General features: G+C 33.9%; 35 protein-coding genes and 1 tRNA gene. 15 read left to right on the forward strand and 21 right to left on the reverse strand.

Translation table 11 applies throughout. The features are described from left to right. On the forward strand, nucleotides 1-900 hold a 900-nt coding region (locus J7K39_05385), incomplete at its 5' end, for a 4-phosphoerythronate dehydrogenase (GenBank protein ID MCD6179318.1). Here J7K39_05385 and J7K39_05390 read toward each other — a convergent pair. Together J7K39_05390 and J7K39_05395 are read right to left on the reverse strand one after the other, a co-directional pair. Further along, a complete protein-coding gene (locus J7K39_05390; protein MCD6179319.1) occupies nucleotides 890-2,131 on the reverse strand; it encodes a 1-acyl-sn-glycerol-3-phosphate acyltransferase in 1,242 nt (413 codons plus the stop codon). The genes J7K39_05385 and J7K39_05390 overlap by 11 nt on opposite strands. A 3-nt stretch (nucleotides 2,132-2,134) precedes the next feature. Then, entirely contained in the window at nucleotides 2,135-3,460 is a 1,326-nt protein-coding gene (locus J7K39_05395) for an amidohydrolase (GenBank protein ID MCD6179320.1), read from the reverse strand. Nucleotides 3,461-3,790: 330 nt separating this feature from the next. On the opposite strand from J7K39_05395, the gene J7K39_05400 reads away from it, so the two are divergent. Both J7K39_05400 and J7K39_05405 read left to right on the forward strand, forming a co-directional pair. Further along, nucleotides 3,791-13,297, forward strand: a complete 9,507-nt coding sequence (locus tag J7K39_05400) for a T9SS type A sorting domain-containing protein (GenBank protein ID MCD6179321.1) — start codon at nucleotides 3,791-3,793, stop codon at nucleotides 13,295-13,297. A gap of 157 nt (nucleotides 13,298-13,454) precedes the next feature. Beyond that, nucleotides 13,455-14,366, forward strand: coding sequence for a magnesium transporter CorA family protein (locus J7K39_05405; protein ID MCD6179322.1), 912 nt, complete (start codon nucleotides 13,455-13,457; stop codon nucleotides 14,364-14,366). A gap of 128 nt (nucleotides 14,367-14,494) precedes the next feature. Here the strand turns inward: J7K39_05405 and J7K39_05410 are convergent, their stop codons facing one another. The 6 genes from J7K39_05410 to J7K39_05435 all read right to left on the reverse strand — a co-directional run bounded on the left by J7K39_05410 (nucleotide 14,495) and on the right by J7K39_05435 (nucleotide 19,019). Next, a complete protein-coding gene (locus tag J7K39_05410) occupies nucleotides 14,495-14,851 on the reverse strand; it encodes a DsrE family protein (GenBank protein ID MCD6179323.1) in 357 nt (118 codons plus the stop codon). A 114-nt stretch (nucleotides 14,852-14,965) separates the two neighbouring features. Then, a complete protein-coding gene (locus J7K39_05415) occupies nucleotides 14,966-15,229 on the reverse strand; it encodes a hypothetical protein (GenBank protein MCD6179324.1) in 264 nt (87 codons plus the stop codon). A 4-nt stretch (nucleotides 15,230-15,233) separates the two neighbouring features. Next, nucleotides 15,234-15,791, reverse strand: coding sequence for a sigma-70 family RNA polymerase sigma factor (locus J7K39_05420; protein MCD6179325.1), 558 nt, complete (start codon nucleotides 15,789-15,791; stop codon nucleotides 15,234-15,236). A 241-nt stretch (nucleotides 15,792-16,032) separates the two neighbouring features. After that, nucleotides 16,033-17,007, reverse strand: coding sequence for an electron transfer flavoprotein subunit alpha/FixB family protein (locus J7K39_05425; protein ID MCD6179326.1), 975 nt, complete (start codon nucleotides 17,005-17,007; stop codon nucleotides 16,033-16,035). A 19-nt stretch (nucleotides 17,008-17,026) separates the two neighbouring features. Further along, nucleotides 17,027-17,776: an electron transfer flavoprotein subunit beta/FixA family protein gene (locus tag J7K39_05430; GenBank protein ID MCD6179327.1), complete on the reverse strand. Its 750-nt coding sequence runs from the start codon at nucleotides 17,774-17,776 to the stop codon at nucleotides 17,027-17,029. A 103-nt stretch (nucleotides 17,777-17,879) separates the two neighbouring features. Beyond that, nucleotides 17,880-19,019, reverse strand: coding sequence for an acyl-CoA dehydrogenase family protein (locus J7K39_05435; GenBank protein MCD6179328.1), 1,140 nt, complete (start codon nucleotides 19,017-19,019; stop codon nucleotides 17,880-17,882). A 305-nt stretch (nucleotides 19,020-19,324) separates the two neighbouring features. On the opposite strand from J7K39_05435, the gene J7K39_05440 reads away from it, so the two are divergent. From J7K39_05440 to J7K39_05450, 3 genes are read left to right on the forward strand one after another with little or no spacing between them, the layout of a single operon-like run. Beyond that, entirely contained in the window at nucleotides 19,325-20,611 is a 1,287-nt protein-coding gene (locus J7K39_05440) for a Glu/Leu/Phe/Val dehydrogenase (GenBank protein MCD6179329.1), read from the forward strand. A 10-nt stretch (nucleotides 20,612-20,621) separates the two neighbouring features. After that, nucleotides 20,622-22,358 (forward strand): hypothetical protein, encoded by a 1,737-nt coding sequence (locus J7K39_05445; GenBank protein MCD6179330.1) that lies wholly within the window; start codon nucleotides 20,622-20,624, stop codon nucleotides 22,356-22,358. 4 nt (nucleotides 22,359-22,362) lie between these two features. After that, nucleotides 22,363-25,107, forward strand: a complete 2,745-nt coding sequence (locus J7K39_05450) for a PEP/pyruvate-binding domain-containing protein (GenBank protein ID MCD6179331.1) — start codon at nucleotides 22,363-22,365, stop codon at nucleotides 25,105-25,107. A 72-nt stretch (nucleotides 25,108-25,179) separates the two neighbouring features. Here J7K39_05450 and ppk1 read toward each other — a convergent pair whose 3' ends face one another. From ppk1 to J7K39_05465, 3 genes are all read right to left on the reverse strand, one after another. Next, nucleotides 25,180-27,246: a polyphosphate kinase 1 gene (gene ppk1, locus J7K39_05455; protein MCD6179332.1), complete on the reverse strand. Its 2,067-nt coding sequence runs from the start codon at nucleotides 27,244-27,246 to the stop codon at nucleotides 25,180-25,182. A gap of 108 nt (nucleotides 27,247-27,354) precedes the next feature. Continuing rightward, nucleotides 27,355-28,083 carry an ATP-binding cassette domain-containing protein gene (locus J7K39_05460; protein ID MCD6179333.1) on the reverse strand — a complete coding sequence of 243 codons (729 nt, stop codon included), beginning with the start codon at nucleotides 28,081-28,083 and terminating at the stop codon, nucleotides 27,355-27,357. A gap of 168 nt (nucleotides 28,084-28,251) precedes the next feature. Further along, on the reverse strand, nucleotides 28,252-28,578 hold the full coding sequence (locus J7K39_05465) for a hypothetical protein (protein MCD6179334.1): 327 nt from the start codon (nucleotides 28,576-28,578) through the stop codon (nucleotides 28,252-28,254). A 337-nt stretch (nucleotides 28,579-28,915) separates the two neighbouring features. On the opposite strand from J7K39_05465, the gene J7K39_05470 reads away from it, so the two are divergent. The 7 genes from J7K39_05470 (at nucleotide 28,916) to J7K39_05500 (ending at nucleotide 40,205) form a co-directional block, all read left to right on the forward strand. Next, complete coding sequence (locus tag J7K39_05470) at nucleotides 28,916-30,142, forward strand: U32 family peptidase (GenBank protein MCD6179335.1); 1,227 nt, start codon at nucleotides 28,916-28,918, stop codon at nucleotides 30,140-30,142. A 159-nt stretch (nucleotides 30,143-30,301) separates the two neighbouring features. Next, nucleotides 30,302-32,254, forward strand: a complete 1,953-nt coding sequence (locus J7K39_05475) for a DEAD/DEAH box helicase (GenBank protein MCD6179336.1) — start codon at nucleotides 30,302-30,304, stop codon at nucleotides 32,252-32,254. A gap of 191 nt (nucleotides 32,255-32,445) precedes the next feature. Then, nucleotides 32,446-34,149, forward strand: coding sequence for a PAS domain S-box protein (locus tag J7K39_05480; GenBank protein MCD6179337.1), 1,704 nt, complete (start codon nucleotides 32,446-32,448; stop codon nucleotides 34,147-34,149). A 51-nt stretch (nucleotides 34,150-34,200) separates the two neighbouring features. Next, complete coding sequence (locus J7K39_05485; protein ID MCD6179338.1) at nucleotides 34,201-37,146, forward strand: PAS domain S-box protein; 2,946 nt, start codon at nucleotides 34,201-34,203, stop codon at nucleotides 37,144-37,146. 256 nt (nucleotides 37,147-37,402) lie between these two features. Next, on the forward strand, nucleotides 37,403-37,834 hold the full coding sequence (locus J7K39_05490) for a response regulator (GenBank protein ID MCD6179339.1): 432 nt from the start codon (nucleotides 37,403-37,405) through the stop codon (nucleotides 37,832-37,834). 44 nt (nucleotides 37,835-37,878) lie between these two features. Continuing rightward, a complete protein-coding gene (locus tag J7K39_05495) occupies nucleotides 37,879-39,789 on the forward strand; it encodes a response regulator (GenBank protein ID MCD6179340.1) in 1,911 nt (636 codons plus the stop codon). 35 nt (nucleotides 39,790-39,824) lie between these two features. After that, the gene (locus J7K39_05500) at nucleotides 39,825-40,205 is read left to right on the forward strand and encodes a response regulator (GenBank protein ID MCD6179341.1); all 381 of its coding nucleotides are present in this window, start codon (nucleotides 39,825-39,827) and stop codon (nucleotides 40,203-40,205) included. A gap of 70 nt (nucleotides 40,206-40,275) precedes the next feature. Here the strand turns inward: J7K39_05500 and J7K39_05505 are convergent, their stop codons facing one another. The 9 genes from J7K39_05505 to atpB form a co-directional block, all read right to left on the reverse strand. Beyond that, a complete protein-coding gene (locus J7K39_05505; GenBank protein ID MCD6179342.1) occupies nucleotides 40,276-41,388 on the reverse strand; it encodes a hypothetical protein in 1,113 nt (370 codons plus the stop codon). 81 nt (nucleotides 41,389-41,469) lie between these two features. Continuing rightward, a tRNA-Gln gene (locus tag J7K39_05510) sits at nucleotides 41,470-41,542 on the reverse strand. 103 nt (nucleotides 41,543-41,645) lie between these two features. Beyond that, nucleotides 41,646-42,161 carry a ferritin gene (locus J7K39_05515; GenBank protein MCD6179343.1) on the reverse strand — a complete coding sequence of 172 codons (516 nt, stop codon included), beginning with the start codon at nucleotides 42,159-42,161 and terminating at the stop codon, nucleotides 41,646-41,648. 47 nt (nucleotides 42,162-42,208) lie between these two features. Next, entirely contained in the window at nucleotides 42,209-43,093 is an 885-nt protein-coding gene (gene atpG / locus J7K39_05520) for an ATP synthase F1 subunit gamma (protein ID MCD6179344.1), read from the reverse strand. Nucleotides 43,094-43,117: 24 nt separating this feature from the next. Further along, a complete protein-coding gene (locus tag J7K39_05525) occupies nucleotides 43,118-44,701 on the reverse strand; it encodes a F0F1 ATP synthase subunit alpha (protein ID MCD6179345.1) in 1,584 nt (527 codons plus the stop codon). An 18-nt stretch (nucleotides 44,702-44,719) separates the two neighbouring features. Continuing rightward, nucleotides 44,720-45,277 (reverse strand): ATP synthase F1 subunit delta, encoded by a 558-nt coding sequence (gene atpH, locus J7K39_05530; protein MCD6179346.1) that lies wholly within the window; start codon nucleotides 45,275-45,277, stop codon nucleotides 44,720-44,722. 5 nt (nucleotides 45,278-45,282) lie between these two features. Continuing rightward, nucleotides 45,283-45,783 (reverse strand): F0F1 ATP synthase subunit B, encoded by a 501-nt coding sequence (atpF, locus tag J7K39_05535; GenBank protein ID MCD6179347.1) that lies wholly within the window; start codon nucleotides 45,781-45,783, stop codon nucleotides 45,283-45,285. An 88-nt stretch (nucleotides 45,784-45,871) separates the two neighbouring features. After that, a complete protein-coding gene (gene atpE, locus J7K39_05540) occupies nucleotides 45,872-46,132 on the reverse strand; it encodes an ATP synthase F0 subunit C (GenBank protein ID MCD6179348.1) in 261 nt (86 codons plus the stop codon). Nucleotides 46,133-46,178: 46 nt separating this feature from the next. Continuing rightward, nucleotides 46,179-47,339, reverse strand: a complete 1,161-nt coding sequence (gene atpB, locus J7K39_05545; protein ID MCD6179349.1) for a F0F1 ATP synthase subunit A — start codon at nucleotides 47,337-47,339, stop codon at nucleotides 46,179-46,181. Nucleotides 47,340-47,652: 313 nt separating this feature from the next. Between atpB and J7K39_05550 the strand changes: the two genes are divergently transcribed. Beyond that, a complete protein-coding gene (locus J7K39_05550) occupies nucleotides 47,653-48,939 on the forward strand; it encodes a T9SS type A sorting domain-containing protein (protein ID MCD6179350.1) in 1,287 nt (428 codons plus the stop codon). Nucleotides 48,940-48,977: 38 nt separating this feature from the next. After that, nucleotides 48,978-49,463 carry a histidine phosphatase family protein gene (locus tag J7K39_05555; protein MCD6179351.1) on the forward strand — a complete coding sequence of 162 codons (486 nt, stop codon included), beginning with the start codon at nucleotides 48,978-48,980 and terminating at the stop codon, nucleotides 49,461-49,463. 36 nt (nucleotides 49,464-49,499) lie between these two features. Here J7K39_05555 and J7K39_05560 read toward each other — a convergent pair whose 3' ends face one another. Further along, the gene (locus tag J7K39_05560; GenBank protein MCD6179352.1) at nucleotides 49,500-50,378 is read right to left on the reverse strand and encodes a nitroreductase family protein; all 879 of its coding nucleotides are present in this window, start codon (nucleotides 50,376-50,378) and stop codon (nucleotides 49,500-49,502) included. Between the last annotated feature and the right edge of the window lie 222 nt (nucleotides 50,379-50,600).

The following is a 50,600-nucleotide window of genomic DNA, read 5'->3' on the forward strand; positions in this document are numbered from 1 at the left end:
GATTATTGTCAGAAAAATAATATTCAATGGACAAATGCTCCGGCTTGTAATTCGGGCTCGGTTATGCAATATGTTGCTTCGGCTCTTGTGAGCCTTTCTTATAAATACAATTTTAATTTTCCCGAAAAAACCATTGGTATTATTGGCTATGGTAATGTGGGTTCTAAAGTTACTAAACTTACGTCGGCTCTTGGTTTTAATGTTTTAATTAATGATCCTCCTTTGTATAGATCGGGCGTATTAACAGATTCAGTTTCCCTAAATGAAATTATAGAAAAAGCCGATATTATTACTTTTCATGTTCCTCTGAACAAGCAAGGTATTGATAAGACTTTATATATGGGAAATAAGGAATTCTTTAACTCTATAAAATCATCGGCTATTATAATTAATACTTCCAGAGGTAATGTGATAGATGGTGATGCGCTTAAAAATGCATTAAAAAACAAGCAAATAAAGGGTGCTGTATTGGATGTGTGGGAGAATGAACCGTACATTGATTTGGAATTACTTGATTTAGTAGATTATGCTACGCCACATATTGCCGGCTATTCAGCCGATGGAAAAGCAAATGGAACCGCAATGAGTGTACAAGCCATTAGTGATTTTTTTGGTTTTGGTTTAAAAAATTGGTTTCCATCAAATATTCCAACGCCACCGAATACGGAAATAAATATTAAAGCTGATTTAGATGATGAAAAAGACATTTTATCAAAATGTGTTTTATCTACTTACGATATTCAAAGCGATCATGATCGCTTAATAAAATCTGTTGATACTTTTGAAAATCAAAGAGGAGAATATCCTATCCGTTGCGAATTTGGAAATTACTTTGTTAAAATTCAGGCCAACAATTCCTCTTTAGAAAAGCGAATAAAGAACTTAGGTTTTAAACTCTGATATAAGGCACCATTTTGGCTGTTAAACCCATTTCTTTCCAAATAGTATTTACAGCAATTTCCCATTTTAAAGCACTCACTCCAAGACGAGTTCCGGCAATGCGATAAGCGGCGTCTTTGTAAAAAATTTCCAATCGCTCTTTAGTTTGAGGGTTGATGGTTTGTAAGTCGATGAAATTAAACTCAAGACTTTCTTTTCTTTCTAAGAAATCTATACGGATTTTATCACGATATAAATGAACATCTGCCAAGCCAATAGTAACTAATTTTCCTTTTGCATCATTTTTGAAAATTTCCATTTTCTTATCTGTAAAAATGGGTTTGTTAAAATTGTCGAGATATTTTTTACGAACAAAATTAACTAACTCTTTCTCTTCCCAATCAAACCAATCTCTGATATTATCAAAGTAGAGTTTCCCATTGTTTTTATGCTCAAAAAAACCATAATCATCAATATGAATGGAGTAATTGCATTCTTCACATTTAAAATCATTTCCTTGAGCCCTAAAAGAATCAATAGCATGGCATTCAGGACAAAGATAAAGAGCGTGACCAATATGTTCTGCACGTTTGGACGATTTGATTTTTCCCATTCTATTCTTTTGGTAAGTCACTTCATCATGTTTCATTCCTTCGGTTAAACCTTCAAAAAGAGTTTGGGAATCCATAGCTACTACATCTTCTTTTGTAAAAAGTAATTTGTATTCTACCTCCAAAGGATAAGAACGTAACTTAAAAGTCCAACGCGGATGCATAAGATTCATTCCTTTTAAAACAGTAACAACAACAGGCACTTTCAGCATTTTTATCAATTTTCCGATAGAGGGATCCATAGGTGATGTTGAGCCTGACCAATTACGAACGGCCTCGGGAAAAATTCCTATATTTTCACCTTGCTTTATAACGGTAACTATATCGCGAATAACCTGACTATCGCGCATGTTTTTCTTTTTGGGAATAGTACCTAATCGGGTTAGGAAAAAACGAAGTAAAGGATTACGGAAAACAGCATCTGAAGAAACAAAATGAGTGAAATGCGGTAAAAAATGTCCAGCGACAAAAGGATCCCAAAAGCCCACATGATTAGATAAAACTAAATAAGGTGGTTGCAGATTCTTTACTTCTTTGGGAAGCTTCTTTTTTACCTTATAATAGCGAATGAAGGAAGAAAATAAGAGATGAACTAAGAATCGAATAACTAAATTAGTAGTGTAAGCTTTCTTCTGTTTCATTTTTTATTTTTGATTAAAAAGCTGAATCATAGTATAAGTCATAGTAGATACACCTGTTTTATAAGTAGGTTCAAAATCGGGATAGAAGGCGGCATTATGTAAGCCCGGTAGTATTGTGCCTTTTTCTAAATGATCCTGATATTTAACTTTGTTTACACCTCCCAACCAAAAAAGTGCAATGGGAATATTCTCTTTGGTTCTGCCATATTTTCCAAAGTCTTCGCCAACGGTTAAAGGTTCTACCTGTATTACATTTTTATCACCTAAAAGTTGTTTCATAGGCTCTATTGCTTTTAAAACTAAGCTTGAATTATTTACTACCGGAGGAGTAAATTGATTGGAAATTTTTACAAGTGGCCATTTGTCTTTATTTAGTCCCGCCGAAATAGCAATTCCACGTGTTATTCTTTTTAGAGCTTCTATTATCTGATTATAGGTTTCGTCGCTAAAAAAGCGAACTGTGAGTTGCATATCAACTTCATCAGGAATAATATTATGTTTTGTACCTCCGTGTATAGACCCAACAGTTACAACAGCAGGGTGAATAGGGTTTATTTCTCTACTGACAATGGTTTGTATATCCAAAACTATACGTGAGGCTAAAACAACAGGGTCAATGGTTGTATGTGGCATAGCCCCGTGCCCACCTTGTCCAAAAACGCTTATGTCGATACTATTTACGCCGGCAAATATAGCTCCCGGATAATAACCAATAGTTCCTGTTGGGAGTTCTGCACTAACGTGATAAGCTAAAGCATAATCGGGTTTGGGAAATCGTGTAAAAAGACCGTCGGCAATCATTGCGTTAGAACCCCCACTCATTTCTTCGGCAGGTTGTGCGATAGCAACAATAGTTCCTTTCCATTCATCTTTTAAACTAAGCAAGGCTTGCAATGTTCCTAGCCAAGTGGTCATATGTAAATCGTGTCCGCAGGCATGCATAACTGCCGCATCAACCCCATCAAAATCTTTTGCAAAAACTTGACTTGCAAACGGGAGTCCGGTATTTTCTTTAATCGGTAAAGCATCCATATCGGTTCTTAGCAAAATAGTTTTTCCTTTTCCATTTTTAAAAACTCCAACAACACCATTTCCACCTACATTAGTAGTAACTTCAAAACCCAAACTTTTAAGTTTATTGGCCATTTTTTCAGAAGTTTTAAATTCCATAAAGGAAAGCTCCGGATTTTGATGTAAGTCAATATAAATTTCTTTTGATTTTTCAGTTTGATTATAGGTAATTTGCCGTATTCTTTCCTGTAATATCTCTTGAGAAAAGATTATAGAAGGGAATAGAATAAGGAACAAAAGCGATTGTAGTTTTTTCATAAAAACCTAAGTTTTGGATTTAATAGATGAATTATCAAAGCTAAGAAAATTTGGCTTATTCAATTATTTTGTGTGCTTTTATGAAGCAATTTGATTATAAGGTTGTTAAGTCTCTCTTGTTAATTAAATTGAATATTCTACTTTTAACTCAAATCTTAAATGATTATCTTTGGTTCTGCATACTCCTGTTTTTAAAAGAGAAAGCAATTGTAAATTGAAGGTGAAATTTTCGTATTTCTTTCTTCAATGTTTTGATTATTAAATGATGTAGCGATTGTATAATTAAAAATTAGGGGTAGCAAATAATTGTTTACCACAAAATCAATTAGCATGAAAAAATCCGCTTTAAAATTAATAAGCCTCCTTAAGTCTAAATTTTTATCAATACTCTTTATAAGCTTAGGATTTATTGCCTTATCAAATTTGGTGCAAGCTCAGGTTATTAACGATCCATACTGTATTAGCGAATTCTCTACTTTCTCTGATAAGGTAACGGAAATGACCGTGGATTGGGATAACAATCTGATTTATTTTACCGGGAAAAATATACTTGGTAAATTGTACAAGGTGGATATGGACGGCAATTCTGTTCTCCTATCTTCAAATTTTGCCAGTAGCGCAGCTGCAGGTTTATTGCATAATTATATTTCTACGGATATCGTTTATTATAACGATTCTATTTTTAGTAATTCCGAAGGAAGCTTAATTATGGTTGACTTATCTCCTAGCGTAAGCTCTAGTAACCCTCATGTCTTTACAGGTGATATTGGAGCCGAGGCGGGAATGGCTGTTATTGGTGATAAAATCTATACTACAGATGGAAAAGGGACTGCTAATGCTATTTACGAATATGATATTGCAAGTAACACTTCGTCTGTGGTTGTAAGTGGATTGCCTTCTGATACTCTCCGACATGGTTTAGAATATTGCGAAGCAACCGGTAAGCTCTATATCGCCATAAGTCCATTAGGAATTTACGAAGTTGATATTGCAGGAGGAACTTATACTTTAGTTACAGATCCTTTACCAAGCGAGAGCAGAAGTAATTTTGCAATAGATCCAACCGGAACTTATGCTTTTGTTCATAATGGAGCCACTGTTCATCGTTACAATCTTTCTACCGGAGTCGGAGAAGTTTTTGCGTCTAGCTTATTGGCGACTAATTATTGCGATTTAAAATTTGGTCCTTCATCAAATGATCCTACAAAATACAGTTTGTATATTGGTGGTAACGATAGAATTTATGAGGCAACGGGATTTGTTCCTGCGACTTCTGCTGATACGCCTACTCTTATCGCTACTCAGCCTGTGATTTGTCCCTTAGGATTACAATCAACAACTATTTCAATTTCTGAAGATGATAATTTGAATGGAGCTTCAGATTGGTATTTATACGCAGGGAGTTGTGGTGGTACATTACTTGCATCTAATACAACTGGAGTTTTTACCGTAACGCCATCTTCAACAACAACTTATTATGTTAGAGGTGAAGGCGAATGTAATGTTTCTCCGGGCGAATGTGGCTCTATAACAATAATTTATGGAGATATACAACCTCCGATAACTTCTTTAACACATATAAGTTGTCATGGCGAATCCGATGGAGCAATAGAAATTTTTGCCTCAGGAGGAACATCTCCTTATAAGTATTCTATTGATGGTGGGGAGAATTTTTATGATGAAAATATTTTTACAGATTTGCCGGCAGGAGAATATAATGTGGTGGTTAAAGAATCTAACGGCTGTACAAATATTGATACTATTGAATTAACAGATCCTGATCCTTTGGATTTATCATATACATTAACGGATGTAAGCTGTAATAATGGAAACGACGGCAGTATAGAAATTACCGCATCCGGTGGAGTAGGCGAAGGTTATGAATATTCTATTGATGGTGGCGGAAGTTGGAGTCGAAGTAATTATTTTGAAGACCTAACTGCGGGGACATACTCTTTGGTTGTCAGAGACTATGTTTATGATTATACGGTAATTGGAGGAAAAAGAACTTCTGCAACTACTTGCGAAACCGATCCTGTTGAGGCTATAATTATAGAGCCTACAGCTATCACCTTTTCTATTACTCAAACCGAAGTTAGCTGTAATGGCGGAAATGATGGAAGTATTATATTCAGTGCAAACGGTGGCGAAGGAGGAAATGGTAGTGGAACATATCAATATAGTGTTGATGGTGGTTCTAATTGGCAAGATAGCGAGGAATTTACGGGTTTAACAGCAGGAGATTATCCAACTGCTGTTCGCGATAAAGAAAGTGCTTCTTGCGTTGTTGACGGGGAAACGGTAACAATTACTCAGCCTACTGCAATTACATTTACTACCTCTCAAACAAATATTAACTGTAATGGTGGAAGTGAAGGCGAAATAATTGTTAATGCGAGTGGTGGCGAAGGTGGTGCAGGCTCTGCAAGCTACGATTATTCTGCCGATGGTGGTGATAATTGGCAAACATCAAATACATTTAGTAATTTAATTGCGGGCGATTATGATATTGTTGTACGGGATCAAGAACAAACGGCTTGTCAGACAAATATAAAAACAGTTACAATAACAGAACCCACAGCATTAAGTTTTACTGTCGATCAGCAGAACATTAGTTGTAATGGAAATAATGATGGACAAATCGTTATCAATGCCTCTGGAGGCGTTGGTGGAAACGGAAGTGCTACTTACGATTATAGTATTGATGGCGGAATAAATTGGCAGGCTGATAATACTTTTAATAATTTATTAGCAGGGACATATAATGTTCGCATTCGCGATAAAGTGAATACAGATTGTAGTTCTGAAATATCTACCACTACTATTACACAAGCCGATCCACTTACATTTACAACTACTCAAACAGACGTTGGTTGTAATGGTGGTTCTGATGGAATAATTACTGTAACTGCTAGTGGTGGTTCAGGTGTGGGATATGATTATTCAAAAGATAATGGTTCCACTTGGCAAACATCCAATGTGTTTGAAGATTTAACAGCAGGAGATTATGAAATTATTATTCGCGATCAAGCCAATACTTCTTGTGTTTCTGATGCTAAAACAGTACGTATTGAAGAACCTACAGAAATTACTTTTTCAATTACTCAATATAATGTAAGTTGTAATGGTGGCGATGATGGGGAAATAGTTATTACCGCAAATGGAGGTGTAGGGGGCTCAGGAAGCGGTACTTATCAATACAGTAATGATAGTGGTGATACTTGGCAAGACGAAAACAGATTTACAGGTTTAACCGCGAGTACTTATAATGTTAGTGTTAGAGATGCTGTGAATATAGCTTGTCAGACTGAATCTGAAGAAGTAGAAATTACAGAGCCAAGTGCAATAAGTGTTGAAACCTCTTTAACTCATGTTAGTTGTTTTGAAGGCTCTAACGGTCAAATAGAAGTTACTGCTACCGGTGGCGAAGGTGGAGGAGGAAGTGGAGTATTTGATTATTCAATTGATGGTGGTGATAATTGGCAAACATCAAATGTTTTCAATAATCTTATTGCCGGATCTTACTTTGTTGTTGTTCGTGATCAGGGAAATACAGATTGCACTACAGAAGCTGTTGAGCTTGAGATTTTAGAGCCTACCCAGATAACATTTACCACAGAGGCCTTTGATATTGCCTGCAGTGGTAACGATAATGGAAAAATAATTATAACAGCTAACGGAGGCGTTGGAGCTGCCGGAAGTGGTACGTATCAATATAGTAATGATGGTGGTTATAGTTGGCAAGATAGCGATATATTCGATGGTTTATTTGCCGGAACTTATCAGGTTTTGGTTCGCGATAAAGAAAATATAAATTGTGCAACAGATGCAAAAGAAGTTATCGTTTCAGAAGCTGATCCTTTAACATTTACTTTTACTCAACGTGATGTAAGTTGTGCAGGTGGTAATGATGCTCAAATTGTTTTTACTGCTAGTGGTGGATCTGGTGCAGGATACCAATATTCTATTAATGGAGGAGTTGATTTTCAGGAATCTAATACCTTTAATGATCTCAGTTCAGGACGTTATACTTTGCTTATTGCAGAAAAAGAGAATAAAGATTGTCAATCTGATATCCAGAGAATTACAATAACAGAACCCAGTTCAATAACATTTACGACAGAGAAAGTAGATGTAAGCTGCTTTGAATGCAATAATGGTGTAATCTCTGTTAGTGCAAGTGGAGGTGAAGGTGGAGCTGGAACGGGATTGTATCAGTACAGTATCGATAATGGAGATACTTGGCAAGATGCATCTGTTTTTACAGCTTTGTATGCCGGAACTTATCAGGTTTTGGTTCGCGATCGTATAAATACAGCTTGCGAAGTTGGACCTCAAGAAGTTATTCTTACCGAACCAACGCCATTAGTATTTACTACAACTCATTCAAATATTAGTTGTAATGGTGCTGCTACCGGTGAAATTCAAATTACTGCCAGTGGTGGTCTCGGCGGAGCCGGAAGTGGAACTTATCAGTATTCTATCGATGATGGAACAACGTGGTCTGATTTTAATGTTTTTAGCAATTTATTAGCCGGTTCTTATTCGGTTAGAGTTCGCGATAAAGTAAATATTGTAAATGTTACCGAAGCCGAAATTGTAGAAATTACAGAACCAACGCTATTGGAATTTACATTTGAACAAACCGATGTAACGTGTAATGGAAATAAAGATGGAACAATTGTGTTTACTGCCAGTGGAGGAGTTGGCGGCAATGGTTCTGGTACATATAGTTATTCTATCGATGGAGGTTTAAATTGGCAAAACAACAATACTTTCGAGTCGCTTTCTATAGGAGAATATCAACTTGCTATTCGTGATGCTGTTGTAACTTCTTGTATATCAGATATTACTAATACTGAAATAACAGAGCCGGATTTATTGGATTTGACTTTTACAAAAGTAGATGCTAATTGTAGTACCAATGATGATGGGGAAATTCATTTAACTGCTACTGGAGGAACCGGTGGTGGTGCAAGTGGAACGTTTGAGTATACAATTGATGGAGGTAGTAATTGGCAGGATAGTGGAGACTTTACAGGCTTGGCTTCAGACAATTATTTGGTTGCTGTTCGCGATAAAGAATATCATTCTTGTGCAACACCTTATCAAGATGTTTTTATCGATTTAATAAGCCCGATAAATCTAACTTATACATATGCTGAAATAAGTTGTAACGGAAATAATGATGGCATAATTGATATGACGGGAGTTGGTGGTTCTGGTTATGAGTTCACTATTGATAATGGTGATACTTGGCAAGCTTTGGGTCTATTTGAAAATTTATACTCTGATGATTATGTATTGATAACACGCGAAAGTGAAAACCCTCTTTGCAGCTCAGAAACTATCGAGTTAAGTTTAGAAGAACCAACAGAATTGTCTTTTGTATCGACAGTAAAAAATGCAACTTGTTTGGCTGGAAACGATGGCGAAATTACAGTAGAAGCAAGCGGAGGTGTTGGAGGTGCCGGAAGTGGAACTTATCAATATTCAAATGATAATGGAGCAACTTGGCAAGATTCAAATATTTTCTCTAACCTTACTCAAGGCGATTACCTTATTACAATCAGAGATAAAGAAAATACAGATTGTCAAGCATCTGCTTTAGAAGTTACTGTTCACGAATATTCTACAGTAGAGGTTTCAACCACTTATACCGATGTAAGTTGTTTTGAAGGTAATGATGGCACAATAAATATTACAGCAAATGGTGGTGTTGATTATGAATATTCTGTAGACAACGCTGCAACTTGGAGTACATCTAATATTTTTGAAGGCTTGATCGCCGGAACGTACACAGTAGTTGTCAGGGAACAAGCAATGCCAACTTGTTATACAGAACCCATTATTCTTGAACTTGAAGAGCCAAGTAAAATAAACTTTACAATTACTAAAAAAGACGTTGAATGTTTTGGAGACGATGATGGCTATATAATTGTAAATGCAAGTGGAGGCGAAGGCGGATTAGGAACGGCAACCTACGAATATTCAAAAGATAATGGAGCCTCTTGGCAAACTAGTAATCGCTTTTTAAATCTAAAAGCGTCAACTTATAATATTGTTGTTAGAGATTTAGGGGTAACTGATTGTCAAACGGAAGCTTTAACAATTGAACTTACTGAGCCAATGATTATTGATTTTTCTACAACAACAACCAATATTTCATGTAATGGCTCTTCTAATGGTGAAATAAGAGTTACTGCTACCGGAGGAGATAGTGGTACTTATCAATATTCTATCGATCACGGAGAATGGCAAGATTCTAATGTGTTTACAGGTCTTAGTGCAGCAACTTATGTAATTAGTGTTCGAGATCAGAGTAATACTTCTTGTCAAGCAATTGATAAAGATGTAATCTTATCGGAGCCCACAGAATTGACTTTTACTTCCGATTTTACGCATGCCGATTGTGGTGTAAACAATAATGGTGAAATTGTTTTAACGGCAAGTGGTGGTGTTGGCGGTGCTGGAAGTGGAACTTATCAATACTCTATTGATAACGGAGCGACTTGGCAAGATAGCGATACATTTAGTGGACTTGCTGCTGATACTTATACAGCTATTATTCACGATAAAGTAAATACGGCTTGTGCTTCAGCATCAGAAGATATTAAAATTAAAGCGCTTTCACCAATTGATTTTACGCACACTTACCAAGATGTTAGTTGTCCGGGTAGTGCCGATGGTGAAATCGTGATTACTGTCGATGGTGCAGCTACTTACGATTATTCTATCGATAATGGAACGACATGGCAAGCAGATAATAGTTTCTTAAATCTTAGTGGAGGAAGCTATGAATTGGTTGTTCGCGACCAATCAACGCCCGATTGTGAATCAGAAACAACCTTACAAGATTTGTTCGAAGCCGAAGAATTAACATTCACCTATAATGCTCGTAACGAAAGTTGTAATGCCGATAGCGATGGCGAAATTGAAATGATTGCTAGCGGCGGAGCCAGCGGAACCTATGAATACAGTTCCAACGGAGGTTCAAACTGGAGCGATAACGGCTTGTTTGAGAATTTAAAGGCCGATGATTTCAGTCTGCTTATTCGAGATAAAGCAAATCCCGATTGTATTTCAAATCAGGTAGATATTACCTTAGTAAAAGCTACAGAACTTGGCTTTGAAACAGAAGTAACCAATGTAAGTTGTTATGGTTTTAATGATGGCGAAATACTTATAACATTAACTGTCGGAAGTAAAACGGCTACTTATGAATATAGTATTGATAATGGGGAAAATTGGCTTCTATCAAATTCTTTTACTAATCTGAAAGCAGGGTTTTATTATGTTGGCATCCGAGAACAAGGGTCGTCAGATTGTCAACCTGATTTCAAAATGATTATTGTTTCACAACCGGAACGAATAAGTATAGAAGTACAGAAAAAAGATGAGACTTGTGACGGGGTGAATGATGGACGAATAACTATCATATTCTCAGGTTGTGTAAGTGATTATTGTGAATTTACTATTGATGGAGGTGAAACATTCCAAGAATCTAATGTTTTCGATAAAATAGGTGTGGGAAGCTACTCTGTTTTCGCTCACAATAAAGATAACCCTGTTTGCACTTCGGATACTATACCGGTGGAGATCATAAAACGTAGCGAATTCGATTTCAGTGTCTCAAAAACAAACACGACATGTAACGGTGCTTCCGATGGTACAATAACCGTTGGATTAAGTATAGGAGTTGATTTAACAGAATATGAATTCTCAAATACTAATGGAGAGAGCTGGCAAGATTCAAATGTCTTTACGAATTTAGCCAGTGGCAATTATACTGTTCTTGTTCAGAAAAAAGGAGGTAGTTCTTGTATATCTTATCCAAAAGAAGTTACTGTTGGAGAACCTGATATTATTACCTTCACAAGTAAAGTAACTAACGAAAGCTGTGGCGGAACGAATGACGGGTTTATTGAAATTACTGCTTTTGGTGGCTCCTCTTTAGTATATGATTTTTCTATAGACAACGGAATAAGCTGGCAAAGTGAATCTCTAATTGAAAATTTGGGAGTTGATACTTACGAAATCGTAGTTCGTGATCGTATGTTTAACGATTGTCAATCTGCAATGAGTGAAGTGAGTGTTGGAAAAGATAACGAACTGAATTTTGTCGTGAACTGGTTAAACGTTCAATGTTTTGGTGGTAACGATGGTAGATTAAGAGTAACCATGGATGAAGATTCACCGGATGTGGATTATGAATATTCTATTGATGGTGGTGATAATTGGCAAACTAATGAGTTGTTCACAGAATTAAGTGCCGGAACTTATTCCGTTCTTGTTCGCCGACTTGGAGGTACTTCTTGTCAAACAGCACGAGAGGTAATTATTTCTCAACCCGATCTGATTAATTTCACGGTAGTAAAAACGGATATTACCTGTGCTAATGATGGTGACGGTAGCATAGAAGTAAATGCTAGTGGCGGTAAAAGTGGAACTTATCAATATTCAAATGATAATGGAAAAACTTGGCAAGACGAAAATATTTTTACCGAGTTGGATGCTGCAAGTTATTTGGTGTTAGTTCGAGATAAAAATAATAACGACTGTCAATCTAATCCTCAAAACGTTAATATTAGTTCTCCATCTGCACTTACTTTGTCGGTAAGCACACTCGATTTATGGTGTAATTCTTCTGCCGATGGCGAAATAAATGCTACAGGTAGCGGTGGCTCGGGTATTTTAAGTTATTCTATTGATGGCGGTACAACTTATCAGGATAGTGGATCTTTTACAGGTCTCGATGCGGGTAATTATACGGTGGTTCTTAAAGATACCAACAGATGTGAATTATTCTATGAAAATAATCCTGTTGTCTTATCAGAGCCACAAGGCGTAACATTTAATAATGTTGATGTTACCTACGGTGCTTGTGATGGTGGTTTAGGATCTATCGATATAGATGCCAGCAGCCTATTTGGAGATATGCTTTATTCTATTGATGGCGGCGCAAACTATGTTTCAACGGCTTATTTTGGCGATTTGAATTCAGGAATATATAATGTTGTTGTTAAAGAAAAAGATGACTGTGAAAATGCGTATAAAGAAAATCCTATTGAACTGACTTTAGCGAGTGAATTAAATGTAACTATTGTAGCTACACCAGATAATAATATTTGTACCTATTATCCAATTACTCTAACGGCTGAAGGACCTGATATTGCTGAGTTTAGTTGGAATACTATGGAAGATACTGAAAGTATAATTTTCAGTACCGACAATCCGGGCAGTTATTATTTTACAGTTGATGTAGTGAGTGAACACGGATGTACGGATAGTGATGATATTACGCTTGATTTTAATACCGGATCGCCTATAAGTATTTTGGTCGAGCCAAACGATACTGCTTGTACTAATGATAAAATTACACTTACAGCTTCGGCAGATGATGCTGTATCGTATTTATGGAAACCCGATGATGTGGCTTCTAATAAAATAGTTGTAGAAAAAGATGGAGCCGGAGAGTTTATGTATTTTATTGAAGTAACTAACAGTACAGGCTGTATTAGTTTGGATTCTATACAATTGGTATTTAAAGATTGTACAGGATTGAATGAGTTAGATACAGATGGTGTTAAAATAGATATATTCCCTAATCCAACTAATGATGGTAAGTTTAATGTTGAAATAAGCGGATTGAAAGAAGAAGTTGAAGTGTGGGTAATTGATTTTGATGGAAGACTGATATTAGAAGATAAAATCCCATTTGTAAATGCTATAAAACTTCAAAAACAATTTGATTTACAAGGCTTTGAGCGTGGAGTTTACTTTATACGTTTAGCCACTTCAGACAGGGTAAGTTATAAGCGGATAATATTGATGTAAAAATGAGGAAAGCAGTTATTTTTAAATAGCCGCTTTCCTTATATATAATTCAGTAACTTCTTTAAAAAACTTAAAGCAGATAATAGATTCTAATAGAATTTGTTACCTTTGTCGTGCATGGAAAAAAATTAAGAATTAATTTAAAAAGGAGGTCGAAATGATTGAAACCGTAAAACTGGGAACCCTCCGTTGGAATCACATCAACCATCCCGTAGAAGCAGATTTCGACTATTTACAAAGTAAATACCATGTCCATCTCCTTGATATTGAAGATTGTAAGAGTAAGATTAATCAGCGTCCTAAGGTGGATAGTTATGATGATTATTACTTTTTAATATTGCATTTCCCTATTTTTGATAAGCTTGGAAAATTTTTACGTACTAAAGAAGTAAAAATATTCTGGTGGGAAGAACAAATTATTACTATTGGAAGCTCTAACTGGATAGTCGGAAAAATGTTCCAAGAAGCTCAAGACCAAGAAAATAGAGGTGAAAAATTTGAAGTTGGAACAACAGACGCTCTGCTTTATTTGATTATTGAGGCTGTTATGAAAGAATCGTATCCGGTGGTTAGACGTATTGGCGATGATGTTGATAGAGCCAATCGTGAGTTATTTGAAAAAAAGGCTGAGAAAGTTATTGAGCGTATATCCATTACTCGTAAAAATATTATTATCCTTAATACTATTATTAAACCACAACTTCGCATTTTCTTGAAATTTGAAAAAGGAGATATTGAAGGCTTTGCTGAAAATATGGAGGATTACTGGGGTAATATATTGGATAATTACCAAAAGATGTGGGATATGATAGAAGATTATCAAGAATTAATAGAAGGTCTTAGTAGAACTTTCGATTCTTTAATGGCAAATCGTACCAATGAAGTAATGCGAATTCTTACCTTAATTTCTTCTATTATTTTGCCTCTTACTTTTATCACTGGTATTTATGGAATGAATATTAATTTACCAATGCAGCATATGGGACTTGCTTTTAGTATCATCTTTGGCACAATGATTACAATTGCTATTGTAATGGTTCTGTATTTTAAGAAAAAGCGCTGGATGTAATAATCTTATTTTGAATTCATTAAATTTTTTAATCACTCTTTTAAAGTTTTTTAGATAAATAGAAATAATATCGCAATAATATTGCGATATTATTTCTGATAGTGAAAAAAAGACTTAATATTTTACTCTTAAAAAGTAACAACCTGATAGCCGTCTACAAAAAGCTGACGTAAACTAGGGTGCTCTTTATATTCTGAAATTAGAGGAATATTAGCGTCTAAGACTTTTGGTTTTACTCCAAAAACACCTGCGCAATAGAAGCAAACTCCTGTAATATTATTTTTTACGCTAAGATATAATTCATGAAGCTTATGATCTTTTTCTTCTAAAGCACCTATCCACCGGGCACCTGCTCCTTCAAAAATAATTTTAAGATCATCGCCATTTTCAATGGATTCTTGTGCTAACATAAAAGCATTTGATAGTTTTCCAAGGGATTCCATAGTTTCTGTATCCGATAATATTACAATCGCAATTTTTGTCATGATATTTATTTTGATATTAATACTTGATTTTGATTAGTTAGTCGATATAAAATCAAAACCTGACAAAAAATAAAGAATACAGATAAAAATTTATAAAGGAAATTGTGTAAGGTATCAGTTGTTCTTGATATTTTCTTGAATTTGCGCTTTTAAAGCATCAATATCTACCGTGAGATCCTCTTTATTGAGAGTCGCATTTAAAGTCTTGTCTAAAAGAGAGCTTTGCTTTTCGTAATTACGACAGGCTTTGCACATTGATTTATGAGCTTTTAATTGAATATTTTGAACGCAAGAAAGGGGAACGTATGATTTTTTATCAATTAATTCCGTTGCCTTCAGGCAGGAAAGAAACATATAGTGCATAATTTTCTTTACCATCATCTTAATTTTTAAACCAGTTGTCTTCTACACATTCTCTCAATTGTAATTTAGCTCTATGAATAATTTGCCAATAATTAGTAGGACTTATTTCTATTTCCTGACAAATCTCATCCCCTTTTTTATCAGATAGGTATTTTAATTTTATGCAAGTGCTCCACTGTTCGGGTAGCGCATCAAGACATTCCTTTAAAACAGCTTGGAAACTTTCATTATCTAATAGATTTTCTGAATCATCATCCCAATCAGTAGGTTGTTTATTTTTTCTCCATTCACCATCGCTTGTAAAGAAATGCTCGAATGATTGATCTTTTATCCGCTGAGGCTTTTTAACTTTTCCTCGATAGTAATCAATAATCTTATAATTAAGAATAGAAAACAACCACGTTTTAGGCGAACTGTCTCCTTTAAAAGAGTCTATTTTTTCCGCTGCCGCCAAAAAAGTATCTTGTACTAAATCTTTTGCTGCTTCTTCATCCGAGGTTTTATGAAAAGCCCAACTATACATAGATTGCGTATAATCTTCAACCCAAATAGAAAGCGCATTATTTTCTTTTACCATATTTTAGTGTTTGAAACAGCAAGAAGACAAAAGTAATTAATTTGAACTAAATATGAATCAGGGTGGTTTCGATATAAAAAATATTCCAAACAACTTTGTTTTCTTTTGCTCTACAATAACGACAAAAATAAAAGGATGGTTAAAAACCACCCTTTTATTTTTAGGATATATTGAGCTTCTTTGTCATTGAATAGTCAATGTTACAGCCCAAAATATTTGTCTGATAAGAATAAATCCCAAATTATGAATTAGCCTTAAATGCTTTAGCGGCTTCTATTAACTGAGGGATTACTTTTTTAACATCACCCAAAATACCATAATCCGCAGCTTCAAAGAAAGGTGCTTCAGGATCGGTATTAACAGCTACTATCACTTTGGAAGAACTGACTCCGGCTAAATGCTGAATAGCACCGGAAATACCCAAAGCAATATAAAGATTAGGAGCAATAATTTTACCCGTTTGTCCAACATGCTCTGCGTGAGGGCGCCAACCTTCATCGGCAACAGGACGAGAGCAAGCTGTTCCGGCTCCTAAAACAGATGCTAATTCTTCAAGTGGACCCCAGTTATCACCTGATTTCATACCACGACCACCGCTAACAACAAGTTCAGCATCGGTAAGTATAATTTTACCTGTAACAGTATTTTTTTCAATTAATTGCGTGTCAAATTTTTCATCGTCTAAGCCGGCATCAAATGCTTCAATAGTAGCAGCGCCACCTACTTCTTTAATTTCAAAAGAATTTTGAGCGAGCGAAATAACTTTGATATCGGAATTGATTTGCTGTTGTCCTATTGCTTTTCCGTTAAAAACATTCTTTTTAACTACAAAAGGATCAAAACTAATAGGCAATGCTGTTACGCTATTTGCTAATCCTGCTTCGAGTTTAACAGCTACACGAGGAGCAACTGCTTTTCCCGTAAAGTTATTAGCAAATAAAACTATTTTAGCACCATTTGCTTTAGCAGCACGTGCAATAACCGAAGCGTAAGCAGCATTATCTAAAACGGCAAATTTTTCGTTAGTAGCACTCAAAATTTTATTTGCGCCATAATTGGCAAGAGTATTAAGTTCTTCATCGGCAACTTCTCCTATAGAAACAACAACGGTTTCTACTCCTAATTCTGTAGCCATGGAATGGGCATAGGAAACAAGTTCATAACTTGATTTTTTAAATTTCCCGTCCCAGTTTTCTGTATATACTATAACTGACATAATTTTTCTGTTTTTTGGGTTAAATAACTTTGGCTTCTTCGTGCAATAAAGTAATAAGCTCGCCTGCATTTTCAGCATCAATCATTTTTACTTTTGCTTTAGGTTTTGGCATATCAAAACCCGAGAAATTGGATTTTGCAGCTTCACCGGTAGGTTCAACGACAGTTAATGGTTTTTTACGAGCCATCATTATACCACGCATTGCAGGAATACGAGGATCGAGAGCGATTCCTTTTTGAACAATTGCTACGAAAGGAACCGGAACTTTAACTGTTTCTGTTCCACCGGGAATTTCGCGTTTCATTATTGGTTCTTCACCTTCAACATCGAGGAAAGAAACTGAAGAAACTGAAGATATTTTTAAGAACTCCGCTAACATTCCGCCAACAGCAGAACCATTATAATCACTCGATTCAATACCGGATAAAATAATTTCGTAAGGATTATCCTTTACGTAAGCCGCTATATTAGAAGCCACTTCATAATCGTCAGTTGGAGTCATATCAATACGAACGGCATCATCAGCACCAACAGCTAAAGCTTTACGAATAGTTGGTTCAGTAAATTTCTCACCAACAGTGATTACCGTAATTTTTTCAATTTTTCCACCAGATTTTTCTTTTAAATCCAAAGCACGTGTAAGTGCTAATTCATCCCAAGGGTTAATTACCCATTGAACACCAGTCATATCAACAGACGTTTTATCGCTATTGAGCTTGATTTTTGTGGTAGTGTCCGGAACATTACTTAAACAAACTAGTATTTTCATATTATTGATATTTTTATATGTTGCTTTTTAACTTTACAAAAACTTTAGCTTTTGGCTATTCGCTTTTAGCAAAAAAACGAAGGACTCACAGCCAATAGCAATTTTATCTCATTAAACTTCTTGATATAATAATTTTTTGTACTTCTGAAGTTCCTTCATAAATCTGAGTCAATTTTGCTTCACGCATTAAACGTTCTACGTGATACTCTTTAACATAACCATATCCGCCATGGATTTGAACAGCTTCGGTAGTTACTTCCATAGCAATATCAGCAGCATATAATTTAGCCTGTGCGCTGGCAGTTCCATAAGGTTGTCCTTGATCTTTTAACCAAGCTGCTTTTAGACATAGATTACGTGCATTTTCTACTTTAACAGCCATATCGGCTAATTTAAATGCTATTGCTTGATGATTAATAATTTCGGTGCCAAAAGCTTTACGTTCCTGAGCATATTTAACAGCTAATTCTAAAGCTCCTGATGCTATTCCCAAAGCTTGAGAAGCAATACCAATACGGCCACCCTCGAGAGTTTTCATAGCAAATTTAAAACCGAAACCATCTTCTCCGATACGATTTTCTTTAGGTACTTTTACATCTGTAAACATTACGGAATGTGTATCTGAGGAACGCATTCCCATTTTATTTTCGTGAGGTCCTACGGAAATTCCTTCGGCATGTCTATCAACAATAAATACATTAATACCACGATGTCCTTTTTCAGGATGAGTATGGGCAACTACCAAATAGGTTGAAGCTGTATTTCCGTTAGTAATCCAATTTTTAGTTCCATTAATAAGATAATAATCGCCTTTATCTTCAGCGGTAGTTCTTTGCTTAGTAGCATCGGATCCTGCTTCCGGTTCTGATAAAAGAAAAGCACCTATTTTCTCTCCACGTGCAAGGGGTTTTAAGTATTTTTCTCTTTGAGCATCAGTACCATATTTTTCCAGTCCGTAACAAACCAAAGAATTATTCACAGACATAATTACAGCTGCAGAAGAATCAATTTTTGAAATCTCTTCAACGGCTAAAACATAAGATACGGTGTCCATTCCTCCACCATCCCATTTTTCACTAACTAACATACCCATAAAACCTAGCTCCGCTAAATTCTTTACATGTTCGGTTGGATATATGGCTCCTTCGTCACGCTCTAAAACGTCTTTTATCAATTCACGCTGCGCGTAATCTCTAGCCGCTTGTTGAATCATTAATTGCTCTTCTGAAAATTGAAAGTTCATTGTATTTGATTTAAGTTTTCATCTGTTATCCCATTAGAAAAAAATAAATATCAAACAATTTTTCCTCCGGAAAATGCATTTTTATTTGAGGAGCTAAATTACAAAAAAATATTGTATGCATGCATACTATTTTTAATTTATGGAAAAATACATGTCATATCAGTAGACACAACAGTTACTCGAATAAATCTCTACATATAAATTACTTGTTTTTTTAATAGTTATAGACAATTTAATTATCAATTTAGTGTCTTAAATTATTATCACATTAATTTTCATCTTATCTTTGAGGAAAGCAAAATAAAATGAGTACATCGGCATATAATGCATTTTACAGCGCACAAAAACAATTCGATCAAGCAGCAAAAATTCTGGAATTAGACCAAGCCACTTGCGAATTGTTAAGAACTCCTATGCGTGAGTTTCATTTCAGTATTCCCATCCGTATGGATGATGGTAATATGAAAGTTTTTAAAGGATTTCGTGTGCAGCATAACGATGCACGAGGTCCTGCAAAAGGAGGTGTTAGATTTCATCCGCAAGAAACAATAGACTTAGTCAGGGCTCTATCTATGTGGGTGAGTTGGAAAACAGCGGTAGTTGATATTCCTCTGGGTGGAAGCAAAGGAGGTATTGTTTGCGATCCTCATAATCTTAGTCTTTTTGAACAGGAGCGCTTATGTCGCGGTTGGGTTCGTCAAATTATTAGAAATATTGGGCCTCAGTTAGATGTTCCTGCTCCGGATATTATGGCTACTCCTCAACATATGCTTTGGATGCTTGATGAATACGAAGTTTTAACAGGAACAAAAGCCCCGGGATTTATTACAGGAAAACCCATTAGTATGGGAGGAAGTTTAGGCAGAAAAGAAGCGACGGGATATGGCGTTATTATCACGCTTCGCGAAGCGTTAAAAGAATTAAATATGAATGCTTCCGAAACAACAGCCAGCATTCAGGGGTTTGGAAATGTAGGTCAACACGCTTTTGAACTATACACCCAAATTGGAGGAACAGTTTTAAGTGTTGCCAGCTGGTGTCATCAAAATCAATGCAGCTATACTTTCTATAAAAAAGACGGAATAGATTATAAGGAACTTAAAAGTATTACCGATCGCTTTGGAGGAATCGATAAGGAAAAAGCCTTGGCTTTAAATTATAAGGTTCTTCCAGGTGAGGATTGGATTGCTCAAGAAGTCGATATTATCATTCCGGCAGCCATAGAAAATCAAATAAGTATAGATAATGTGGAGCGAATCCATCCTAAAGTGAAAATTATTGTCGAAGGAGCAAATGGACCAACAACTCCTGAAGCAGCAGATATTATTGATGCAAAAGGATTGTTTACCATCCCCGATTTTTTGGCTAGTTCAGGAGGTGTAAGCTGTAGTTATTTTGAACAGGTACAAAGTAATATGAATTATTATTGGACCAAAGATGAGGTGTTAAGCAAACTGGATGCAAAAATGACTTCGGCCTATATTTCAGTGAGTAATTTTGCTCTAAAATACAAAGTCCCGATGCGGCAAGCTGCTTATTTAATTGCTGTAGATAGGGTAGCTCAGGCATCTAAAGATAGAGGTTGGGTTTAATCTAAAATCTATGGATAATATTAAAAACAATATAGCTCGCTTTAATCGTAATTTTTATCATCCGGAAAACAAAGTTACTTATATCGGAAATGGAGAATTTGGCGGAAAGGCCGGCGGATTACTTCGCGTTCACGAAATTTTAAAAGAACAATTTAAAAACGATAAATATCCGGAATTTGAAGCCGAAGTCCCAATTTTTACTACTTTGAGAACCGGAGTTTTTGATGCTTTTATGAAGCAAAATGATTTATATTCTGTAGCCTATTCAGATTTACCCGACGATAGAATTGCTCTTGCATTCCAAAAAGCAGAGCTTCCTTTTGAAGTTTTAGGTGATTTAAGAGCAGTTGCTGTAGAAGTAAAAAAACCTCTTGCCATACGCTCTTCAAGCCTTTTAGAAGATGCTGTTAACGAGTCGTTTGCGGGTATTTATAGTACGAAAATGACTCCGAATAATCAGTTAGATGCCGATAGTAGATTTAAAAAACTTATAGAAGGAATAAAATTTGTTTATGCTTCTACCTTTTTTAAGGCTGCTAAAGATTATATGAGAGCAACTCCTTATTCAACCGAAGATGAAAAAATGGCTGTTATTATTCAAGAAGTAGTTGGTAAACGTCAAGAAGACCTTTTTTATCCTGATATTTCAGGCGTTGGACGCTCTTATAATTATTATGCTTTTGGTAATGCCGATCCGAAAGATGGAATTATAAATTTAGCTGTAGGTCTTGGAAAGACTATTGTAGATGGCGGATTATCTTGGTCTTTTTCTCCTGCTTTACCTAAGCTCGATCCTCCCTTTGGTTCAGTAAACGAGATGATGAAAAATACACAAACTCGATTTTGGTCAGTGAATATGGGGAAGCCCGAGGCTTATAATCCAATAAAAGAAACGGAATATCTATTAGAAAATGATTTAACAGTTGCCGACAAAGGGAAAAATCTAAAATATTCTGCTTCAACATTAGATGCTAATTCCGGTCGCATTATTATGGGTATCGGAAAAAGTGGGCCACGTATTTTAAACTTTGCCCCTATTTTACGTTTAAACGAACCTCCTCTCAATAATTTTTTAAGTGACTTGATGCAACTTACAGAAAAGCATTATGAATCTCCTGTCGAAATAGAATTTGCGTTAAACTTTTCAGAAACAGGAGTTCATAAATTCGGCTTTTTACAAGCCAGACCAATGGCTGTTTCTTTTGATGAAGTGAATATAAGCGATGAAACTTTTTATAGTGAAAATACCTTAATATCTTCCAAGCATGTCTTAGGAAACGGCATAAATAAAAGCATTAACGATATTGTTTATTTAAAACCTGACTTCTTTGATACAACAAAGACTCAGGAAATAGCTTCAGAACTTGAAAAAATAAATACTGAACTTTTACAACAAAACCGAGAATATCTTTTAATTGGTTTTGGTCGTTGGGGGACTTCTGATGTATCAGCAGGAATTCCTGTTAATTGGGGACAAATTGCAGGAGCAAAAGCTATAGTTGAAGCAACATTGAAAAATATAAACTTTGAGCAAAGTCAAGGCTCCCATTTTTTTCATAATGTGAGTGGTTTTCAGGTGTTTTATTTTTCAGTTGATAGAATAAATGATAAACAAATAGATTGGGCTTGGCTGAAAGATCAAAAAAGCATAAAAGAAACTAATTATCTCCGTCATCTGAGATTAAACAAACCACTTAAAATAGAAGTTGATGGCAGAAGTGGTCGAGGAATAATTTTAAAACCATAAAAAAATGACTGAAAACAAACCTTTAGATCAGCTGTTAGGCGACCTACAAGAACGCGCTAAAGAACTAAATTGTTTATACAAAACACAAGAAATTCTTAATGAACCAAATATCGGTATTGAACAGGCTTGTTATGGTTTATTAATGTCTATTCCTCCAGGCTGGCAATATCCCGATATTTGTGAAGTAGAAATTAAAATTTCTCAAGGAACATATAAAACTTTTGGTTTCAAAGATTCAAAATGGACACTCACAGCAGATATTCAAGCACAAGAGAGGTCTTTTGGTCAGATTAAAGTAATCTATAACGAAATTCGACCAAAAGCATATGACGGACCTTTTCTCAAAGAAGAGTTAAAACTTATTAATAGTATAGCTGAAAGCTTAGGTTTGTTTTTATTGCACTTGGAATTAAAAAAAGTTTTTGAAAAGGATGCTAAAAGCGAACTCGAAAATAAAAAGAGTGATTGGAAAATAATTTTAGATATGCTCAGTCATACCGATCCTAAATTGCTAATTCGATTATCGCGTAAAATGATCAATACTCTTTGTTGGACGAATATTTGTGGAGCAGAGAAATTACTCGATAGTTTTAGCCCTTCTTTCAAAAGTAAAAATGAGTCAATAAAGGAAAGCAATGCTCCTTTTGAGCGTGTTGCCGATAACGATTTAATTGCTTTGAGCTATGAAGTTTTTGAGTTGGCTTCAAAAAATATCGAGCGTGATGATATTTTGAATTATATTAACAAATGGATTACCGAAGACCGCTCAGTATTCCTTACGGAAAAATTGGAAAATATGGGATCTTCATTGGAAGATATTAGTAATGCCGTAGAGCGTTTTTTCCATTTAGGACCTCAGGCATCGGAACTTTCTGAGCAACGCGACAAGAGTCTACGTATCGCATTGATAACGCGATTATTAACTAATCATACCGAATATATTGATGTTGCAAAAAATCATTTAAGCATTAATCACTTTAATGCTTTAATTCATCGTATTATTTACCCTTTAAACAGTCACGGGAAAATTGGAGGTAAAGGTGCCGGTTTATTTTTAGCACAGCAGATATTACAAGAAGAAAGCACAAAAAATACAAATCTTAAAGATATTAAAACGCCTAAAACTTGGTATATTGCTTCCGATGGTTTACTCAATTTTATGAGTTATAACAGTCTGGAAGATATATTAGAACAGAAATATAAAGAGATTGGATTAATTCGCCAGGAATATCCTTATGTCATCCATGTTTTTAAGAACTCCTCTTTTTCTCCGGAAATTTTAAAGGGATTAAATTTGGCTTTAGATGATTTTGGAGAAGTCCCTTTGGTAATCCGCAGTTCAAGCTTATTAGAAGATAGAGTAGGAGCTTCCTTTGCAGGGAAATACAAAAGTTTATTCATTCCTAATATCGGTAGTAAAGAAGAGCGATTGTCAGCTTTAACCGATGCTATTGCAGAAGTTTATGCCTCAATATTTGGCCCCGATCCTATTGAATACAGAGTGCAAAACAAATTACTCGATTATCACGAGGAAATGGGAATTTTGATACAAGAAGTTGTAGGAAATCAAGTTGGGCCTTATTTCTTTCCCGCTTTTGCCGGAGTCGGGTTTAGCCATAATAATTATCCTTGGTCAAGCCGTATCAAACAAAAAGATGGATTACTACGTATTGTTCCCGGATTAGGTACTCGTGCTGTTGACAGAACCAGTAACGATTATCCTATAATATTAGCTCCCGGACAGCCCAATCTGCGAGTAAATTCCACATCAGAAGAAATTATTAAATATACATCCAGATATATTGATGTTATAAATACTGAAAAGGGCGATTTTGAAACTATTGAGATTAATACTTTATTAAATGAATACGGTAATTTATATCCTGAAATCAGTAAACTTGTTTCTGTTGTTAATGCTGATCGTATTATCCCTGCCAAAACTTTTGATCTTGATTTTAAAGAAAAGGACTATCTGTTTACTTTCGACAGCCTAATTAAAAAAACCAAATTTATTAGTCAGATAAAAGCTGTTTTAAATATCTTGGAAGAAAAATATAAACTCCCTGTAGATATTGAATTTGCTCATAATGGAAAGTATTTGTATTTATTGCAATGTCGAGCTCAAAGTCAAAGCAGTGTTTCTAAGCCTATTCCTATTCCCGTTGATATTCCCATCGAAAAAAGAGTGTTTTCAGCAAGGCGATATATAACCAATGGCTTGATCTCAAAGCAAACACATATTGTTTATGTAGACCCAAGCGAATATGGACAGCTAACAGATTATCAAAGTATGCTAAATGTTGGAACGGCTATAGGGAGACTTAATCAACTGCTTCCAAAGAGAAAATTTATTTTAATGGGACCGGGACGTTGGGGCAGTAGAGGTGATATAAAATTGGGTGTTAATGTAAGCTATTCTGATATTAACAATTGCAGTATGCTTATTGAAATAGCCAGAAAGAAAAATGATTATACGCCCGACCTCTCATTTGGTACGCACTTCTTTCAGGATTTAGTAGAAGCTAATATTCGTTATTTACCGCTATATCCTGATGAAGACAAATGTATTTTTAATGAATCTATTCTAACAGAAACAGAAAGTATTTTTACGGATTTATTACCGGAATATACCGCTCTTTGCAATGTGATTAAAGTAATTGATATCCCTAAAATTTTTGATGGCAATATACTTAACATCGCAATGAACGCCACACAAGAAAAAGCTTTAGCGTATGTGAGTGGAGAGTAGGAGTTTGCTTACACTTGCCTAAGTTTAATAAAAACATATAGCTTATCAATCCTTCTTACGCAAGGAATATGATTATTTACATTTTCCTTTTAGATATTTATAAATCTCTTCTTGTGAACGATAGTTTTTTTCACCATTTTCAACCAGTCGGTATTGATTAATTTTATCCGGATGTAAAGAACGTGCCTTTACATTGTCTTTTTGCTGAATTTCCAACATATCAATCAGTTCAGCTTTTAAGTCAGGAGATTTTATAGGACAAACCACTTCTATTCTATGGTCAAGATTACGCGACATTAAATCGGCAGAAGCCAAAAATACTTCAGGATTTCCATCATTAGCAAAAACAAATATACGGGAATGTTCTAAAAAACGATCGACTATAGCAAAGGCTTCAATATTTTCCGATAAACCCGGAACGCCTGCTTTTAGAACACATATGCCACGAATATTCAAAGTAATTTTAACTCCCGCTTTGCCTGCTTGATATAGTTTATTTATAATTTTAGTATCGACAAGGTTATTTAATTTCAGACTTATTTTAGCTTCTTTTCCCGCTTTAGCATTATTAATTTCACGGTTAATCATTTTAGTAAAAAACGAACGTAATTTGAATGGAGCCACTAACAATTCGGAAAATGAAGGAGGAAGGTATTTTGCTTCAAAAAGATGAAAAACATTATTTACATCCTTACATAAGCCTTGGTCACAAGTAAGCAAACTGTCATCTCCATACACTTTTGCCGTAGATTCATTATAATTTCCGGTACTGATATTTGCATAATATACATTCTGTCCTTTTTCTTTTCGTCTGATTAGCAAAAGCTTAGAATGTACCTTAAAACCCGGAATATTTTGAATAACACGCACTCCTTCTTCTTGCAATTTCTGAGTCCACATAATATTGGCTTTTTCATCAAAACGGGCTTGAAGTTCTAAAAATACCGTTATTCTTTTTCCGTTTCTTGCAGCATTAATCAGAGCATTCATTATTTTAGATTTCTTTGCAACACGATAAAAGGTCATTTTAATATCACGAACTTTTGGGTCTATAGCTGCTTGACGAACTAAATTTATTATATGTTGAAAGCTATGATAAGGATAATGTAAAAGGATATCTTTCTCTTTTATCAGTTTAAACATATTTGTATTCGGCAAAATTGCCGGATGACAAAAGGAATCCATTTTATTAAAAATTAAAGACTTTTCTCCTCCTGAAGCAGTAAGAATGGGAAAATCCATAAAATCTTTAAAATTATGATAACGCCCACCTGCTCTCAGCGTATCGCTTTGAGTAATTCCGAATTTATTTAGTATTTTTTTTAAAAATTTATGATCAACAGTTTTATCATAAACAAAACGTACGGTATCTCCCTTTGTTCTTTGTTTAATACTTTCGTTCATCGTCTCTAAAAAGCTCTTAGACAGGTCGCTATCTATATCTAATTCCGCATCACGCGTAAATTTCATTATATGAGCTTCAAAAATATCGAAGCCAAAAATTCCAAATATACTTTTTAAGTTTCCTCTTATTATATCGTCAAGAAAAATAATATATTTCTTTTCTCCTATTTGTGGTAATTCAATAAAACGCTTTATTTCTTCGGTAGGTAATTCTATCAATGCAAATTTATCTTTCCGCAGCTTTTTGGTATCCATCATCTTTACTGCCAAATAAATATGCTTATCCTTAAAATAAGTCAAATTAGAAATAGTATCAAGCATTAATGGTGACAAAAAAGAGCGTATATTTTCTTGAAAATACTGCTCTACAAATTGTTGCTGCTCAGTATTAAGCTCTTTTTCGTTTACGATAAAAATATTATTTCTTGCCAATTCTTCTAAAATATCGTGATAGGCTTTTGTAAAATACACTTCCTGGTCGGCAACAATTTTATGAATTTCTTGAAGAGAACGTACAGCATTGCGTTTTTGAGCAGGAGCAATTCTTTTATATGCCTTCATTCTGTTGAGAGTAGCTACACGAACACGATAAAACTCATCTCTATTATTTGAAAAAATACCAAGATATTTTAGTCGCTCTAAAACCGGATTAGAGGTATCCATAGCTTCCTGAAGTACCCTTTCATTAAAGCTTAACCAGCTTACTTCTCTATTTATGTAGTTTTTAGTACTCATAGCATTGACTGAACTTATCTTTTTTACATAACGTCTGAAAAATAAGAAGCCTGCCTTCTTGCTTTTTCATCCTTTCTCTTCTTATTCTCCCCCCTTTTCTCTCTCTTATCACTCTGTCTTTGCTTCAGACCGAGCTGCACCATTCTGAGTATATTGAAGAGCCGAAGCACCTTCTATCAATCGCCCATTCTCGCAAACATAAGTAGTAGCCGGAAACATTTCGAAAAGAGAATAATCGTGGGTAGCCATTAATACGGCACAATCGTTTTTGCTAATATCAAAAAGAAGTTTCATAATTCCTTCTGAAGATTGGGGATCAAGATTTCCTGTTGGCTCATCGGCTAAAATAAGTACGGGATCGTTTATAAGAGCTCTTGCTATTCCAAGGCGCTGTTGCTCACCGCCGGATACTTGATGCGGCATTTTATAACCTTTATTTTGAAGTCCGACTTTTCCCAAAACTTCCGCAGCTTTTTCTTTCATTGCTTTTTTGTCTTTCCAGCCGGTAGCTCTCATTACAAAAAGCAAGTTTTCTTCAATATTACGATCTTGTAATAACTGAAATTCTTGAAAAACAATACCCAATTTTCTCCGTAAATAGGGAATTTCTTTTCTTTTTAACTTTTCTAGATTATAACCAACCACCTGTGCTTCGCCCGAAACAAAAGGTAAATCGGCATAAAGAGTTTTTAATAAACTACTTTTACCACTTCCTGTTTTTCCAATAATATAAAAAAAATCACCTTTATTTACTTTTAAAGTTACTTGTTTAAGTACCAAATGATCCTGCTGAAAGACATCAAAATTTTTAATGTCTACTACGGTATTTTCGTTCATTATTCTGTTGTTTTAAGCAGCTAAGTTAGCTGTTTTTTCAAAATCTCTATTACATATTTATTTCTATACTCTCTAATAAGATAAGTCAGGCGTAAGGACTGTCTTATAGAAAGTAAAATAGATGATGAGATTTTGAAAAATAAAACTAAAAAAATAATAGTGTTTTTCTTAATTATTTTTTCTGTTTAAAAACCCACTTCCAATAAGTGCTAATCCACCAAAAATAAATAACATAGACAGAAAGGCAACATCTTGGCTAAGCCATCCTAAAGCAGCAATACCGTTTGCAACAAGTATTCCCACTCCAATTGCCGACATAAAAATACCTGTTCTTAAGGCTGTATTTTGGTGATTTTCATTTTTAAAAGTGTTGGGATCGAGACCTTTATTAATAAGTGATAGGCGAATCTTTTTTTGATTCCCTAAATAAACTAAAATGATGATGAAAAGGAAAAATCCTAAAGGGACTAATACTCCGACAGAAAATAAATCCATAGTGTTGTGTTTAAGGTTTGTAATATTTATTGGCTACGGATTTAAGACGCAGAAAAAACACTCCGGTTACATTAAATAATTCTCTTTACGGAAGAACATTTTTTAAATATTTAAGACAAAATATATACATTAAATCTTATAAAGCACCCTCCATTAATTTATATAAATCCCTCTTTTTAATGAGCTTTTTAACGTATTCATCACAGTCCGCATCGAGCGATAATTCCCGGTCTTCTTCAAGAGCGCAAGTCCTTTGTGCGATAAGCTGAAAAATAAATGTACTTTTGCCGCAAATTTTATACTAATGCAACTAAAAACTGCACAAGATGTTGAAATAATGGCTCCTGTTGGTTCTTACGAATCATTAATGGCAGCTATACAAGGCGGTGCAAACTCCGTATATTTTGGAATAGGGAAACTAAATATGCGTTCCCGTTCGTCTAAAAACTTTACTGTTGACGATTTAAAAAAAATCGCCGCTATTTGTAAAGAGAATAATATCCGTACTTATATAACCCTAAATACGGTTATTTACGATAAGGAATTAGACGAAATGAAAGCTATAATTGATGCGGCTAAAGCTAATGGCATTACTGCTATTATTGCTTCCGATCAATCGGTTATTCATTATGCTTTTTCGCAGAAAATGGAAATTCATATGTCAACCCAAGCAAACATAACCAATATTGAAGCCGTAAAGTTCTACTCTATGTTTGCCGATGTTATGGTAACAGCTCGGGAGTTAAACCTACATCAAGTAAAAGCCATTACCGATACCATTGAAAAAGAACAAATAAAAGGACCTTCGGGTAATTTGGTACAGATTGAAATTTTTTCTCACGGTGCTTTATGTATGGCTGTTTCGGGAAAATGCTATTTAAGTTTAGATTTGATGAACTCTTCTGCTAACAGAGGAGCGTGCTTACAACCTTGCCGACGGGGTTATGATGTAAAAGATCGCGATAGTGGTTTAGAATTACATATTGATAACGAATATATCATGTCTCCCAAAGATTTAAAAACAGTAGATTTTCTCGATAAAATTCTTTTTGCCGGTGTACGTGTATTAAAAATTGAAGGTCGTGGTAGATCGCCCGAATACGTTAAAAAAGTGACTCGTGTGTATCGCGAAGCGGCTAATGCCTATTTTAGTGGAGATTTTACAAGAGAAAATATAGAGCGTTGGAATGCTGAATTGGATTCTGTTTATAATCGTGGTTTTTGGGATGGCTACTATTTAGGAAGAAAAATAGGAGAATGGGCAGAGCGTTATGGCTCTCAAGCAACACGTAAAAAAGTATTTCTTGGAAAAATAACCAATTATTTTACTAAGCTTCAAGTAGCAGAATTACAGATAGATACCAACGAGCTAAATGTTGGCGACGAAATAAATATTGTAGGTCCAACCACTGGTGTTTACGAAGATATTATAAAAGAAATACGGTTGGAGTTAGAGCCAGTTGAAAAAGCTAAAAAAGGTGATGCCGTTTCTTTTAAAACAAAAGACCTTGTTAGACGTGGCGATATGGTTTACAAACTTATTGATGTGATTGATCCGTTTTAATTTGATAATTTGGTGAACATCGACAGGTTCAGTTTGCTAAGCTTGAGGCTTTCCACCTTTCCCGAGTTTATCGATTAAAAAGGTTTACCCTGATTCTTCTTCATATTCTGTTTTAAGTGTCCTAAAATAATACTTACTTTAGCTTGTTAATTTATTAAGATGAAAAATTATCAAACAGAGTTTCTTTCTCAATATATCAGTAATCTGCGTATCAGTAAAAGCATATCTCGATTAGCATATCAGGCAGGAAATACATTGTATTTAAATAATCAATGTGTTTTGCAAAGCAGAGAAGGTGAGCATTTTGCTTATATAGTTGAGGATAATTATCAGGATTTTAATACCGATATTTATTTTGATGACAATGAGAAAAAAATTGAGTTGCAATGTAATTGTAATGCAGAAGGTTTTTGTTCTCATAAGGTTTCGGCATTAATGCAATTGCACGAAGATTTAAGTCAGGAAACTAATTCCGAACTAAAAGAAGGGATGAAATATACTCGCGACGGGATGATAAAGCGCGTTATGGCCGAACGTGAAAAAAAAGCAAAGACAGAAAAATTTCAACTCGATTTTGCTGATAATATTTATGGCGAACATTTAATTACAAACCAAAGAAATAAAACCTATAAGCTTACTTTTTATGATTTCGACGAAAAGATAGGTTATTGTTCTTGTCCCGACTATCACACCAATAAATTAGGAAGCTGTAAGCATTTGATTTATGCTTTTGACGAATTTCAAAAACAGTACACTAATAAAACATTACCCATACAGGATTTTCCTTTTTTTGAAGTTTTTCTGCATCCCTTAAAAGATTATAGAATATCTTGGTTTTATCCCGGAAAAATACCTTTAGAAATTCAAGAACTCGTTAATAAATATTTCAATGAAGAAAAACAAATATTAGACAAGCAGCTCATTCAGTTTCAGGGTTTTATTTCCGAAGCTCAAAAACATAAGTTTATAAATATCCGTCCCGAAGTTATAGCAAAAGTTAATAAAGCAATTGAAAGACAGTCGTTAAACGAACTGAAAGCAAAAACTCCTTTAAATTTTGCAAAGCTCGAAATAAGTTTAGCACCTTATCAAAAAGAAGGAATAGAATTTTTGGTTTTTAATAAAAACAGTATTTTGGCCGATGAAATTGGTTTAAAAAAACCTTTACAAGCAGTTATTGCCGCACACTTTAAAAAAGATATTTTTGCTTTTAAATCAACATTAATTATTTGTCCTAATTCGCTTATTCCTCAGTGGCAACAAGAGATACAAAAAGTAGATAAAGAAAGTTCGAGATTGATAAAAAATAGTGCTGATTTGGCATTTTCTAATAATGTTTATTTTAAAATTTTAGGCTTAGACGATTTTTTGCAACAACAGCTTGCTTTTGAAGATTTATCATCAGACTTAGTTATTATTGATGAAGCACAAAATATTAACAGCTTTGATTCGGATTTAGTACCTATTATCCGAATGTTAAAGTATAAGGAATTGATTATTATAACCGACAGTCAGCCTGAAAATAATCTAATGCAGTTTTATACTCTCGTGGGTTTGGTAGATAATACCTTACTTACTCCTCTTTGGGAATTTTCTTATCAGCATTGCCTTTTCGACTCTCAAGTACTCGATAAAATTGTTGGATATTATAATCAAGAAAAAATTGTAAAACGTCTTGAAACAATTTTACTTCGACGTAAAAAAGAGGACGTATCAGATCAATTAGTAAAACCCGATTCAGAGATTAGTTCTGATACTCTTATTAATTCACCTGTATCATTACAAAAACAATCCCCTAATCTAGTACGCAAGCAGTTGAGTGCCGATAAATACCGACAGAAAAGAAAATCTCTTATTGGTCAAACATCTCTTTTTCCTCTCAGACATGAAAATAAAACAATAAGTTTAAGCGGAGAGGAGCATAAGGTTTTTGAGACTCCAACAATTAAAAATGTAAAATCCGATATAGAAATAGAAAAACTCTTGCAAAATGCTCAAGCTTTTTTAGAAGGATTATATACTTTGCAAACGGGTAAAAAATTACCTTGGAAAAAAAAGAATATAGATTTAAAAATTAATAAAGACGAGGTGGTTTTGCGTATAAAAAGGTAATTATTGCTACAGTTAAATCTCTATCCAACTCAGCATAAATATAGTTTTGTTCTTTAATAGCAAGCTGTTGAAGAGCAAGAAACTTAACTTTTCTAATTTAACATTTAAAAAACCGTCTATTTTTTTTGTATATTTAGAGATTGAAATTGCCAATAATAACAAAAAGGCAAAGAGTATAAAATTATAGTAGTATGGGTATAAGAAAAAAAGCTTCATTACTATTTATTACGATATTTGTTACGGCTTTTGTTATAGTAGGTATTTCAACAATTTTTATAGTTAAAAAATATATCATTGAAGTTGTTTCTAATAATCTTAAATCAATTTCTGCAATTCAGTTAACTCGTATTGAAAGTATAAATGCACAAAATACCGAAAGATTAAATCTTATCTCAAGCAGAACGCAACTAAGAATAAACCTTGATAATTATAATAAAAACCATCAAGAAAAGTATCAACGAAAAATGAATACTATACTTGAAGATGCAAGATTGTCGGTTAACGATTTTGATCAAATAAGTATTCTGAATTTAAGAGGAGAAATTGTTGCTTCAACGGACAGCACTCTTTTAGGCGAAAAAGCAAACATAAACGATACGGTTTTTATATTGGCACAAATACAAAATATTACCAATGTATATAAGTTCGACGAAAATAATAACTTTAAAATTCATTTGTATGGTCCGTTAGTTTATAAAAATAAAATCATAGGACTTACACATATTATTGCTTCTTCTGGAAAAATTAAAAAGTTTGTATCCGACTACTCCGGTTTGGGTTTTAGTGGATATACTTCAATATTGTTTATAGATAAATATAATGGCAATAAGCCAATACTCTCTCCCCGAAGAGAAGATTCGTTGTTTCAATTTAAAATTGTTAATAGAGAAGAATTAGGTCAAATATCGAAATATACACTTGATAAAAAAACAGGAATATTTCAGAGCATTACAGATTATAAAAAGGCATTGGTATTTACAAGTATTGAATTTAGTGAAGATTTGAATATTGGTTTATCGGTTAGGATGAGTGAAGAAGAAGTTTTTGGTCAATTAAAAAAACTCATATATGTATTTATTACAGCAATAGCAATAATGATTGTTATTTTAATTTTAGTAATTAATTATAGCACAAAACTGATTAGTGAGCCAATTATAAGATTAACCGAAAAGGCCGATTTGATTACTAAAGGCAATTTGAATCAACAAATAGAAGTAATTTCAAAGGATGAAATAGGCGTATTGGCAAAATCTTTAAACACTATGCTTATACACCTTCGTCAAAGTATTTACGAAAGAGATATTAATATCCGTGAACGCGAAAAAATAGAAAAACGTTTAATAGAAGATTATAAACGTTATGAAACCCTATTTAACTTTGGTGCAGATGCTATTTTTGTGCATCCTTATGCAGAGTCGGGGTTTAAAAATTTTATTGAAGTAAACGACATTGCTTGTAAAATGTTTGCTTATAGTAAAGAAGAATTTTTAAAACTAAGCCTGGTCGATATCTCTAGTCAATTTGATATTAAAAAGAGAGGTGATAAAATGGAGCATACCAATCTTAACGGATCACAAGATAAAATTTTTGAAACAACGATGGTGAAAAAATCAGGAGAGGAATTCCCTGCAGAAATTAGCTCTACTCTCTTTGATTATCAAGGACAAAAAGTCATAATGTCGGAGGTACGAGATATTACAAAACGCAAAAAAATTGAAAAAGAATTAGAAAAATACCGTGTACAATTAGAAAAATTAGTAAAAGATAGGACTAAAGAACTGGAAGATAAAACCTATAAATTAGAACGTATTAATAAACTGTTTGTAGGAAGAGAGCTGAAAATGAAAGAGTTAAAAGAAGAAATTGAAGCCTTGAAAAAGAGAATAGGCGAATAAGAAACCTTGGACTTTATAAAGTGTTACTACTCAACAAAATACAGAAGATAAATGATGAAAATTAAAGGCATAAAATCAATGAATAATTTTTTCGCGTTTTTATTTCGCTTATTCAGGATAAAAAACCTGACTGTATATCAACTTACTCTTAGTACACTTATTATTACTACTGTTTTTACTGTTGGACTAATTTTTACGGTTTGGACTTATACCGAAACTCTTAGAGTTAAAAGCAGAGTAAAAGCATTAAAAAAGACTTCGTTTAATCAACAAAAAGAAGAATTAAAAACTGAGGTTAAGCAACTTATTTTCTATTTGGAATATATACAGAGAGACACTGTTTATTATACAACAGAAGAACTAAAAAATAAAGCTTTATTATATTTTGAAAATATACGTTTTGGAAACGATGGCTATGTCTTTATAAATACTTACGATGGTTTTGCCCTTCTCTTTGACGGACAAAGAGTGGATAAAATCAAAGATGTTAACGATCTTACAGATCCTTCCGGTTTTAAAATTTTCAAAAAAGAATTAGAATTAGCAAAGCTCCCCGATGGAGGCTATTTCCAATATTTATTTAAGAAAATTTATGATGATAAGCCTTACTCTAAACTCTCTTATGTTATAGGTTTTAATAAGTGGAAATGGATAGTTGGAACAGGTGATTACCTTGATAATATTGAAGAGGAAATAGCCCTATTGGAAAAGGATTTGGAAAAGGATATGCATCGTAATATTTTTACCGCTTTGGGTATTTTAATGGTGATTTTAGTGATTCTAATTTTATTGGCCTGCTGGCTTGCTCATTGGATACAAGATCAGTTTAATAAATTTGTTCTTATTCTAAAACCATCATCCTTAAATGAGGGTGATAATCTATCTATTGACGATATTTTTATTCGTGAATTAAAAATAATTGGACTCGAAATAATTCAAGCTGAAGAGTTAGCCAAAAAATTTGGAGATATTATCAATCATTCCTTGAATGAAATATATATTTTTGATCAAAACAACTTGAATTTTATTCATGCAAATCACGGAGCAATAAAAAATTGCGGCTATTCCTTGGATGAGTTGAAGCTTATGACACCTCTCGATTTGAAGTCGGAATTAAATTATCAACAATTTATGAATTTGATTGCACCATTGATTGAGAAAAAAACAAATCATATTCATTTTGAAGCCATTCATCAACGAAAAGATAAAACTCTTTACCCTGTAGATATTAACCTTACACCTTCTCTTTTTAATGACAAACCTGTTTTTGTTGCTTTTGTATACGATATTACTGAAAGAAAAGAAGCAGAAACTAAATTGCAGTTAAGTCAGCAACGCTATTCCAATCTTTTTGAAAATGCACCCATATCTTTGTGGGAAGAAGATTTTACCGATTTAATAGAATATCTGAATGCTCAATTAAAAAAGTATAAGCTTCCTATAGAAGAGCTTTTTGAAAAACATCCAAATATTTTGCCTGAGTGCGCATCTTTAATTAAAGTAGTTAATGTAAATAATAAAACTATAGAACTTTTTGAAGCCCAAAATAAGGAGGAGTTATTAGGTAATTTGAATATTCTATTTACCGAAGCATCTTTTTCTGTTTTTAAACAAAGTCTTTTAGCTCTATATAGAGGGGAAAAATATTTTAGTAGCGAAGGAGAAAACCGTTCTATAAAAGGAAAAAAACTTAATGTCCTCTTGCGTTGGTCTTTCTTGTTTAATAACGATAAAGAACTTACACAGAAAGTAACAGTTTCTATTATAGACGTAACTGAATTGAGAAAAAAAGAAGAAAATCTCAATGCTAGCGAAGCGCTATTTCGCAATATTGTAGAATATTCTTTTGAAGCTATAGGATTAATTGATAACAATTATACATTTACCTATGCCAATAATAATTTAGCAAAACTTTTTGGCTATCCTTTAAATGAAATAATAGGCTTTAACTTTAAAAAATTCCTATCTGCAGAAAGTTTGGACTTGGTTGTAGATAGATATAGACGCAGACAAAAAGGAGAAAATGTTCCACCACAATACGAAATAATTCTTTTAACGAAAAATGGTAAGAAAGTTTATGCTAAGCTATCGTCATCGGTTATTTTTAGTAAAGGTAAAAGTCTTCAAACTCTTGTTCAGCTTATTGATAATACCGAAGGTAAAAAAATAGAGGAAGAGCGTAAAAGATACCGTTTACAGTTGGAAAAAACAGTGGAAGACAAAACTTTCGATTTAAAAGAAAGTCAAGTGGCACTTTTAAATTTAGTAGACGATTTGAACATAGAATCGAAAAAATTGATGAATGCAAACAAACGTCTTGAAGAAATTAACGAAGAGCTCGAAACGTTTACCTATTCTGTTTCTCACGATTTAAAAGCACCACTTCGAGGAATTGACGGCTATAGTCAGCTATTACAAGAAAGTTATAATAATGACTTAAGCTCGGAAGCTCAAGGGTTTTTAGCAAACATCAGAAAAAGCACTCAGCAAATGAATGTTCTTATAGAAGATTTGCTAAGCTATTCTCGTATGGAGCGTCAAATGTTTTTAAATGAAGATGTTAAGCTTAAAGATTTAATCGATAATATTTTTGAATTTTATATTAAAACAACTCATAAGGCTACATTTATTAATAGTGTATCCGAAACACTCATTATAAAAGCGGATAACGAAGGTTTAAAATTAGTGCTTAGGAACTTAATAGATAATGCGGTTAAATTTTCTTCAGAAGGTAAAAAAACCAAAATAGAGATTGGATGTATCGAAAAGGATACGCATTGGATTATATTTGTAAAAGATAATGGTATAGGTTTCAATATGAAATATCACGATAGGATATTTAAAATATTTCAACGTTTGCATTTAGCCGAAGAATATGACGGAACAGGTGTAGGCTTGGCCATAGTTGCAAAAGCAATGCAGAGAATGAACGGGAAAATTTGGGCAGAAAGTGATATTGGAAAAGGAAGCTGTTTTTATTTGGAGATTGGGAAATAAAACTTTGTAGCTTAGAGGTAAAAAAACAATCTACAATAAAACCTTAGCGACTTAGCGAGAAATAATATCACGCAGAGACGCAGAGACGCAAATAAAAAGACAGAAGATATAGACGCAAAGAAAAAGACAGAAGATATAAATAATAAAAAACTTAGTGTCTTAGGGGTAAAAAAAGACAAGCCATAAAGACACTATGGCACAAAGAAAAAATAGTAAATAGCGTAGATTTAGAGATTAAATAACAAATCCCAATAAAATGACAAAACAATACAATAGTTATCCAATTTTACTTGTTGAAGATAACCCGGTAGATGTTGATTTGACTTTACGAGCATTTAAAAAACGTAATTTAAACAATCCTATTCAAGTTGCGCGCGATGGGGAAGAAGCCCTCGCCTATATTCAGAAATGGGATAACGGAGATCAAGTTCCGGTTGTTATCTTACTCGATTTAAAAATGCCAAAAGTAGAGGGTTTAGACGTACTTAAAGCCCTTAAGACTCATCATAAGTACAAGACAATACCAGTAGTAGTTCTTACAACCTCATCTGACGATAAAGATATCGAAAAAGCATATAAACTTGGAGTAAATTCGTATATTGTAAAACCTGTAAACTTCGATAAATTTATGGATGTTGCAGATCAAATACAGTTATATTGGAACGTTCTAAATGAATCGTTGATTTAATATTTTAAAAATGTTTTAAATTTTAATAGCACCAGATAATCCCAATGAAAAAGATACTTTTACTTGAAGATAATATAATTGATATTGATTTAATAAGTAGGGAAATAAAAAGTTATTGGCCTGATGTTGATTTAGTAGTTGTAAGTCGAATAGCAGATGCTAGAAAATTACTTATGGGCGAAGAAATATTTGATATAGCTCTTTTCGATTTAAAATTACCCGATGGAGATGGCATGAGTTTGCTTATTGATCTTAGATTAAACAAATACTCTTCTCCTATTATTATTCTTACGGCATCCGGTTCTGAAGAGTTGGCAATATCAGCTTTAAAATCAGGAGCGAACGATTATATCTCAAAGAAACCGGGCTTTTATAAAAAAATTCCTCAACATATAGAGTTTACCTTAAAACAAGTTAGAGAAAATCAGCAAAGCCTGAAAGTTTTGTATGCAGAACATCATAAAAGTGATGCTGATCTTACATATCGTTACTTAAAACAACATGCTCCCCATATTCATTTAACTCAAGTTTTTACCGGAGACGAAGTGTTGGAACACTTATCAAATAATAGGAATGCCATTTGCGATTATGATGTGCTTATGCTTGATTATAACTTATCAGGATTAAATGCTTTGGAAATAAGTAAGCAAATCCGACAGGAGCAAAAGCTTTCAATTGCTATTGTAATTGTAACGGGTCATGGTGATGAAGATGCCGCAGTAGAAGCTCTTAAAATTGGTGTTGATGATTATCTTGTTAAGCATAAAAATTATTTATTTCGGTTACCATCCGTTTTAACAAGTGCTTATCGCCGAAGAGAACTAGAACGTCAGCAGATAATTATTAAAAAAAGCGAAGAACGGTTTAAACGTTTGTTTGAAAGCCTTGGTGACGCTGTATATGTTACTCAAATTGGAGGTAAAAATATTGGCGATATATTGGAAGTTAATCCTGCAGCTATTAAACAGTCGGGTTATTCAAGAAATGAATTATTAAAAATGAATATTATTCGTGATCTTGCAGTACCAAATTCCGGTACCGAGATAAGTTCAGAAGATTCGGATAATAAATTACTCTCGGGAAAAACAGTATCTTATGTTGAGAAAAAAAGAAGAAAAAACGGAGAAGAATATTGGACGGAAATAATAATAACTCCCATTGAATTTAAAGGGTATCTTGCGGGCTTATCAATAAATAGAGATATTACAGATCGTAAAATACAAGAAGAAAAACTCATAATAGCCTTAGATGCAGCTAAAGAAGCCGATCGTATTAAAACGGCTTTTTTAGCAAATATGTCGCATGAATTACGAACTCCTCTAAATGCCATTATTGGTTTCTCCGATTTAATAGATATTAATACCGATCCTAAAGATAGTGCGGAATTTGCAAAACATATAAATAGAAGCGGTTTAAGTTTATTAGATATTGTAGACGAAATTTTTGAAGTTACCTTAATTGAGCGTGGTCAGCTAAGTATTAACAAAACACAAAAGCCTGTCTATGTTTTTATAGATGATATTTATCAAACAGTCTTAAACCGACAAAAAAATCTCGGATTATCAAAGGTTATTATAGAGAAAGAAATGAATGGGATAGACCAATATACCATTGCCTTTACTGATTTTAATATATTGAGACAGGTATTTATAGCTTTATTTAGTAACGCACTTAAATTCACATCCGAAGGCTTTATACGTTTTGGTGTTTTTTCTTCCGAAAATAAAAATGAGTTGGTGTTCTTTGTTAAAGATACAGGAATAGGCATTCCAAAAGAAATGCATGAAAAGATTTTTGAACGCTTTCGGATAGGGGATGAATCGCGAACCAGAAAATATTCGGGTATAGGTATAGGATTATATATAAGCTATAGGCTTATAAATATTTTAGGTGGTAAAATATGGGTGGAAAGTGAATTAGGAAAAGGAAGTACATTTTATTTTTCTATTCCTTAACAAATAAAATTATAGCAGATAAACAATAGGTTATTATGGGAAAAGAGATTGTTATTTTAATAGTAGAGGATGAGTCGCTTAATACAGAGCTTTTTGAAGTGCTTTTAAAGCGTAAGAACTTATCTTATTTGTTAGCTGAAGATGGGCTGGAAGCATTGGATATGTTTGAAAAACATCCCGAAATAGACTTAGTTCTATTGGATATAAAAATACCTAATTTGAATGGCGAAGATGTACTTGTAAAAATGAAAAAACTTCGACCTGATATTCCTATTGTTGTTCAAACAGCCTATGTTTTTGAAGAAGACAAAAAACGTTTTTTTGATATTGGAGGCGATGATTATATTTCTAAACCTATAAATAAAGAGCTTCTTTATGATATTTTAAGTCGTTGGCTGAATATTGATATAAAGTAGATACATTGGTATTTTCCTGAATAACTACCGTTTATTATTAACGAAATGTACTGTGTTAAAAACAAGTAATTTACTGCGAAATCAAGCTTTTAACAGCAAATACCATTTTTTGATTATCAGAATAACGCAAACTATAAATGGGTATTTTAGCTATCCAATCTAAAAAGAAACGCGCATTTTTTTCTTCTGGCGAAAGCCAAGCATCCACAACTAAATACTGAAAAGCTTTATGTCTGTCCATCTTTCTTAATTCAAAATCCACATCTTTGGTAAACTGAATAAAAACCAAGGCTTTTATTTTTCTTGGACTATTTTTTATAAAAGATGGTGCTAAATACCTAACCGTTTTGTTCATTGCTTTCAACTCATATTCTTTAGCTTTCAAGAGCTCGGGAAAGCGTTTTGATAAAAACTCTAAAGCTTGTTTTTTAACCGATATTGCTGCGGGAAATGTTAGAACCTTGGCATTAGTATCAATAGGGACAAAATCATCTGCAATAAGCGATAATCCGCTTGCTAAAGCAATAGCCGAAGCTGTACTTTTTCCGTTTCCCGAATCACCTAAAAATAAAACACTATTTTTATCATCGCCAATGGCAGATGCATGTAAAACACCTAACCAATCGTTTTCTTTTTTTGCATAGGCATAATTTAGCAATGTCATAAACACCTGTCCTTTTAAAATATGATCTTCATTAAAAGCCCAAGAACCTATACCATTTTCATTAACAAATAGGTGATAAGCATTATGACTCACAAAAATTTTAAGCACTATGGGATTCTCTATTTTTTCGGTATTTTGCAGATGAGCAAATAGCGGATGAAACATAGTCTCAATTTTTGCATCGCCATAACAAAACTCAAAATTTGATGCTTGAAAAGAGTAAGTGTAGCGACTAAAAAAAACAGTTTCAGCCCTTATGCCTTCTGCTAATTTATTTCGCTCTTGTGGTTCTCTTGTTAACTCTTCAGTAGTAATTTCATTAATAGCTTTTACACTTTCCGATGCTTCTTCTACAGAAATATTAAATTTCTTGGCACACCACTCCATGGGGAGTATTGTTGATTTTTGTATTTTATCAAAAACTAAAAAAGCCTCTTCTTCCAACTGCAAATATGTATTTGCTTTTTTAAACCAAATCCATCTTTTGTTTTCTACTTCTTTTACTAAATAATCTGCCATTTGTTTTTGATTCTTTTTTACACAAAAAAAGGCCATCCTTTTAAGACAGCCTTTTAATCCTTTAATCTTCCTTGTTTTTTGTTGACCCACTAGGGCTCGAACCTAGACTCTTCTGCACCAAAAACAGACGTGTTGCCAGTTACACCATGGGTCAATTGCGAAATGCGAGGCAAAGATACATTTTTTTTGAAAAAGGTAAAGAAAAAAAAGAAAAATAAAGTAAATATTTTTTGCCTGAACCTTAAAATTATTTTCTACTAAACAGCAGGCTTAGCAAGTGCCACAGCTGCTAAAGCAGCCATTTCTTTGTCAAAATGGAATAAGCCTCCCTGACTATTTCCTGCTAATTTCAGCTTATCTAAAATATCGCGTGCTCCGGCTTCTTCTTCAACTTGTTCCTGAATATACCATTGTAAGAAATTAGATGTTAAGTAATCTTTTTCTTGCATACAGACTTCGTACATAGTGTTAATCATGCCTGTAACCTTTTCTTCATGAGCAAGTACTTCACTAAATACATCAAGAATATTATTCCAATTGTTTTGTGGTGCGAGTAAGCTGTCAGTAATGGCATTACCACCTCTTTCGTTGACGTAATGAACAAGTTTAATCATATGCATACGCTCTTCTTCGGCATGTGTATAAAGATATTTTGCACTACCGGCAAAGCCATTTCTTTCGCACCAAATAGCCATTGCAAAATATAAGCGAGAGGCATGTTCTTCGGCATTAATTTGTTTATTAAGGCTTACTTCAACATTTGTATTTATCATTTGTCTTTTTTGATTTTATCTTACTTTTTTAGTTGAATTTTATGCTTTTAAGCACTTTTTAAAGCTTCTGCTCCACCAACAATTTCTAATATTTCACCTGTAATTGCAGCTTGGCGAGCTTTGTTATACTGTAATTTTAAATCTTTTATTAACTCTGTTGCATTATCCGTTGCTTGAGACATAGCTAACATACGCGCTCCATGTTCGGCAGCAAAAGAATCAAGCAAGGATTTATAAAATTGCACTTTTAAAATTGTTGGAATTAATTCCTCAACAATTTCTTCTTTGCTTGGTTCAAACAGATATTCTCTTTGTATTGCATTTCCGGCTTTGTTATTTTCGGAAGCTACAGGTAATAACTGTTCTGTAGTTATCACTTGAGTTGCGGCATTTTTAAAATGATTGTATATTAAAATAATACGATCGTATTTTTTACTCGCATAATCTTGCATTAAATCTTCGGCTAAGGGAAAAACATTATCAAAGCTCAGCATATTAAATAATTCATCATTATTTCCAATATACTTAAAATCTTTTTTTGAAAAATGATCTGTAGCCTTTTTTCCAATAGTCATTATGTCAACATTTCCGGCTGCATTCAAATCAGCATAATCTGTATTGAGCAACTGCTGTGTGGCTTTAATGATATTGCTGTTAAATGCGCCACAAAGACCTCTGTTAGATGTTATAGGTATAAGTAAAACGTGTTTTAAATCACGTTCTTGCCCGTAAACGCCCTTGTTATCTTGATCTAAGCTAGCGGTGAGGTTTTGCAAAATTTCATTCAATTTCGCAGCATAAGGACGCATATTGTTAACGGCATTTTGGCTTTTCCTCAACTTAGAAGCGGCTACCATTTTCATGGCACTGGTAATTTGTTTGGTTGAGTTAACCGAATCAATACGTGTTCTTACATCTTTTAAACTAGGCATGCGATAGCAAATTTAATTTTCTAATTATTTTTTAAAGCGTGCTGCAACATGCTTGGCAGCTTCTGTTAAAACTTTTGTAATTTCATCAGTATATTTTCCTTTGGCAATAGTATCAAAAGTATCTTGATGATTAGTTTCGAGATAATGCAAATACTCATTTTGGAACTCTCCAACTTTATCAATAGGGACTTCATTTAATAAACCTTGTGTTCCGCAGAAAATAATTGCCACTTGTTTTTCAACCGGTACAGGAGAATAAAGGTTTTGTTTTAGGATTTCAACATTACGTGCCCCTTTATTAAGTACTGCCATAGTTGACGCGTCCAAATCGGAGCCAAATTTTGAGAAAGCTTCTAACTCACGGAATTGAGCTTGGTCTAACTTTAATGTACCTGCAACCTTTTTCATTGGTTTAATCTGCGCATTACCTCCAACACGTGATACCGAAATACCTACGTTAATTGATGGTCGAATACCGGAATTAAATAAATCTGAATCCAAGAAAATCTGACCGTCTGTAATAGAAATTACGTTAGTTGGAATATAGGCTGATACGTCACCGGCTTGGGTTTCAATAATTGGTAAGGCTGTTAATGATCCTCCACCTTTAACTAATGGTTTTAGACTTTCCGGTAAATCATTCATCTTAGATGCAATCTCATCAGAATTGATGATTTTAGCTGCACGCTCCAATAAACGTGAGTGCAAATAGAAAACATCACCGGGATAAGCCTCTCGTCCCGGAGGACGACGCAATAATAATGAAACTTCACGATAAGCTACGGCTTGTTTTGAAAGATCATCATAAACTACTAAAGCAGATCTTCCTGTATCGCGGAAAAATTCGCCAATAGCAGCACCGGCAAATGGAGCATAATATTGAAGAGCAGCCGGATCGGATGCCGTTGCCATAACAACAACGGTATAAGGCATAGCCCCTTTTTCTTTTAATATTTGTACAATATTAGCTACGGTAGATCCTTTTTGTCCGGAAGCAACATAAATACAAAAAACAGGTTCTCCTTTTTCGTAAAACTCTTTTTGATTGATAATAGTATCTATGGCAATAGTAGATTTACCTGTTTGACGGTCACCAATAATAAGCTCACGTTGTCCGCGACCAATAGGAATCATAGCATCGATAGCTTTAATACCTGTCTGTAAAGGTTCGTTAACGGGTTGACGATAAATAACACCCGGAGCCTTACGTTCTAAAGGCATTTCATAAGTCTCACCTTCTATAGGACCTTGTCCGTCTATAGGCATTCCCATAGGATCGATAACACGACCTAACATACCTTCGCCTACTTGTATAGACCCGATTTTTTTGGTACGCTTTACAATATCACCTTCAAGAATGCCGGATGAACTACCTAAAAGCATAACTCCAACATTATCTTCTTCAAGGTTCATTACCAAAGCAAGAATTCCGGTTTTTTCAAACTTAACAAGTTCACCGGCTTGAGCGTTTGTGAGTCCGTAAATACGAGCAATACCGTCTCCAACTTGGAGAACTGTTCCTACTTCTTCCAATTCGGCTTCAGTTTTAAAGCCTGCTAACTCTTGTCTTAAAATTGCTGATACTTCAGCTGGATTAATTTGAGCCATATCTTTTTCGTTTCGCTATTATTTCCCGGCAACAACCAGGTTATTTTTAATATTATCTTTTAATCTCTTAATCAAAGTCTTTGTTGATGCATCATATTGATAATCGCCAAGTTTTACAACAAATCCACCCAACAAATCAGCATTTACATATTCGTGTAATTGAACCTCTTTGCCACTTAATTTCTTAAGCATATTGAGGATAGCTGTTTTTGCATCTTTTTCTAAATCGCCGGCAGTCGTTAACCAAGCCTCTGTAATTCCACGGTAGTCGTTATAAATATTCAAAAGCGATTCTGCTACTTGAGGAATAATATCTTCACGACCATTTTTAGCTAAAAGACTTAAAAAGCTTAAACTGAGCTTATCGATATTTTTCTCGAATAAAGCCGTAAAAACGGCAATCTTTTTATGCGCTTTAACAACCGGACTTTTTAAAAGCAAAGCCAAGTCTCTATTTTCAACAACAACATCATTCACCAATTGCATATCTTTTGCAACAACTTCTAGATTTTGTTGCTCTAGAGCTAACTCAAAAAGTGCTTTTGCGTATCGGTTTGCCAGACGAATTTGCTTCATTTTATTTAGTTTAGTTGATTATCGGCTTCGCCAATAAGCTTATCCATCAATTCCTTTTGCTTTTTATCATCAGAAAGTTCTGCTTTGAGTAATTTCTCGGCAATCTCTATTGATAAATCGGCTACTTGATTTTTCAATTCGCTTAAAGCAGCAGTTTTTTCTTGTTCGATAACGGATTTGGCGTTTTCAATAATTTGTTTTGCTTCCGATTCTGCTTGCCCTTTAGCTGTGGCAATCATATCGTCTTTTAATTTTTTAGCTTCACGAATCATTTCTTCACGCTCATCACGAGCTTCTTTTAACAACTCTTCGTTATTGGCTTGCAGGTTTTGGATCTCTTCGCGAGCCTGACGAGCAGATTCCAAAGAATTTGCAATCTCTTCTTCTCTCTCTTTTAATCCACCTAAAATTAAAGGCCAAACAAATTTGCTAAGCAAGAATAAAACGATACCAAAGGAAAGGGTCATCCAAAAAATCAATCCTATTCCGGGGTTAACTAATTCCATATTCTAAATTTTTCTTTTTTTACTTAATCAATGAATATCAAACACCTTGACCAACCGTCAAGGCGCTTGATATTTGTGTATTATTGGCTTATAAGAAAACAATAAGCAAACATACAACAATAGCAAAGAAAGCAACACCTTCGATAAGGGCAGCAGAAACAATCATATTCGAACGAATATCGCCTGCAGCTTCAGGTTGACGTGCAATACCTTCAACAGCACCACGACCAATCTGACCAATTCCCATACCTGCACCAATAGCAGCAATACCGGCACCGATACCGGCACCCATTTTTGCGTAAGGAGCTAAATCTGTTGCAACTTGTAATAAAACGGTTAATAAAGACATAATTTATAATTTATTGATTAGTAATAATTTTTTCTATTTATAAAATCTAATGATGTTCTTCTACGGCAGAGCCAAAATACAATGCCGACAATAATGTAAATACGTAAGCCTGAATTAATGCTACTAAAAACTCAAGGAAAGTTAGGAAAATGGCAAAAGCAATAGATACAACACTAACTCCGTAACCTATAGCCGGACTCATATTTCCAAAAATAAAGATCAAACTAATAAAACCCAACACAATAATATGACCGGCTGTAATGTTTGCAAACAAACGCACCATCAATACAAAAGGCTTTGTTATTAATCCCATCAATTCAACAATAGGCATCAAAGGCATTGGGATTTTTAACCACCAAGGAACACCGGGCGTGTTGATAATGTGTACCCAATAATTTTTATTTCCGCTTACATTGGTAATAATAAATGTAAACAGAGCTAAAACCATTGTTACCGCAATATTTCCTGTCAGGTTTGCTCCTCCGGGGAAAAACGGTATTAAACCTAAAAGGTTATTGAAAAAGATAAAGAAAAATATCGTTAGCAAATAAGGTAAATATTTCTCATATTTCTTTTCTCCTATAGATTCTTTGGCAATATCGTCACGAACAAAAATAATAAAAGGCTCAAGCATATTTTGCATTCCTTTTGGTGCTTTTCCTTTACGTGTTTTATACGATTTGGCAACACTAACAAATACCCATAGTATAAGAATCAGACTCATCCAAAGTGAAAGTACGTTTTTAGTAATTGAAAAATCGTAGGGCATACCTGCTTCTGTGTTTTCTACAATCTTATGATGATGGATATACTCATTCACATCGATATATGCCAATTTCCCTTTATGTGCTCCTTCATGCATTATGGCTAAGCCATAAGATACAGAATGATTATTATCTGTTTCTTCTGCATGAATCAATTTGTTATTTTCATCAAATAAAGCAGGAGCATGTCCATGATGAAAAGTACTCGACATAAATGTGAGTAAGTTTCCTTCGTGAAAAATAATTACCGGAAGAGGAATGCTTAAATGAAAATCGCCATAATCGAGAATATGCCATTCGTAAGAATCGACAATATGCTCTATTATCATTTCACCGGCATTAAAAGATTCTTCAGCTGAGGATTCTTCCTCTGCATGCTGTGCAAAAGTTGATCCGTTAAAAAGAAAAATAAGGGAAACTAAAAAGTATTGAATATGTTTGATTATCATAGTTTTATTCACGCTTTACCTAGTATAAAAACATTTCTTTCAAGTAATTTTGCAATTTTACGAAAAATATGTCAATTGAGCGGCTTAAATGTTAAAGTTTAGGTATTTATTTACCAAATAATTTATTGAGTAATACTTAATAAAATAATTAAATATCTCCTTATGATTGGACTTCCATCTTTGAACTTATACAAATCTATTTTTATTGGCAAAACAGTTATATCAAAGGGTTTGTTATTTGAGACAAATAAATCGGTACTTATTTGCACGTGAATTTTTTATATTTTAGCCATCTAAGAAAATTATTATGCGTAGAACATTATTATTTATACTCTTCCTTATAGGATTTAACGGATTATCAAAAGCACAAGATGCTATTCAGATTATGCAATATAATACCTTGTATTACGGTAACACAACAAGTTTTTGCACCTCTACAAATAATGCCGTAGATATGAAAAACGAACAGTTTAAGATTATTTTCGGACATGTTCAACCTGATATTTTAACGGTAAACGAAATGTCCGGTAATCCCATTATGCAAGATTCTCTTTTGAATAATGCTCTAAATGTAGATGGAGAAACCAAATACAAAAGAGGAGAGTTAACCAATACCGCGACCAACGATTTAGTAAATATGCTTTATTATAATTCTGAGAAATTAAGCCTTTTAAAGCAGGATGTAATCCCCACAACTATTCGTCCCACTGATGTTTTTACTCTTTTCTATAATGCTGCGGATTTGGCCTGGACCAAGGACACTCTTTTTCTAACTTGTATAGTAACACATTTAAAAGCAGGAAGTAGCTCTGCCGATGCATCAACTCGTTCATCTCAAACGGCATCAATTATGAGTTATATTCAAAGTCATGATTTGCATAATAATTATCTTTTTATGGGCGATCTTAATATGTATACATCTACTGAAACAGCTTATCAGAATTTAACAAAAGAATATAACGGAATCTATTATCTGAATGATCCTATAAATGCTCCCGGCGACTGGAATAATAATGATGCTTATAAAGCTATTCATACTCAATCTAGTCATAGTACTTCCAATGGATGTGCTTCTACCGGTGGTCTTGACGATCGCTTTGATTTTGTCCTTGCTTCTGACGCTATAATGAATGGAACTGACGGATTTACTGTTGATGTTGATAGCTATAGTGTGCTTGGGAATGATGCTTTACATTTTAACACTTCTATTATAGGCTCTCCTGAAAATAGTTCTGCACCTGCTGAAGTGATTACAGCTCTTTATAATGCCAGCGACCACCTTCCCGTTTTAGTGCAACTAAAAACAGAACAAGACTATTTGGGTTTAGAAAAAACAGATTCTTTTGCTCAGGTAAAATTTCAGAATCCTGTAAATCAACAAATGAATTTGTGTATTGCTTTTAAAGAAGCAACTTCTTTTGAAGTAAGAATTTACGATTTAATGGGGCGCGTTTTAATTCAAGCTTCGGAAAACGAGAAAAGCGTACAGCATCAATTATCTTTAGAAGTAAACAATTTAAAAAGCGGGATTTATTTCCTTCATTTAAAAACTGATAATGGTCAGGAGAGCGTACATAAGTTTTTCAAAAATTAGATTTTTACATATTTGTATTAACAAAAAATAGCAAGAGAATGAAAACCCTCTATGTTATGCGGCATGGTAAAGCCGAAGATGGTTTTGATAAATCCGATTATAAACGTAAGCTGAACTCTAAAGGAATAAAGCGAAGTGTAAAAGTCGGTTTAAAACTAAAAGATAGAAAAGGAGAGCTTGATACAATAATCTGTAGCAGCTCCTTGCGAACGGTAGAGACAGCTGAAATTATGGCTGATCTTTTTGATTTTCCTCAAGCAGATATAAAAAAGCATAAAGAATTATACTTAGCTCCCGTTAATGTAATATTGGAAAATATTTATTCTTTAGATGATAGCGTATCAAATGTTTTACTCGTGGGTCATAATCCGGGTCTTAGCGAGTTAATTGGCAGCTTAAGCAGACAATTAACGGATTATTTACCAACATCTGCTCTTATTGCTTTAAAAATTGATATCGATAAATGGGAAGAGATAAGTAATGCTAATGCTAAAATTGTTTTTTCTTTATTCCCTAAAACATAGAGTATAGAAGTGTTTACCGGTTTTTATTAAAAAAGATTATTCAATCCAATTTATTTTTTTACTCTCTCTTTTTATAGATTTTCTATACTTATATTTAGGATAGCCAAACACTATCGAGATAATGGCTTCATGATTTTTTGGGATATTAAAGCTCTGTTTTATTTTATCGTTTTTATTAATAGCGGCAGGGAGAATTCCATTCATTGTTCCTCCTAATTTTAGCGAATGTATTGCAAACAATAGATAGGTTGCGTAAATTAAAGAATTGTTAGTGTGTTCTTCAGCTCCTTTATCGGCATGAAGAATTATTAATGCCGGAGCTCCTCTAGTAATTCTATCCCCGTATTTTAGTTTGTAATTTTTTAGTTTGGAAATAGGATAAAGATGGTTTTTTAAAGTATTAAAAGTTTCAATGCCTTTTTTGTATTTTATAATACGACTTACAATAGGACTATCTACCCACTTTATTATTTTATCAAGAAATTCTTCAATTAAGGGTAAAGTTTTTTCTATGGTTTTTCTATTGTTTACTACTGTTATCTCAACTTTATTAGGTTTAGCGCCATAAGGAGCATAGCTTAAAGAATTTAATATTTTTTCAATAGTTTCTTTTTCCACGGCTTTATTCTTGAAATTCCTTACCGATCTACGGCTGGAAATAAAGTCGATATACTGTTGGTAGTTAAATCCATTTTCGGGTAATTCAGAAAAATTGTTTTGGTATGAATACTTCTTTATTTTGATAGAATCGGTGGAGCATATTGCCATACATTGACCACATTCGAGGCAAATATTCTCTCTTTCGGGTATAAAATTAACCCTGCCGTTATTGTCTATGCCTATAATGTTTACAGGACATACTTCAATGCAAAGTTTACATTTTATACAGCTATCTTGATTAATTTTATTTTCCATTTAATGAAATATTATAGTCGTAACAATAATTAAAAGATATAAAACTATGAATATTATCTTCTATTTGCAATAAAGGTGTTTTTTTAAATGTTTGTTTATTTTAAACAAATAAAACATTAGGAGAAAAAAGCTATCATAAGTGCTAAAAATAAATCGTTTAAGCGTTAAAAAAATACGGCAGAACGATTCCTTTAAGTTAGTTATAAAACTAAAGTACAATAA

The organism is Bacteroidales bacterium (assembly GCA_021157585.1).
Lineage (GTDB): Bacteria > Bacteroidota > Bacteroidia > Bacteroidales > UBA12170 > UBA12170.

What these genes read in the sequence shown, in the direction of transcription:
- J7K39_05390 (MCD6179319.1), bottom strand. Translation starts at nt 2,131, where the DNA reads ATGAAACAGAAGAAAGCTTACACTACTAATTTAGTTATTCGATTCTTA.
- J7K39_05395 (MCD6179320.1), bottom strand. Translation starts at nt 3,460, where the DNA reads ATGAAAAAACTACAATCGCTTTTGTTCCTTATTCTATTCCCTTCTATA.
- J7K39_05400 (MCD6179321.1), top strand. Translation starts at nt 3,791, where the DNA reads ATGAAAAAATCCGCTTTAAAATTAATAAGCCTCCTTAAGTCTAAATTT.
- J7K39_05405 (MCD6179322.1), top strand. Translation starts at nt 13,455, where the DNA reads ATGATTGAAACCGTAAAACTGGGAACCCTCCGTTGGAATCACATCAAC.
- J7K39_05410 (MCD6179323.1), bottom strand. Translation starts at nt 14,851, where the DNA reads ATGACAAAAATTGCGATTGTAATATTATCGGATACAGAAACTATGGAA.
- J7K39_05415 (MCD6179324.1), bottom strand. Translation starts at nt 15,229, where the DNA reads ATGGTAAAGAAAATTATGCACTATATGTTTCTTTCCTGCCTGAAGGCA.
- J7K39_05420 (MCD6179325.1), bottom strand. Translation starts at nt 15,791, where the DNA reads ATGGTAAAAGAAAATAATGCGCTTTCTATTTGGGTTGAAGATTATACG.
- J7K39_05425 (MCD6179326.1), bottom strand. Translation starts at nt 17,007, where the DNA reads ATGTCAGTTATAGTATATACAGAAAACTGGGACGGGAAATTTAAAAAA.
- J7K39_05430 (MCD6179327.1), bottom strand. Translation starts at nt 17,776, where the DNA reads ATGAAAATACTAGTTTGTTTAAGTAATGTTCCGGACACTACCACAAAA.
- J7K39_05435 (MCD6179328.1), bottom strand. Translation starts at nt 19,019, where the DNA reads ATGAACTTTCAATTTTCAGAAGAGCAATTAATGATTCAACAAGCGGCT.
- J7K39_05440 (MCD6179329.1), top strand. Translation starts at nt 19,325, where the DNA reads ATGAGTACATCGGCATATAATGCATTTTACAGCGCACAAAAACAATTC.
- J7K39_05445 (MCD6179330.1), top strand. Translation starts at nt 20,622, where the DNA reads ATGGATAATATTAAAAACAATATAGCTCGCTTTAATCGTAATTTTTAT.
- J7K39_05450 (MCD6179331.1), top strand. Translation starts at nt 22,363, where the DNA reads ATGACTGAAAACAAACCTTTAGATCAGCTGTTAGGCGACCTACAAGAA.
- ppk1 (MCD6179332.1), bottom strand. Translation starts at nt 27,246, where the DNA reads ATGAGTACTAAAAACTACATAAATAGAGAAGTAAGCTGGTTAAGCTTT.
- J7K39_05460 (MCD6179333.1), bottom strand. Translation starts at nt 28,083, where the DNA reads ATGAACGAAAATACCGTAGTAGACATTAAAAATTTTGATGTCTTTCAG.
- J7K39_05465 (MCD6179334.1), bottom strand. Translation starts at nt 28,578, where the DNA reads ATGGATTTATTTTCTGTCGGAGTATTAGTCCCTTTAGGATTTTTCCTT.
- J7K39_05470 (MCD6179335.1), top strand. Translation starts at nt 28,916, where the DNA reads ATGGCTCCTGTTGGTTCTTACGAATCATTAATGGCAGCTATACAAGGC.
- J7K39_05475 (MCD6179336.1), top strand. Translation starts at nt 30,302, where the DNA reads ATGAAAAATTATCAAACAGAGTTTCTTTCTCAATATATCAGTAATCTG.
- J7K39_05480 (MCD6179337.1), top strand. Translation starts at nt 32,446, where the DNA reads ATGGGTATAAGAAAAAAAGCTTCATTACTATTTATTACGATATTTGTT.
- J7K39_05485 (MCD6179338.1), top strand. Translation starts at nt 34,201, where the DNA reads ATGATGAAAATTAAAGGCATAAAATCAATGAATAATTTTTTCGCGTTT.
- J7K39_05490 (MCD6179339.1), top strand. Translation starts at nt 37,403, where the DNA reads ATGACAAAACAATACAATAGTTATCCAATTTTACTTGTTGAAGATAAC.
- J7K39_05495 (MCD6179340.1), top strand. Translation starts at nt 37,879, where the DNA reads ATGAAAAAGATACTTTTACTTGAAGATAATATAATTGATATTGATTTA.
- J7K39_05500 (MCD6179341.1), top strand. Translation starts at nt 39,825, where the DNA reads ATGGGAAAAGAGATTGTTATTTTAATAGTAGAGGATGAGTCGCTTAAT.
- J7K39_05505 (MCD6179342.1), bottom strand. Translation starts at nt 41,388, where the DNA reads ATGGCAGATTATTTAGTAAAAGAAGTAGAAAACAAAAGATGGATTTGG.
- J7K39_05515 (MCD6179343.1), bottom strand. Translation starts at nt 42,161, where the DNA reads ATGATAAATACAAATGTTGAAGTAAGCCTTAATAAACAAATTAATGCC.
- atpG (MCD6179344.1), bottom strand. Translation starts at nt 43,093, where the DNA reads ATGCCTAGTTTAAAAGATGTAAGAACACGTATTGATTCGGTTAACTCA.
- J7K39_05525 (MCD6179345.1), bottom strand. Translation starts at nt 44,701, where the DNA reads ATGGCTCAAATTAATCCAGCTGAAGTATCAGCAATTTTAAGACAAGAG.
- atpH (MCD6179346.1), bottom strand. Translation starts at nt 45,277, where the DNA reads ATGAAGCAAATTCGTCTGGCAAACCGATACGCAAAAGCACTTTTTGAG.
- atpF (MCD6179347.1), bottom strand. Translation starts at nt 45,783, where the DNA reads ATGGAATTAGTTAACCCCGGAATAGGATTGATTTTTTGGATGACCCTT.
- atpE (MCD6179348.1), bottom strand. Translation starts at nt 46,132, where the DNA reads ATGTCTTTATTAACCGTTTTATTACAAGTTGCAACAGATTTAGCTCCT.
- J7K39_05550 (MCD6179350.1), top strand. Translation starts at nt 47,653, where the DNA reads ATGCGTAGAACATTATTATTTATACTCTTCCTTATAGGATTTAACGGA.
- J7K39_05555 (MCD6179351.1), top strand. Translation starts at nt 48,978, where the DNA reads ATGAAAACCCTCTATGTTATGCGGCATGGTAAAGCCGAAGATGGTTTT.
- J7K39_05560 (MCD6179352.1), bottom strand. Translation starts at nt 50,378, where the DNA reads ATGGAAAATAAAATTAATCAAGATAGCTGTATAAAATGTAAACTTTGC.